Genomic DNA, 44250 nt, shown 5'->3' on the forward strand with positions numbered 1-44250 from the left:
AGAAGATCGGGAGTTACATAAAGTTCTACAACGAGAGCAGATATCAAAAAAGATTAAAGTGCCTGACTCCGATTGAATATCGAAATCAAGCACTATTAACCTAATACCATGATGTTTAATTTAATTACCTGTCTACTTGACAAGGATCAGTTCAATTCCTAAGCAGGTTCTTTTTTGCTATCTTACAACCAGTCTCTTTGTTTCAACTACCACATCTCCGACTTTTACAGTCACTATATTTACGCTGTTTTTTGTAAGGTCTGAAGCGCTGATAGTTACTTCTCCATTATTAGAGCCTTCAACAGGTCTAAGTGTCTTCGGATCCTTATCCGGCGCATCGGCCATATTTCTAATTTCTACTGATACTTTATCTATAACTCTTTTTACTTTTATTCCATTTATATCTGTCTGGTAAACTTTTATTGTGGTACTTTCATCCCCTATAAGCTCCGGCAAAAGTCCCTCTACAACCATTTTTTCCACTGATGATTCTGACGGCGCCACTATTTTCATAGTTGCAGCTTTTTCAATCCCCTTGTATGAAAACTTACACTCCAGATTTCCTTCAAATCCAGTTTTCAGCTTTATTTCGAACTCATCGTCTTTCCCCGACACTAAATCCTTGCTCTCTAGCAGTCCATCGCCGGATAATACTTCTATTTCTACATTCTCGTCCGGTACCATATATATCCCGTGCTGGTCTCTTATTCTGACTTTCACAGTATGAGTTCTATCTTCATCCAGCAAACCTACCGCTGAGGACATTTCAGAAGTCCATCCTTCCAACTCTAGTTCTTTTGGCTCAGATTTATCTACTGTTTCAAATTCTCCTGGAAGCATTATATCTGGATAGATTTTTCCGCCTTCACTGAATATAAGCTTGAAGCTTCCTGTTCCGTTTACTACGTGGTTTATCTTGAATATATGATTTTCAGATAGAACTTCACCCTCTAAGCTATTATTTTTATCTCCTACACTTGCGATGTCGTTAGCTGATGAACTCAAGGCTATATTTTGACCGCTTTTCAGCTTGATTTCTCCTATCTCTTCGAACTGATCCTTGGCCATTATATAGATGTAGTTTCTGTCGGAACCCTTAGGCAGCCTCTTTTCGACATTATCCCAATCCGGTCCATCTGCACCCGCAAACGTCCAGTCTACCACACTCACAACTCTTCTGTTTTCCCCTCTGATTCTTATCTTCTCTATTACTATCTTTTCTCCTTTGTCGTTTATATACTCTATATCTACAAACTGGGTTACATTGTGAGTAAGATTCATCTCCTTGTCAGCTGTGAATTCCTCATCTTCTCCGGTCACTTCATCCGTCCTTCTAACTGTAATTTCGCCTCTTACAGAGTCGGTTATATCCCTTCCAGCTTTATTATATGCCTTTAAGGATATAAGTGCATCTTCTCCAGCTGGTAGTTCATGCTTATCTATCTCAACTCTAGCTATTGCGCTACCCTCTTTGTCATCGCTAGGGCTGTAGTCGTATGAATCCTCTGCACCGTTTTCAAGGTCTTTTACAGTGAAAGTGTAGTCGCTTTCGTAGCTTAGTGCCTCTACAGTATTGACCAGTAGTACTCTCTTATCCCCATTTTCATATGATACTCCGGCTAAAGTTATGCCTCCTATTTCCACATTTCCAGCTCCAGAAGGTGTCAGTATCTCAAGCCTTCTGTTTAAGGTCACTCTGTATTTGTAGGCGTCTATCATCTCCACTTTTCTGATTTCTATATCAGTGGACTCTTCTCTGACTTCCACTTTCACTTCAAGGCTCTTCAGAAGCCCTTGCGTGTCCACTACGTTCTGCGGAAGTACTATTGTGCCTGTGGCTGTGTACTTTCCTGGCTTGTCTTTGCTGTAGTTTGGATCCAGCGTCCATCTTATCTGGGCCTCCATCCTCTCTCCGCCTATGACAGTTATACCTATCTTTTCAGGAAGCTGCGAAAGTGCATCCTCTCTAGTTGTGCCATACTCTACAGAGTACTCCTGTTGAGAAAGCGGGCTTATTCTGTTGAGTATCTTCTCTTCGGCCATTTCCTCTCTGCTCTTGTCTACAGTTATCGTAGCACTTACATCTTTAAGTGCTTTCTTGGGGTCTTCTATCCCCTTTGGAATCTCTATTTTTCCATAGATATAGTAGTTTCCAGAAATCTTCTGGTTGTAGTTTGTTCGCTCATAATCCCAGTTTATCTTCAAAAGAATTGTTTTGCCGTTTGTGAGTTTAACTGCCGCTTCTCTAGGTAGCTTTTCAACTGCGGATCCAAGCTCCACATCTTTCTCGACTCTTATGCTCAGGCTCTCCAGAAAGCTGTGCGATTCCACTGTTTCAAGGCTGTCGCCAGTTCCAGGCGTTTCAGGAATACTTTCAGAACCGCTTCCTCCACTTCCATTTTCCGGTTCTTTCCTGCCTTCAATGTTGTAGACAAGCTGGGAAACAGCCCCCCTGTATATCGAGGACTCCAATCCACCGGATATATCCTTCGTAAAACCGTATCTATCGGCTGTATATGAGTACCCGAGTGGATATCCCCCGAACTCCTCAGCTTCAACTTCTTTGCCCACGATTCTGACCATAGCTGCTAGAGCCTCTATGTAGCTGATTTTTTCATCCGGACCAAATTTTCCATCTCCAGTTCCAACCATCCAGCCCTTTTTAACCACTGCCGCTATCTCCTTTGAAGCCCAGCTGTCTTTTGCATCTGCAAAGTCGGCTTTCTTGTCCAGCTTAAGCTTTCTCCATCTAGCCACCGTAACGGCAAACTCAGCCCTGGTTATCGTATTTGCCGGACGGAATGTACCGTCCGAGTATCCCGTAACTATGTCTTTGCTGTAGGTATACTCTATCGCCTTCTTGTATCTAGAATCCCCTATATCCTTAAGCGCTACGGCCCCGTATACCGGCAGAGACCCCATAAATATCGCCGTCGCAAGCGCAAGGCTCGCTATTCTCTTCTTCATAATTACCCCTCCTGTTATCCCATCATGTTTATTCTCTTTACAACCTCTTCCCTGTCGAACCTTTCGTATTCCGGAACGGGAATGAGCACTGTCCTCTCCCAGTCCCCTTTTGTAAAGTAGCTTCTGTAGCTGACCGCTATGCTCTCGCTCTCCTTGTCGAACTCGGCCACTCCGAAGTCCCTCGCCCTGCCTCTGGTTCTAAAAACATGTACAAATGTACTCGTTTATAGATAATTCGCACTTATGCCACATCTATGGCTAAGCCTTGGTTGGGCCAGTTGGTTATCCCACAACCATATTTAAAAACAGTATGATTTAGTCTTTATTCAACCCTCTTTTCAGATAAAATACAAGCTCTGCAGTGCAGGCTACCGGTATTTGTGATTGAATAGCTGACTATTGTCTATCTATTCGTGCTTGGAGTATCTCTTTTACTTTCCTGTAGTCGGTGTGTAGCTTTATTTCGCTGTCGTCTCTTCGCTTCAGTATATTTAAACTTGCATTTATATCGGCATCTATTGTTCCACAGTTGGTACAGTTGAATACTTCTCCACTTCTCGCTCCAAATTCTCCACATTTACTGCATATCTGACTAGTATAGGCCGGGTTTATATAAGTGTACTTTATGCTGTTGTATTCGCATTTAAATTCAAGCCTGGCTTTTATATATCCCTTTATCCATCTGGAGAGCTTACGCTTTACCGACTTTGGAAATCTGTCGTTCCAGCTTGCAAAGCTCAGGTCTTCCATGACTATTTCTCCTGGCTCTTCATTTTTTATCAAGCCGTTTATGGAGTGGTTTATATATGACTTCACCCTCTGGTCATGTTTAGCTTTTTTACGATTGTATTTTATTTTCCCTAAGTTGTTCAGCTCTATGTTCTGTGCTGCTGCATAGTTCCCTTCGCTCAGATACCTGTTTTTAAGTGCATAGAATCTGTTTCTTGCACTGTTCACCTCTTTCAGCCTCTCTGTCTCTTCGCTCAGATAGTTGTTCAAGTTTTCTCCATAGGTTGTCTTACCTGAAACAGCAAACAGTGTCCTGTAGCCCTTGTCTATCCCTATTATGTTCTGATAGCCATGCTTCTTTTTCGCTATCTTCAAAGGGCAGTGCAGTTCTATTCTGTTGTCCTTGAACTTCACAGTCATAGTTCTGTCGTAGATGTTTCGGTCTTTAAGTTTTACAGTTACTCGCTTTCCCTTTTTAGTGGAGCTTATCCTTATTTGACCGTCACCGTACGAGTAGAGTCCAGTGTCTATAGAGAAAGTGTCTGTGTTGGAATACGGCACTTTTCCTTTGTACTTTCTGGTCAGCCTTCTTATAAGGCTGTTCAGGTATCCTGTGTCTAATCTATACAGTTTTATTGCTTCTGGAATTTGAATGCTTTTGTTTTGAAGTATCCGCTGATACAGTTCATCGGCCTTCAGTATATACCTTATATAATGCAGTTCCTGTTTTGACAGCTTTTTGTTCTTGTTTACAGCGCTCTTTACTCTCAGCTTTATATTGCTCCAGCTGCTCTTTATATTCGATACGGCTTCCGAAAGGGCCAGCTTCCAGTACCTTGCTGGAAGCTTCCATTGCTCTGCGAACTTGGTCTTCACCCATTCGTCTCTGATATCCCTATCTCTTTTGATCAGGACTATACTGTTTATTCCGCTGTATCTGGAGTAGACGTAGTTTTTTACACACCTGTATCTCTCTCCTATAAGTTTAAGTTCCTTAAGCGCATTATTGTCCAAGCTGTATGAGTGCTGTTTCACAGTCTTGACTACAGTTTCCAACTCTCTCACCTCTTCTGTTAACACCATTCTATAACAAAACGGTGTACAGAACAAGTGTTCTGTCTCTTTTCATCATATTGTTTTTAAATACGGTTGTCCTGAATTATCCAGTACTTTGTACATGTCTTTAGATTGTTCATACAGAGCCGCTACGCCCCGTACAGTTCTCTTATGAACTTCTTATGCTTTCACATAAGCACAGACTATATCACCACCCATAAGGGTGCTCCCCATTTCCCCTGTCAATAGCTTACAGGGTACGAGATTCCTCTCTAGTCGTTGAACGTTCCCCTCTTCGGGGCTTCGCTGCTGATTACCCATTGTCTCAGTGTTTAGGATTTAACCCTGCACCATCCAGTTGATTTTTTCTGCTTTCGGCACTTTCACGCTTGAGCTTTTTTCATCTCTACGTTGTAGTTCAACTGGCTTTAGGGACTTCCAGCAATTAAAGGAGTTTTGGGTAGACAACATCTACCACTCTGCACTCTTTACGAATGCAGGGAGCTGTTTTCATAAAACATTTATACCTTTTTACACTCTTGTGTATGTTTTTCTATGTTTTATGCAACTATTTGTTGCTCCAGCAGACGACGTCTCCGTTTATAACGGCCCCGTCCCTTGTCACAATTACATAGGCCTTGTCCTCTATGTACTTTAGGTGCCTGTAGTTGATATATATACCCATTCCACCCAAGAGCACCACCGCTCCGTAGATTCCAAGCACAACCAGCTTTTCCTCAAGCAGTATAAGCATAGGTATAAATATTATCGTCCCGAGTATCAATATCATTATCATCATTCCCATGCTGGCAGTTCTCATGTCCTGCTTTTCCTCGGCCAGCTTCCGCCTCCAGGTGCTCGAGTCGTACACCCACTTTGCCAGCACTGTGTTTTCAGCCATGGCCTCTTCCATTATCCTGGACTTCTCCCTGAATAGAAGTACCCCTGAAATCCATGCAGAGAGCGCTACGAATATCCCAAGCAGCACAAGCGCACCGCCTCCGTCGTACATCTCTATCCCCACAAACTCCGGAATCAAACTTATGAACACCCCTAGAAGCGCTATTCCGTATGTAATCCATAGATTTCTCTTTTGCGTATTTTTCATCGTCTTCACCTCACTCTTATCGTTTTCTCTTTTTTCGATTATACCACAGAAATTCGCCTCTAATTAGAAAAAGCCCACCGACAATTGTGCCAGTGGGCTTTTCAGCAGTTTCCCTTAATCCAGCTCCACGCTCTGGTAGAGCTCCTCTATCTCGTTCTTGGACATCAGCCTCTCTGTAACTATGGCTATTATCGCTATTACAGGAAGGTTCAAAAGAAACCTCGTTATGGTGAACTTCGTCCCGAGCGCCGATGCCTCAAACAGCAGCAGTGGTATCTTAGTGGTGGACCATGCCCCTATAAACACAAGCACGTTTGAGATTTTGGACCGCTTTGCAAGCAGCACCTTCGCAACAGGAAAAGCCGCATAGAGCGGGCCTGCCGCCGCCGACCCTATAAAGAATCCCAGCAGAACCCCTTTTATTCCGGAGCCTTCTCCCATGTACTTGACCATGGTCTCCTTCTCCACCCATACGTCTAGGAGGCCTAAGAGTATGAATATAGGCGGAACTACCATCAAGAGCTCTTTCAAGTTTCTCCCCACTATGTTGAATGACTCTTTTCCAAGCTCAGGCGATGCAAATACTAGAATTACATTGACTACAAATAATCCTAAAAATATCTTATACTTCTTTATATACTCATTCATTACAACAGCACCCCCATAAGTATCGCTACCACAAACGAAAGCACAAAGGCCATTGAGTTCCTTATAGTGGTTATCTTCTTGCCGAAAGTCCTGGCCTCCATAGGTATTGTGACTATTCCGACCATCATAAGCGTAGATACAAAAGTGGCTATTTGCACAGTTCCAGCTCCATTCTGAAGAAGCGCCGCGGCCAGCGGAAAGGCCACAAAGGCCGGTATAAGCGTGATGGAGCCTATAAGTCCCGCTATTATCATCCCGAGCGCTCCCGACTCCCCTCCTATTATCTTGGAAATCAGCTCTGGGTCAAGCCAAGATAGTATAAGCCCTATTATCATTATGATCGACAGAAGCTGTGGCATCATGGCCTCGAAAGACTTCCAAGCCTTTTTAAGCGCCTGCTTCGTCTTTTTCTTACTCTTTACAGCGGATATGATTACAAGTGTTATTGCAAGCGCATAAAGTATTTTAGTAAACATAATCTTCGTCTCCTTTCTTGATCTTATGAGACTATTATATGCTAAAATATACTCAATATATGTAACCGCTGTTACAAAGCTGTTGTTTTTAAATTTTGGAGGTGTTTTTTTGGATATGCATTATGTAGTAGATGTACTTTCAGGCAATGCGCTTTTTAAGGGAATCGATCCTGCTAGAATTGAATATCTGATTTCACTTTGCAGATACAATATGCTCAGTCTCTCAGCCGACACTATAATATCCTCTGAAAACGAGCCCTGCAAGAGCATGGGCTTTGTGCTGGATGGGAAAGTGTCTAACTGCAAGACAAGCCCTTCTGGCAGCAATGTAGTTGTAAAGACTATGGTCAAGGGCGAGTATTTCGCAGAGGCGCTTGTGTTCTCGTCTTCTGGGGAATGCCCGTCCACCATAGTGGCTGAGAAAAACAGCACCGTGCTTATGATCTCGGCCAAGGATGTGCTGATCATATGCGAGGAGGAGCCTGTGTTTTTAAGGAACTTGCTGGTAAGCCTTTCAGACAAGGTCTTTATGCTAAACAAGAAGATAAGGCTGCTCTCTTATCCGTCTGTAAGGCAGAGGCTGGCCAGCTTCCTTTTAGACGAAATGCACAAGCACCACTCTTCCAAGCTCACCCTCGACAAGACAAGAGAGGAGCTTTCCGAGTATATAGGAGTGGCCCGCCCTTCAGTGTCCAGAGAGCTCTCTAAGATGGCTGAAGACGGGCTTATCTCGGTTTCAAGGAGGTCCATAGAGATACTGGACGCAGAAGCGCTTAGCAGCATTCTATAGCTTTATCTTTAGCGCCCTTGCAACCTTCGGGACGAATGTCTCTCTTGTGATCTCCAAGCTGTAGAAGCTCTCCAGATACTCCTCTATCCAGGCGTAGTACTTAAACGGGTCTCTGAATCTTATGGCCTCGTCAATTGCCACTTTAAGCTTCAGTTTCTGAAGCATAAGCCTCCAAATTCCCGACTTTTTTAAGTCCAGTTTTTCAGTTGAGACTATACCCTGTGCTTCAAGTATCTGCTCCACGCTCTCAAGCCTGTAGTCTATGTAGCTCCACCTGAAGTGCGGGTTTTTCATGTCGTTTGAAAGCTTTATGCCTGACAGCGTTATGTCGGCCTTGTTGCTTCTAGAGATTCCGGCTATATCCAGTATCTCCTCCGGCAGACCGTCTGCATCTTCCATATCTCCAAGGCGCACGTCCTCTCCGTCTGGACCGAATTTAATCATCACTCCCCTGAGAGCGCATATAGTCTCCATGGCCTTTCTATAGCTTGCAACCCTCGCCTCAGACGCTGAAATGGGATTCAGGAAGAGCTTTCCGCCCGTCTTCTCGCATATATCAAGCCCTCTGTTTTCAAATAGATTCAAAAAAATGCTCTCCCACTCTCTATTCATGGTCATATTCAGATGTCCGGCTTCGCTCGTCTCAACTCGCTCAAGCATAAGCAGCTCAGCTGAAATTTCGCTTGCAAGCTGTTCCGCCGTCTCTCCCGAGTCTCTGTACTTCATGGCTATATTGCTTGAGAGGTCCAACTCTGATCCGTCTTTCCACTCAAGCTCTATGCGCCTGTTCTCTCTTAGGACTCTCTCTATTTCGTCTGTAAAAAGTTTCTCTACTTCATCTATAGTCTTAAACATGTTTTCTCCTAAATTATCTCTATTTTAAGCTTGTTCTCTGTGGAAGAGTCGCTGTCCACCATGGTAAGCGTGTACGAGATATCCACAGTGCTCCCCACTATCTCTTCTCTTATCTCCACTTCGAGCGAATCTGTAGCTATCTCCATCTTGAATATGCCGTAAGGCGTTCTGTAGTCTAGCACATGGTTCTGCTCTTTGCAGAACACCATGTCGGAGCTGCTCTGCCCTGTGCGCTTCATCTGTACTCTGTCTTTTTCCAGCCTAAGCCTTGTCTTGGAGTTCTCCATGCCTGAGATCTCCGACTCGTCATAGGTTATATAGTCGGCGCCGTCTTTCCTGTAGAGCTTGCCCTCTGTGACAAGCTCTATTGTGTTCTTCTCGCCTTCTTCATCTCTCTGCGTTCCGATTATCCTTAGCTTTATCTCGCTTTTCACTGACTCCACCTCTAAAGTTTTTCTATTTCGACTTTCTGTATCGAGATTATGTTCTTGTTGAGTATGTTTCCGCCTATTCGTCTGAACTTCTCCGGGTCGTCGCTTACGAAGAAGTGATGCTTCGGCTTTTCGTTTCTGCTCGCCAAGAGCTTTCTCTCTGTGAGTATCTCCTTGACTTCCCTGGCAGTCTCGTAGGCCGGGTTTATAAGCTTGACGTCAGGGCCTAGCACCTTGCTCAGCGTATATCTGAGTATAGGGTAGTGTGTGCATCCGAGCACAAGCGTGTCTATGTCGTGCTCCACCATGTCTATGAGGTATTTTTCCGAGGTAAGCCTGGCTATCTCGGTGTCCTCCCAGCCGTCCTCCACTATCTGCACAAATAGCGGGCAGTCCTGCCCTATGACTTCGCTTGAAGGGTTCAGCCTTCTTATCACTTTCTGGTACGCTTCGCTGTTTATGGTCCCCGTAGTCCCTATGACGCCTATCTTGTCGTTCTGCGTCTCTTTTACTGCGGCCTTGGCCCCCGGCTCTATTACACCTATTATAGGCACGTCAAACTCCTCTAATGCAGGCGCAAGCGCCACCGCACTAGCTGTATTGCAGGCTATCACTATAGCCTTTATGTCCTTGCTCAGCAGGAATTTTATGCACTGGAAAGAATACTTGAGCACTGCCTCTTTCGACTTCGTTCCGTAAGGTATCCTCCCTGTGTCTCCAAAGTAGATTATATCCTCATCTGGAAGCTGCTCTACAAGCTCCTTCAGCACAGTGAGCCCGCCTATTCCAGAGTCGAATATTCCTATAGGTCTGTTGTCCATCTCTACCACCCTTTGTCGTAAATTAAGAAAACAGAGATTTCTCTCTGCTTTCTCTACTTCTCCTGATCTATAAAAAAGTTTCTTATATTGTATATGTGGAACTCTGCAGATTCTTGGGCTTTGGCTGTGTCTTGGTCTCTCAGGTATCCCAGTATCTCTTCGTGCTCCTCTATGAGCTTTTTCGCGTTCTCTTCGTACTCTGTGAAGTATATCACCCTGAAACGATGAACTTGGTCTCTAAGCCCCTCCACTATATTTGTAAGCTTGTCGTTTTTCGAAGCTTTCAGCAGTATGTCGTGGAAGGCTGCGTCGCTCTTTATCATGCCTTCAGTGTCTTTATCCTGTACGCACTTTATAAGCTCTCTCGTCGTGTCCTCTAGAAGCTCTATGTCTAGCGGCTCTCTTCTTTCAGCCCCTAGCGACGCTGCCAGCCCTTCAAGCGAAGCTCTGACTTCAAGCACGTCTATGACGTCTTTGAGGGATACGTCTGCTACATAGGCCCCTTTTCTAGGCACCATCACCAGCAGCCCTTCAAGCTCCAGCTTTCTTATGGCCTCTCTGACTGGAGTCCTACTTACTCCAAGCTGCTCCGCCAGCTGAACCTCCATAACTCTCTCTCCAGGAGTGAGCTTTCCCTCTAATATGGCCTCTCTAAGCGTCTCGAAAACTATGTCTCTAAGCGGCTTGTGAGAATCCATCTGTATCATTCCTAAGTCTTTCATTTTCGAATATCTCCTCCAACTAAATCGTTTTTGTCTTTATCGTAAGCTTGACTTTTTTATCCAATTTAGCCTTAGCCTCGTCCAGTTCTTTCTCTGTTTTAAAGATTCCAAATACAGTCGGACCACTTCCACTCATAAGAGCACCTAGCGCTCCCGAAATCACCATCTCCCGCTTTATATCCTCTATTACGGGGTACATCGGTATCGTGACAGTCTCCAGCACGTTCACCATATTCTGAGCCACATGCTCCAAATCGTCCTCCGAGATGGCCTGCATAAGCCTTTCTGTATCTGGTCTTTTATTAAGACCTTCCAAGTTTAAGTTTTGATATATTCGGGCTGTAGAAACCTGTATTTCCGGATTTGCGAGCAGTATATGCTTCCCGCCAAAACCATTAAGCCTCTTCAGCTTCTCTCCTATTCCCTCTGCAAGGGCAGTTCCTCCGTATATACAGTAGGGTATGTCTGCACCTATAGGCTTTCCAATCTCCATAAGCTCAGCCTCCGAAAGTCCCAGGCCCCAGAGCTCATTCAGCCCTTTTAGAGTCGCCGCGGCATCTGTGCTTCCGCCTGCGAGCCCTGCCGATACAGGTATGTGCTTCTCTATCCTGATCTTCACCCCGGAATTCAATCCGTGTTTCTTCTTAAGCGAATCTGCCACTTTGTAGACTATATTGCGCTCGTCTGTCGGAATCTCCAGAGAGTCTGACTCTATCACTATCTTGTCTTCTTCTATCTCCTCGATCTGCAGCGTGTCCTTCAGATCTATCTGCTGCATTATCATTCTGAGGTCGTGGTATCCGTCCTCTCTTCTCCTCAAGACGTCAAGAGAAAGGTTTATTTTGCCGTATGCATCTAGTTTTATGCTCTTCATTCTTCTCTCCCATAATACTGTATATTGTAGAAAGTACCTTTTGAAGTACAATCACCCCTCTATAGTATAATACATTTTCTATTTTTTTAAAGTATTTTTTATAGCTATATATTAGACTAGCTTCCCGAAGCGTACAACAAAAGCCCCAGGTAAAGTATAATTTACCTGGGGCTTTTGCTTCCTATCTGCTAAACTCTAGTCCACGAGCGATATGTCTTCGACTTCTCTGTCCATCAGAGTTATCTGAACAGTCTCTGTCAGTATATCAGAGTAGCTATAAGAAACCATTCTAGACGTGTTGTAGCCACCGTTTATCTTGACCACAAACACACTAGGGTAAACTCCCTCTATTACACCGTCTCTTTCGACTATCTTTTTTCTTCCCTTGTTAGCTCTTAGCTTGATTTTGCGTCCTACATAGTTCTCTACACTTGCTCTTATCTTATCTAATGATTTAGACAAAGCCTTCACCTCTTTCCACATATGACACTCATTTATTCTAACATTTCATTCTGTTTTTGTCAAGTTTTTAACTTTTAATTTTACTATATGTCTTATTGCCTGTCAATCTCTCTTTTCTATGTTTTTTTACAAAAATTTTATATGTATTATTTGGAACTTGGGGTATAATTACTCTAGATTGAATTTTATCGGACATATGCTTATATGTCCTGTTGAAAGGGAGTGTTGTTTTGAAAGGTACTGTTGTTTCAGCTTGGGTAAAGACGAGCAGAAAAGTTTTCGGAGACAGCGTGGCTGAAGCCGGACTTCAGACTATGGGTTTCCCAAGCGATAAATTATTTACACCTACTGAGGAAGTCGACGATTCCAAGGTAAGGTCTTTTATTTCTTTCCTGGCTAGCAAGTCCGGAAAATCTGAAAGCGAGATATGGAAGCTGATAGGTATGGACAATATAATCACCTTCGCCAAAGACTACCCCGCTTTCTTCAAGCAGGACAATCTATACTCTTTCCTGAGATCCATGTATGACGTGCACGTGGTAATAGCGAGCAGAATAAAGGGAGCCAAGCCTCCTCTAGTTTCCATAAAGCCGATAAGCGACTATGTGGCGCAGATGAGCTACGAGTCCCAGCGTGGGATGTTCGACTACTTCCACGGAATGCTTCAGGGAGCCGCCAAACACTTTGGAGAGAACATAAAGGTGGACACAGTTGAAAAGACTTCTACCAAGACAGTCATAAACATAAAGTTCGAAGACAAGATACTCTACAGAAAATCGTACAAGCTGAACAAGCTGGCGTCTCTTGGGTTTATAAGAGATATAGGGATTAAGTCAGGAGTATTGAACCTTCTGCTGGCTGGACTGCCTTCAGCCATAGTCTTTGGTCTGTTTGGAGCCGTTCCCGGGATAATAACTGTCCTTTTACTTAGCTTTATAGTTCCTTCTGTAGCTGTAAAAAGCCTTATGGCCCCTCTTTCCCTTATAAGAAAGCAGATTCTAGACCTAAAGGAGAGAGTCTACTCGGGAGACGTCGTGATATCTTCAAACGACGAGCTAGAGGAGATGAACGAGATACTAGGAGAGTACAAGTCGTCTATAAAGACTGACTTTGTGGGATTCAAAGGCCTTACAGACGAGCTGAACTCGTTTACCGACACTTTCAGGGAGATCTCCGACAATATGGAGCATATATCTAGGGACATCTCGAACGTGGTTGAAGAAGTTGCGCATGTGGCCGTAAGCCAGGCTCAAGAGACAGAAGAATCTGCATTCCTCCTACATAGGAACATAGACACTTTGAACTCCATAGTTGAGAAGGAAAACCAGAGCAAAGACGAGCTGGAGTCTTCTGTAGATATGCTCCAGAGCGGATATTCCGACCTTCGTGGCGCTTCTGAAAGCCTCGAGCAGATGCTGCTTGACTTCAAGAAAGTAAACGAAGACAGTGTCATCCTTAAAGAGCAGGCCAGAGGTGTCACTCAGATTGTGGACACCGTAGAGGTCATAGCCGAGCAGACAAACCTGCTGGCGCTGAACGCCGCCATAGAAGCTTCCCGTGCCGGCGAGTACGGCCGCGGATTCTCTGTAGTTGCTGAGGAGATAAGAGCCCTTGCAGAAGAGTCTAAAGAGGCTGTGAAGAACATAAACATCGGACTTAAGACTTTCGTAAGAGAGATCGACTCTGTTGTGTCCCAGGTAGAGCAACAGTACAACGTGCTGACTGTGCAAAACGAGAAACTCTCTGGAGTTGCGGACGGAAACCAACGAAGTGTGGAGGGCATACAAAAGGTGTCCGAGGCCATTATAGAGATGATAGAAGACCTCACTACAGAGACAGAGTCTATAAACAAGCTAAGCCAGAGCATAGAGTCGCTTGCCTCCATAGCCGAGGAAAACTCTGCTTCTTCAGAGGAAGTCAGCTCTAGCGTAAGCACTTTCACTGGCGAGCTTGAGAACATGATGTCTAATATAAACGAGTTCAAGAGAGTCGCCGAAACCTTCAGAGGTGACCTGGACCAGTACCATATGTAGTGTTAGAAAAATCAGAAAGCTCCGAGGAAATATTTCCTCGGAGCTTTTATTTTTGTATTTAAAAAGGGTTGTTTTTACCAAGCCCCACTGTAACTCCAACCACCAGCACTATGGATATCCCCGCTATTATGAGGTATGCATATGGGTTGTCTTGAAGCGGAAGCTCTATGTTCATGCCGTAGAAGCTTGTGATTATATTCGGGATTGATATTCCAAGCGTTATTATGGCAAGGAATTTCATAACGGTGTTCTGGTTGTTGGATATTACAGAAGCGTAAGTGTCCATCGTTCCACTCAGAATCCTACTGTATATATTGGTCATCTCTATGGCCTGCTTGCCCTCTATTATTACGTCTTCCAAGAGGTCCTGGTCCTCAGGGTACTTCCTTATGCTCTCTGTCTTCAAGAGCTTCTCCAGAGCCATTTCATTGGCCTTCAGGGAAGTCGAGAAGTAGATAAGGCTGTTCTCCAGGTCGAAAAGCTGTATAAGTTCCTTGTTTCTAGTGGATTTGTGGAGTTGCCTTTGGATTCTTGAACTCCTTCTATCTATCTGTTTAAGGTAGGCTAAGTATTTAGCGGCCATTCTGTACAGTATTTGAAGCAGAAATCTGTTCTTCTTGAATGTGAAAAAAGACTTTATCCTGTTCTCTTCAAATAGCTTGAGTATGTTTGTCTCTTCGCTGCAAGTTGTTACTATATAATCGTCGGATATTATTATTCCGAGCGGTATCGTCGTGAAATAGCTGTTTTGCCCTTCCTGCTCGCTCTCCTCCAGTATAGGTATGTCCACTATTATGAGCATAAAGTCGTCCTCTATCTCCATCCTGGGGCTCTCTTCAACGTCTAGAGGGGCCACTATCGCCTCTCGCTCTATACCGAGTTTCTCGCTTACTTCATCTATCTCTTCTTTTGTCGGGTTGACCAAGTTTATCCATGAGCCTTTCTCAAAGCTTTCGAGAGTCTCAAGCTCTCTCTCCATAGTAGATCTGAAAATTTTCATCATATAGTTTCCTCCTATCTTTTACATCCGATATAGAATCTATATGATAAATCTACATCAGATGCTTCTCGTCTGACTCGTGTCGTTTTCCATCTCTCTCTCTACCTTTCTCTTTAGAAATTTCACTTTCTTAAACAAAAGCGAACTGTCTCAACTTATATGATATATTAAACGCAATCATATTTCAAGTTTCTATATATGCAAAAAGACGCCCCGAGGGGCGCCTTCTACTTTAAATATACGTCTAATATGTCAATGACCTCGTCTATCTTCTCTTCGCCTTTTCCTTCCTCTATGGCGTCCTTCACACAATGCCTTATATGTTGCTCGAGTATCCTGTTGTTGGCCTTCTTGAGCAGAGCCATGGCCGAGAGTATCTGCTTGGAGATATCTACGCAGTATCTATCTTCCTCTATCATCCTGACTATCCCGTCTACCTGACCCCTTGCCGTCTTGAGCAGGTTCACGGCCTTCTTCTTGTCCTCGTTCATATATACCATCCTCTAAAGTTCGTATTTTTTAAGCCTAAGCGAGTTCGCAAGAACCGATACAGAGCTGAAAGCCATGGCGGCCCCCGCTATCATCGGATTCAGGAATCCAAGTGCTGCCACCGGTATTCCAAGGGTGTTGTATATAAAGGCCCAGAAGAGGTTCTGCCTCACTGTCTTCATAGTCTTCTTGCTGAGCGATATGGCCTTCGGGATATCCCTTAAGTCTCCCTTTATAAGCGTGATGTCTCCAGCTTCTATAGCTATGTCTGTGCCTGTCCCTATCGCAAATCCCACATTAGCGCTTGCAAGCGCAGGAGCGTCGTTTATACCGTCTCCTACCATGCCCACATGTTTCCCTTCGGCTTTCAACTTCTCCACTTCTTCGGCCTTGTGCTCTGGGAGCACTTCTGCAAGCACGTTTTCTACTCCTACTTGCGCAGCTATCGCCTGAGCTGTTCTCTCATTGTCTCCTGTAATCATATATACCGCTATTCCCATATCCTTCAGCTTTGCAATGGCCTCAGCCGAGTGTTCTTTGACCGTGTCTGCCACTGCGACCACTCCTGAAAGCACTCCATCCACGGCGACTATCATGGCGGTTTTCCCGCTGCGTTCATACTCCTCCATCATGCTGTAGACCTCGCCTGCGGCGATTTTCCTGTCCGACATAAGGGCCCTGTTTCCAACCAGCACTTCCTGCCCAGAGATAGTTGCCGCTATTCCTTTTCCTGTTATGCTGTCAAAGCTCTCAACATCGAGCAGCTCTATTCCTCTTTGAACCGCTCCTTTCACTATGGCCTCTCCAAGCGGATGCTCTGATGCGTTTTCCGCAGAAGCTACTAGCTGGAGCAGCTTGCTTTCCTCTATTCCAACCGCCTGAACATCCGTAAGCTCAGGCATTCCCTTTGTGATGGTGCCTGTCTTGTCTAGCACTATTGCGTCTAGCTTGTGGGCTTCTTCAAGGTGCTCTCCGCCTTTTATCAGTATGCCGTTCTCGGCTCCTCTGCCTGTGCCGACCATTATGGCAGTAGGGGTTGCAAGCCCCAGTGCGCAAGGGCAGGCTATTACAAGCACAGCCACCGCCGGTATAAGCGAGCTGTTCATATCTCTTGTGATGGCGAACCAGACTACGAAAGTCACAAGCGCTATTCCCATTACTGTAGGCACAAAAATTCCAGATATTCTGTCTGCCAGCCTCTGCACCGGAGCCTTGGACTCCTGCGCCTCTTCCACAAGTCTTATTATCTGCGAGATGGCAGTGTCTTTTCCTATCTTCTCTGCCACAAACACTATTCTTCCGTTCTTGTTTATAGTTCCGCCTATAACCCCGTCACCTTCCACTTTTCCAACAGGCATGCTCTCTCCTGTCAGCATGGATTCGTCCACAGAGGAGTTCCCTTCAACCACCTTGCCGTCTACAGATATCTTCTCTCCAGGCCTTACGACTATCCTGTCCCCTATCACGACTTCGTCTATGTCTAGCTCGAGCTCGGCTCCGTCTCGAATCACCCTTGCAGTCTTGGCCTTAAGCCCCATAAGCTTCTTTATGGCCTCCGAAGTCCTGCCTTTGGCTATAGTCTCCAGCAGCTTTCCGAGCAGTATAAGCGTTATTATCATGGCCGAAGCCTCAAAGTAGTACACAGGTATGTCCACTATCACGTGGTATAAACTGTAAAAATACGCCGCCGAAGTCCCCATGGCTATAAGGGCGTCCATATTTGCGCCTCCACCCTTTATGGAGTGGTAGGCCCCTCTGTAGAACCTCTGTCCTATTGCAAACTGCACCGGCGTTGCAAGCGCAAGCTGGAAGTACCCGTTGCTGAGTATGGTGTGGATGCCCGCCATATGGAAGAACATGGCCAGAAACAGTGGAAGTGTAAGCGCTGCCGATATAGCCAGCTGCCATTTAAGCGTCTTGACTTCCTTCTCCCTCTTCTCTTTCTCGAAATCCCTGCCCTCTTCTTCTTCAAAGGCCTTGAACCCAAGCTCCTCTATCTGCGCTATAAGCGTCTGGGCCGTCTCTCTTTCGTCATGCTCCACTATGGCCTTAGAGGTAGTTAGATTCACTACAGCCCGCTGTATGCTGTCTTTTTCCGAAAGCACCCGCTCTATCCTAGAAGAGCAAGCCGAGCAGTTCATCCCCTCTATGTTTAGTTTTGTCTTCAAATCCACCATCTCCTTTCATATCCCACCCCCAGGGGGGTGTGCTTATATCTATATAGTACAGTATATACCCTATAATTTCAACTGTTTTACTCTTTTATTTGTTATTGTATACAGTTTGGCTCCAGCTTATACACCCTTTTAAAAGGGTATATTATTGCCATGATAATCTGTTTTCAGAATTTTTTAAGGAGGTTGAACAAATTGAAGAAGCTAATTTTAAGGAGAGCTGTTGCATCAGCGTTTGTATTGATCTCTTTGGCGCAGCCGCTGGCAATCGCCGAAGTGGATATAGCTATGTCCAGCGATCATTCGGAGGCTCCTGTATCCAAAGACTACACAGACTTGACTACAAAGGAACTGGCCAAGGGTATGGTGAACAACTATATAAACCAGTTCGAAAACTCGCATTTCAACGAAGCCATCTCGCTCGGCAACAGGACCACCTTTTCCAACGCGCTTGACGGAATAGATGTAGAGCACGACCCCGACTTGAACTCAGGTCGAGATGAGGGCGACAAGGTTGAGGCGCTTTACTACCCTGCCTTCTTGTACCTTGACCCTGTGATGAAGTTTGAAAAGGACATATCTGTGCCCTCCAACTACGAAAACTACGGCATAATGCAGACGCTCTGGCACGAGACTATCCACAGGCTAGAGGACATAAACGGCGACTTCAAATCTCCGAACAGAGACGACAAGGCCTACCAGGAGAGAAACGTGGAGTATATGCAAAACGTCGTCATGGCCATAAAGTACTTTGAGTCGCTTGAGAAAAAAGCCGCTGCTGGTGCGACAGACGCAGAACTAGAAGCTGTATGGGACACCATGCTTAAGCGATACGAAGAAGCCATGAACATAATGAGCGCCGCCAAGTTCAAGCCTGACCTGGCCAAGCTTAAAGAGTGGACAGGCTGGGATGTGAATCCTGAAAAGGTTCTGGACCACTATGCAAGTGGTGCGGCTACAGACAGGCTTCGCGACTTCGCCAAGTACTACAAGACAAAGCACGGCGGTGGCGCTAAATCATCTGGTATCTTCCCTGTAAGCGGGGACTTCAACGGGATGATCATAGACTACTCTATATCCGGTGTGGATGCGACCACAATGGAAGACGTGGGAGGCTTTATGACCTCTAGAGCGCTAGACGGGTATATCTCGGGTAATCAGGTGACTGTATCAGGTACTGCCAGCATGGGCGGGGGATACGGAGCCAATCTGACCGTTACAGTGCAGACAAGCACAGATACAAAAGAGTACAAATCGTATATAAAGAGCGGTTATCCTGGGTTTAACAAAGACAATTTCAACATAACTTTGCCTATAACTTCAAAAGACAAGTATGTGAATATCAGCATAAGAATGGACGGGGAGTACAGCATGGGTGGTGGCTGGAGGGGCCTTATGGTGTCTGGAAGCTTTGAGTCTAAGAACGTGATAGACAATACTAGGCCTGATGTAATCCCTCCAGACCAAAGACGCTACCCTATAGGTATTCCTGGACTGGACTTTGCCAACAACCCACCTCCTGCGCTATACGCAAACAGGGAGATAAAGCTTCCAATAGGAAGTCTCAAGCCCACTATAAACGGAATCGAGGTAGAGACAGATCAGCCTGCCTTTATAAGCGGCGGCAGGACCTTTATTCCGCTCAGGTTTGTGGCTGAGTCTATTGGGGCCCAGGTGGACTATATCCCAAATTTTGAGGGCTGGAAGGCTATAGTCATAAGCGGAGCACAAGACTACAGAGAGGACTATATAGTGCTCTTCCTCGGAAGCAAGACGGCCTACCACAACGGAGTCGAGAAGACTCTTGACGTAGCTCCTTTTGCTGCAAACGGAAGGACTTTCGTTCCTCTAAGGTTTATAGCGGAAACTCTAGGAGCTGAAGTAGGTTGGGACCAGCCTACATTTACAGCTACAGTCATAAAATAAAACAGGAGAGCCTAGGCTCTCCTATTTTGCTGCTATATCGTGTCTCTGCGAAGACTCTTCTCTGCTGAATTCATAGCCGTGCGCTGGCGAGAGCGATGACACAAAAGAGTCCACCCATGCAGCTCTCAAGCTGTACATTATGTCCTCGTCAAGCCCGACTTCTCTCCAGTATGGAAGGTGAAGGCACTGAACCTGGACATATCTCAACAGGTTCTCATCGCTTGAAACAACCTGTCTTACGTTGTCGCAAGGCATTCCGTCCAGGATGTAGTCGTTGAGGGTCTTGTATATCTGCTCTGGCGATATTTCCGCTCCGCTCAACTGCTCTTTTGCAATAGCTCCGTACTTGGCTCCCACTTCCCTGTGCACCTGCTCTAGCAGCGAAAGTGCATCCTCTTTGTAGTTTTCCAGCAGTCTAGCTATTATATCTGCCTGTCTAAGCTCAGCCTCTCCTATCTTCTTCTGAAGCCATCCATGTATGTTTTGAAGGTCTATCATATTCTCAAGGTCTTCGTTCGGGGTCTTCTCTCCGTACTTCTCCGCCGAGCTCTTCTGGATGTCCAGCACTCCATCCCCGTACTTCTCCTTGAAAGAAGATACTATCTGCTCCTCTAAATCCTCGTGGTATTTTACTTTATTGAAAAGCCAGTAATGTATAGGCGCCAAAAATCTACTCAATTCGAACATCTCCTTTGTGATATAATATACTTTGAATTATACACTGCAGTTTCTACATCGTATATCGAGAAAATCAAATCTAGATGTGATTTATGTCACAGGTGAGGAGGTCGGTCATTTGAACAGCATATGCAGCCAGTCTACAGACAGCGAAGCCTGCAAGAGATGCAAGGGCAGGTATTGCGCCACAAAAGTGTCTCTATTCAAGTCGCTTGAAGAAAGCCAGCTCAAGGCCGTTACAGACAGGATCGTACAGAAGAACTACGAAAAGAATCAGATGGTTTTCTTTGAAGGGGATAAATCAGACAAGCTCTACCTTATAAACAGAGGGAAGGTAAAGATTTTCAAATACAACAGAGATGGGAAAGAGCAGATACTCTACATACTCTCTGAAGGGGATTTTATAGGAGACATCAGCCTTTTCAAGCAGGTAGAGCTTAGGTTCAACGCCCAGGCCATAGATGATGTGAATATATGCGAGCTTACAAAAGACGACTTTGAAGAGATAATAAAGGAAAACCCGGAGATAGCTCTCAAGATACTTCAGTCCAGCTACGACAGGATAGAGAAGCTGGAGTCCCTTGTGCAGAGCTTAAGCAACAAGGACGTGGAGGCCAGAATAGCCGGGCTTCTGCTGAGCTTTATAAAGGACTTTGGCGTCCCAGGCGAAAGCGAAATTCTTCTGAACCTGCCCCTCAGCAGAGAGGATCTGGCCAACTACATCGGGGTGACCAGAGAGACCATAAGTCGAAAACTAGGTTCGCTTCAAGACGAAGGTATATTGAGACTTGAAGGCAACAAGCGAATAGTCATACTCGACCTTGAAGCTCTCGAGGAGAAGTATATATAAAATAAAAGAGGAGTTTACTTTTTAGTGTAAAAAGTAAACTCCTCTTTTATGGTCTTACCAGTATTCTCTCTTCTGTTATCACAAAGTCGAGTGGCACGTCATGACCCTCTATAGGTATGCTGTGTATTATCTGGAAGTCGTAGCAGAGCCCTATAGTAGGCTTTTCAAAGTTAAGCTTTCTTAAAAACCTGTCGTAATATCCTGCCCCAAATCCAAGCCTGTAGCACCTCTTGTCGAAAGCTATGCCAGGAACCACGATCAAGTCGATGTCCTCTATTGGAACCGGCTTTACACAGTCTTTCTTGGTCTGAAGATAGCCGTTTTTGCCCTTAACTATCTCTGTCTCAATGTCGTTAAGCTCTGAAGGTATTATCTCCATAGTCTCTTTTTCACAGTACGGAATTACAACTTTTTTGCCTGCCTTGTAGCTTTCCTCTATCATCTTTAAACTGTCCACTTCGTTCTTGAAGTTCAAATAGACCATCACAGTCTCAGCCCTTTTGAATACAGGTAGCTTGAGTATTGTGTCTATTATCTTTTCACTTAAGCGTTCTACTTCACTTTGATCCATAGCTTCCCTCATCTGAGTATACTCTCTTCTAAGCTCGGATTTAGTTCTTGAAAGCATTCTATCCCTCCGATTCCTAACATCTCACGTATAGTTCTAATACACCTCTTGCATATATATCCCGCATGAACACACTTCAAACATATTTTTTTATTTTTTTAGCAGACGTTTGCTCCGTCCTCTTTCACTCCAAGCCCCATCCTGAGACCTTCAGCTTCGTAGTTTACAGTTACCGACTTTATGACGTTCGATACGTCTCCTTCCACTAGAAAGACTATACCGTCCGACTCTACCTCTACGTCGCCGTCTCGTGGCTCATCTACATTTATTCCAAGCCTTGCAGAGCTGCACCCTATTCCAGCCAAGTATATTCTCGGCTTTCTGTCTCCGCCCCTGCTCATTATTTTTTCCAGTTCTTCTTTAGCCGACTGGCTTAAGTTTATTATCATCTCTTTCTACCTCCCGTTTTTGTTTTGAGTTTGTATTGAGTGTTAGGAATCTTTCGGGATTGACCTTATTTCCCTGATGCCATGTCGAGCTGGGTCTGCATCTCGTCATAGCTCATGGGTCCTACTTTCACGGCATTTATTATGCCTTCGCTGTCTATTATAACTGTGTAAGGCACGTACTGTACCATATAGTCCCTCGACACAAATCCCATGTCCATAAGCACAGGCATCTTTAGCGAATGCTCGTCTCGTATTCCTTCTACGGCTTCTCTAGGCTCTCCGCCGTTTATAAGCAGTACGGCCGCGCTGTCCTTGTTTTCTTGATAAAGTTTGTTTAGGTCAGGCATTTCCTCTATGCAGTATGGACAGTTCACTCCAAAGAAATTCAACAACACAGGCTTTCCTCTAAGCTCTTCAAGCCTGAAAACCTCTCCGTCTAGCGACTCCAGCTTGAAGTCTGGCGCTTCCTCTCCTATGTCGAAGATTTTGGTCTCTGCCTTCTCCGAGCTGTCACCCCTTACTTGCTCTATTTCATCTACAGAGTTCACTTCCTGCTTGCTTTCCTCGTCTCCGGCCTGACAGCCGGAAAGCATAAGCGCCGAAATAGAAGCTATTGCGACAACTGAATATATCTTTTTTTTCATAATCTTCCCCCTTAAAACGCCAAGTTCGAAATGATGTACATCTTATCAAAGAATATCATAGCCCCCAGTGAAAACACAAGTATTCCGCTTAGTTTCATCAGGATGAGGGTGTGCTTGCCGATTGAATTCCAGAGCTTGGACAGTCTCCCTATAAACAGGGCTGTCATAAGAAACGGTATAGACAGGCCTACGGAGTAGGACAGCAGCAGGTAAGCTCCCTTGAATGCGTCAGCCTGCCTTCCTGCGTAGAAAAGTATGGCTCCCAGTATCGGACCTATGCAAGGAGTCCAGCCTATTCCGAACGCCCCTCCTACAGCCACCGACTGTATCCATGACCTTATCTCAAGTGGCCTCTTTATGTTTTTTCCCTTGAGCCTGAACCTGAACACCCCAAGCATATTAAGCCCCATGGCCATTATAAATAGTCCGCTTGCCTTGTTCAGCATCTCTCTGTGCGACTTCATAAACATTCCCAGCGTTCCAAATGAAAGCCCGAAGATCATAAAGACTGCTGTAAACCCGAGCACAAAGCCCAGTGTCTGCTTCAGGGCGAACAGTTTCTCGTCCTCTAGCTCTTCTTCTATTATGGCTCCTGTTATATATGTTATATGGCCCGTAGCTACCGGAAGCACGCACGGGGACAGGAAAGACAGAAAGCCTGCCGCAAATGCAGCCAAGATTGATATCTCCTCAGTCAAACTAAGACCTCCTTTATTGTATTATATAGATATTTTAATATATATCGGCGCAAAAATAAATAATTTGATTTTAATCACACAGTTATAGGTAAAACTGTGGTATCATATCTTTATAAAATAATTACGAATTACCTAAAGGAGGACATGAAATTGATAACTAAAGATATGCTTATAGGAGATCTTATAAAACAAAAGCCAGAGGCAGCGGGAATCCTGATGAGATTCGGTATGGGATGTGTTGGATGCCCTTCAGCTCAAATGGAGTCGCTTGAAGAAGCTGCCGGTGTTCACGGCCTAAACCTAGACGACCTTATGAAAGCTCTAAACGAGCAGTAGGATTTTTAAAAGCGCCAGATATCTGGCGCTTTTTTATTTTCCCACTATATAAGAGAATCTATTCTGGCCTTGTCGAAACCTACTATCTCTTCTCCATCTATAACTATAACTGGAACTCCCATATGTCCCATCTTTATAAGCTCTTTTCTAGCTTCAGCGTCAGTTTGAACATTTTTCTCTACAAACTCCACGTTTTTTTCCTTTAGATATTCCTTAGCCGTAACACAGTGTGGACATGTGTTGCTTGTATATACTGTTACATTTGCCATTTATATCACTCTCCTGATTTTTATTTTTATTCTAAAGGGTATTATACCCGATAATGGGACTTTAAATCTATTAACATAGTATTTTCGTCATAGTATAATAGCCCCGTATTCAAATTTGAATTCAAAAGAAAGCCGGTGAAATCTTTGATAAAAAACTACATGGAAGTGCTCGTCCTAGATGTAATCAACGAACTGAAAAAAGACTACGGTCTAGATGAGAACAGCATGGAGTTCGAGCTTATACAGACTCTAGCTCTGAACAACCTTCCTCCTAAGTACTTTCCTCCCAACGCCTCAGAGGGAGAGAAGAAGTCATTTCTACTAGACAAGCAAAGGCATATTATGGTTATGGCCGCAATTGCAAGAGCTGTAGAGCTTGTAAAGTACCCACTATAGATGGTTTACGTGCTCTAACCCCTGTTCAAACAGCTTCAGTACGTGCTCGTCGTCTAGCGAATATATTACCTGCTTGCCTTCCTTTCTGTACTTCACAAGCCTGAGGTTTCTGAGCGTCCTCAACTGGTGGGATATGGCAGACTGGGTCATGCTTAGACCCTCGGATATATCCAGCACGCAAAGTTCGCCATGAGAAAGCAGTTCTATTATTTTAAGCCTTGTGGGATCTCCCAAGGCCTTGAATATCTGTGACAATTCGTTGGCTTTTTCATCTTCCATAACTTCGTACATGTTTTCGCCCCCGTCTACTGCGATTTCAACGACAATTTCTCACCTATCCTGTCTGAAAGCCGTGCAAATTCCTCTATTGAAAATGTTTCTCCTCTTCGCACAGGGTCTATACCCTCGCCTTCCAATACTTCTCTAAGCTCCTCTTTCGATATCCCTATATCAAGCGAGCCTACTGCATTTAGAACCGTCTTTCTTCTCTGTCCGAAAGCCGCCTTTACTATCTTGAACATAAGCTTTTCATCAGCTACATTTATCCTAGGCTCTTTGTATATGTCCAAGGCTATTACAGCTGAATCCACATTGGGTCTAGGCATAAACACGGTGTTCGGGACCTTCACTATTGTATGGGCGTCTGAATAGTACCTCACCGCCACTGTTATTGCCCCGTAGTCTTTCGAGCCTGGACCGCTTGAAAGCCTGTCCGCTACCTCTTTTTGTACCATAACCACTATCTTGTCTATTTTCAGCCTTTCCTCTAGCAGCTTCATTATTATAGGTGTAGTTATATAGTAAGGCAGATTCGCAACCACCTTTACATTCATGCCCGAAAACTCATCTTCTATAAGCTTTTCAAGGTCTACATTCAGCACATCTCCCTGTATAAGCTTGAAGTTGTCAAACTCCTCCATGTTCTCCTCTATGACCGGTACAAGGCTTTTGTCCAGCTCTATAGCTACCACTTTCTTTGCGCGCTTGCAGAGTTCATAAGTCAGAACCCCTATGCCCGGCCCTATCTCTATGACTCCGTCCAACTCTGAGATCTCAGAGTTTTCGCATATGCTGGAGATTATATTGCCGTCTATCAGAAAGTTCTGCCCAAGCTTTTTCGAGAACTTGAAGCCATGCCTTGCCATTATGTCTTTTATGGTGTTGGGTGAGTAAAGTTTCTTATCTGCCATCTTCTATTTTTTCAATCCCTTCTCTGAATTCTTCCATAGTGACTCCATAGTTGTTTAAACGCTTTATAAACTGCTTCCCATTGCAGTACCCTATTCCGAGTACCCTTCCAAGCTTTTCTCTTCTTAGAGACGAATCTGGAAAGCCTGAGAGCCCATTCGCAACTAGGTCTTCTTTCCCAAACTCGTTTCTTGCCTCCGTTGTTTCAGCTCTTGCCTTCTTAAGCGCTTCAACTATGTCCTCTGGCGATGCGTTCTCTATGCCTATGTCTCCGTCCTTTGTGGCCTGGTCTACTGGGAGAAAGGCATGTTTGCTGTCTTTGAAAAGCTTTGAAAGCCTGTCTCTTATGAGCTCCCCTGCCCTGTCTGGATCTGTGAATATTATTATGCCCCTTGTCTCAGAGGCCTTTCTTATTCTTTCAATGGTGCTCTTACTTATATGGTATCCGCTGGTGGCTATAATTTCAGCCTCGACTGCACGCTTCACCGCAGATATGTCGTCTCTTCCCTCTACTACTATTATCTCTTTTATCATATGACCACCTCTAAATCTGCTATATCTACTATTATACAACAAAAAGGCGCCGGTTGCTCGCACCAGCGCCTTTAAACTTTTTTAGTTTACTATATAAACTCTCATGCTCCTTCTGCCGAACTCCATAGTTCCGCTCTGCATGTATATGTCTATCTTGTTTCCCTTTATAGCTCCGCCTGTGTCTTCGGCTATTCCGTATCCCCAAGGCGTACCATCCATATACTCTATATAGACTCTAGATCCCAGCGGTATAACTCTTGGATCTACAGCTACAACACCTGGTCTAAGTCTAGTTCCCATGGCAGTTATTCCAGCGTATCCTCCGTTCTGCTCTGGAGAGTCGTCATACGCCGATGCGTTGAACACCATTCCGCTTCCGCTTACATTTCCTCCTGAAGCCACAGCTCCAGATCTAGAGCTTGAAGATCTGCTGGCAACTACTGCTTCCTTTGTGCCCTTCTCCACTATCTCCTTCACAGGCTCTTTTGAGACTGCTTCGCTTAGAGTTTCAGTTGAAGCTAGCGCTCCGTTTTCATATACCTCTTTTACTTCCTTCTCTTTCACTCCCTTTTCCCCCGCTTGGACTGTCTTTGTCTGTCCCTTCGGCAGTTCAGGATTTTCCTTTGTCTCTGTCTCGTAGGCTATCTCTTCTTGGACTTTCTTGTAGGCCTCTGTAACCCTTACCAGCTCTATCTCCATATGTGGAGTGACTTCTGTCTCAAGCCCAGGCTCGACTCTGTCCACTTTGTCGTAGTATATGCCTTTCGACTTCAGCACTTCTGCAACTGTGCTCTCCGCCGTCTTCAGCTCTTTGGAGCTTCCGTCTGCAGTTATGACCACAGGCACCGCCTTTTTGATTGATATTGAAAACTCGTCTTTAAGCTTTTCATCTATATCTGCATTTAGCTTGTCTTCCTTTTCCAGCGATACGCCTTTTTCCTCTAGAAGCTCTCCAACTGTCTCTGTGTTAGTCTTTATCTCCTCTACCTTTCCATCTATCTCTAGAGATCCAGATTTTACACCGAAGTCGTAAACTCCCATTCCAACTGTTGCAGTTACTAAAATCATTGCCAGCAATGCGACTATGACTTTCTTCCCTTCAACTAGCTTTTTCATATATTTATACCTCCCAGTCATTTGACTCCTCTTATTTTATGAAAATCCGGTCCTCCTGTCAAACTTCAGTTATTTACATGTAACTATTTTGTAACTTTACAAAGCTCCAGTGTTCTAATCGTTGTATTTAGCTTGATTCGTCATTTCCCTTTTTTGCCCATGCCACTTCAGGAAAGCCTTTTCTTTAATTGTTACATTTTCTTAATATTTTTCTCTGTGCCCTGTTTTTCAACGTTTGTCGATACAGATTTTAGATTTTAAACATAGATTGGCGTTTTTTTGTTTGTTTTTTTGCACCGCCCCTCTAGGTATCCCTATATAGCTTGATTTCAGCGCTTGTGTTTTTAGGATTTAATTTGTCCTCAGGATTGTAAGAGCATTTTTTTTCGAACTTAAGGGTTTTTTCATCGCCTTAAAGTTCGTGTTTCCTCTTCTTTTCCTGAAAATGAATTGAACAAAAAAAGAGGAAGAGCATTTTATCTCTTCCTCTAAGCTTTCCTGTATATTTGAACCTTGTCTTTTCACTTGAAAAACAACTGCTTTGCATTCCTATTTGTCTGCTCTGCCACTTGCTCGTAGCTGATGCCTTTTAGCTCTGCTATAGTCTCCGCTATATACCTTACATATGAAGGGTCGTTTCGCTTTCCCCTGTATGGCACCGGCGCCATATAAGGTGAATCCGTCTCTACGAGCAGATGCTCAAGCGGAATTTCCGCCGCCACTTCTTTAGGCTTCTTGGCGTTTTTGAAAGTCACCGGTCCTGCAAATGATATATAGAAGCCCAGCTTTATATACTCTCTTGCCATCTCTGCGCTTCCCGAGTAACAGTGTATTACACCTCTGAGCTTCCCGTCGGCCTCGCTTGAGATTATGTCGAACACATCCTGGGCCGCATCTCTCTCGTGGACTATGATTGGAAGGTCGAGCTCCTTTGCTAGCGCTATCTGCTCCCTGAACCTCTGCTTCTGCACTTCCCTTGGCGAGTGGTCGTAGTAATAGTCAAGCCCTATCTCCCCTATCGCTACTATCTTCTCTCTCCTAGCAAGCGTCCTAAGCTCTTCTATATCTGAATCCACCATGTCCACGGTGTCGTGAGGGTGAACTCCCACTGCTCCGTACACTATGCTATGCGCCTTTACAAGCTCCACGATTTCCCTAGAAGATTCCATATTCGCCCCGGGGTTTATGACCATCTCCACTCCAGCTTCTGAGAGCTTCGCTATAAGTTCGTCTCTGTCCTCGTCGAACTGACTGCCGTCCAGATGGGCGTGGCTGTCTATGAGTTTCGCCGCCATTATCTCACCTTCGCTCCGCTCTTTATTTCATCCATAGTGCTTACAAGCGTCAGCTTCTTGCCCTTGTCAGCCGCTAGTATCATGCCGTGCGACTCTATACCTCTAAGCACCACAGGCTTCAAGTTGTACACAAGCACCACAGACTTTCCTAAGAGGTCTTCAGGCGCGTAGTGCTTGGATATGCCCGATACAACCTGTCTCTGTTCCTCTCCGACTTTAAGCTGGAGCACAAGCAGCTTGTCTGCGTCTGGATGTTTTTCAGCCTTTACAACTTCTGCCACCCTAAGCTCAACTTTGCTGAAGTCATCTATAGTTATAAGTCCATCTTCTTCCGCTTCCTGCTCTGGCTCTTCTTCCGTTATTCCCTTTCTCATCTTCACAAACTTGTCGTTTTCCTCGTTCAGCCTCTCAAGCTCTTTCGGTATGTCGAGCCTTGGGAACATAGGAGGCACTTTAGAGGTGGAGACTCCCGACTCCAGTTTTCCCCAAACAGAAAGGTCTGCCCAGTCTATATCGCCTGTTATTCCAAGTTGAGATCTTATGGAGTCTGAAGTGGCCTCCATAAACGGTCTCACTAGTGTGGATATTATCCTGAGTGTCTCCCCCAAATTGTAGAGCACTGTGTCTAGCCTGCTCTTTTGAGACTCATCTTTTCCAAGCACCCAAGGAGCAGTCTCGTCCACGTACTTGTTGGCCCTAGATATAAGCTTCCATATCTCCTCCAACGCATGGCTTAAGTTGAGATTGTCTATATAGCTCTCTACTTTGGCCGAAGTGGATGTGGCTAGCTCTATAAGGCTTGCGTCTATTTCCCCTGTCTCTCCTGGAGACGGTATAACTCCTCCGTTGTACTTCTCTATCATGGACACAGTCCTGCTGACAAGGTTTCCTAGGTCGTTTGCAAGGTCCGAGTTTATTCGCTGAAGGAACTTCTCTTTTACAAAAGAGCCGTCCGATCCGAAAGAGAACTCCCTGAGCAGGAAGTACTTCAGTGCGTCCACGCCGTAAAGCTCTATAAGCGGCTCAGGGTATATCACATTTCCCTTTGACTTGGACATCTTGTCGTTTTCAAACAGTATCCAACCGTGCCCGAACACTTTCTTAGGCAGCTCTACATCGAGGGCCATAAGTATCGCAGGCCATATTATGCTGTGGAATCTCACTATCTCCTTGCCCACCATATGGACATCTGCAGGCCAGTATTTTTGGAAATCTGCATCGTCTTCTGTAGAGTAACCGAGGTAAGTGATGTAGTTGCTAAGCGCATCTATCCATACGTAGATCACGTGCTCCTCGTCGAATGGAACCTTTATTCCCCAGTCGAAAGTGGATCTTGTAACGCATAGGTCCTCTAGCCCTGGCTTTAGGAAGTTGTTTATCATCTCGTTTCTTCTCGACTCAGGCTGAAGGAAGTCGTCTCTTTGAAGAAGCTCCATAAGCCTGTCCTGGTATTTGGACAGCCTGAAGAAGTAGGCCTCTTCTTTCGCAAGCTTCACTTCTCTTCCGCAGTCTGGACATTTCCCGTCTTGAAGCTGGCTATCTGTCCAGAAAGACTCGCAAGGCGTGCAGTAATGGCCTTCGTACACGTCTTTGTATATATCTCCTTTTTCATACAGCTTCATAAATATATTCTGCACTATCTGCTTGTGCTTCTCGTCTGTAGTCCTTATAAAGTGGTCATATGATATGTCGAGCGTCTTCCAAAGCTTCTGTATGTTGGAAACTATTCCATCTAGGAACTCTTTCGGAGTAACTCCTTTCTCCTTGGCCACAGTCTCTATCTTCTGTCCGTGCTCGTCAGTTCCAGTAAGGAACCTCACGTCGTAGCCCATTATCCTCTTGAACCTAGCAACAGTGTCTGTAGCCACAGTACAGTAGGTATGCCCTATGTGAAGATTGTCACTAGGGTAGTATATAGGTGTTGTTATATAAAAAGTGTCTTTTTTCAAGTCATCGCCTCCGTTTATACAAAAAAAGCTCTCTGTCTCGCCTGAGAAGAAAGCTATAAATCGCTTTTATTCTATATTAAATTTCTGTTTCTGTCAAGACAGAGCCTAGCCTAGACAGGTCTAATAGATCATTTTCTAGAGCAAATGTTATTAAATGTAATAGAATTAATTGACAGATTTATTTCCTTATAGTAGAATAATCATGTAACATACCACTGGTTTTTATAATCTCAAAGGAGGAAATTTAGATGAAATCTACTGGAATAGTTAGAAAAGTCGATGAGCTAGGAAGAGTTGTAATCCCCATAGAACTCAGAAGAACGCTAGACATCGCTGAAAAGGACGCTCTAGAGATCTACGTAGACGGAGAGCAGATTATTCTTAAGAAGTACGCTCCAGCTTGTATATTCTGTGGACAAGCCAAAGACGTTGTTTCTTATAGAGGAAAAAACATCTGTCCAGCTTGTCTTGACGAGATGGCAGCTACTAGAAAGTAATGAATTGCCCCTGGCCAATAGGCCCGGGGCTTTTTATATGTCTATGCTCTCTTTGTAGACTTCGTTCTTCGGAATATTCCTGTCCTTGGCCACAGACTTTATGGCCTCTTTCTTTGGAAGCCCGCTCTCCATATAGTGTAGTATATGGTCCCTTATGCTCTCGAACTCCATCTTCTCTACCTCGGCCTCCGGTTCGCTGTTCCCCTCAAGCACCAGCACTATCTCTCCCTTTACTTCTCTGTCACTGTAGTCAGCTATCACTTCCGATACTCTTCCTCTGTTTATCTCTTCATGCTTTTTTGTAAGCTCTCTGGAAAGCGCTACTTTCCTGTCTCCCATAATCTGCAATATGTCCTCTAGCAAGTTCATTATCCTTCTAGGCGACTCGTACAGTATTATGGTCCTCTCTTCGTTTTTCAAGCGCTCAAGCTCGCTCCTTCTGTCTCTCTTCTTAGAGGACAGGAAGCCTTCAAATACGAATTTTCCCGTGGGCAGCCCAGATACCACCAGCGCCATTATAGAGGCAGTCGGCCCAGGCAGCGCTACAACCTCTATTCCAGCCTCTATGGCCTCTTTTATAATCTCCTCGCCAGGGTCTGATATCCCAGGCATTCCGGCGTCAGATACAAGCGCTATGTCCTCTCCGTCCATGAGCTTGGACACCAAATATCCGCCTTTTTCGTACTTGTTGTGCTCATGGTAGGATGTAAGGGGCTTCTTTATCTCAAAGTGGTTCAGCAGCTTCAGCGTATGCCTTGTGTCCTCGGCGGCCACAAGATCTACTTGCTTAAGCGTCTCAAGCGTCCTTATGGTTATGTCCTCTAGATTTCCTATAGGTGTCGGGCATATATAGAGTTTTCCTGTCAAATCCCTCACTCCTTTTGTTCTCTGTCGAGTCCGTATATCTCGTGGACTTCGTCTGTGTAGCTTCCGTCTTCGTTGTATATATAGAGAGGCTCTGCCATAAGCAATTCTGGCCTCGCAGACTTGACTGCCTCTATAAGCACCAGGTTTGGCTTTGCATTCACTTTAGGGTGCACAAACCTCATCTTCTTGGGCTCCAGCTTGTTGGCCCTAAGGCTTACAAATATATCTGCAAGCCTGCTTGGCCTGTGAACCATGTAGAACTTCCCATGGTGCTTCAGCAGCCGGCTGGCTGTTTTGCAGACATCTTCTATTGTACAGCTGACTTCATGCCTTGAAATCTGCTTTCTGTCGTTTTCATTCACAAGCCCTTCTCCTATAGCCATGTATGGCGGGTTTGAAGTCACTACGTCGTATATGTTAACTCCTAGCGTTTCCGGAGCTTCTTTAAGGTCTATATTGTGTATCTTTATCTTCTCTTCAAGGGAGTTCAGTTTCACGCTTCTCTCCGCCATCTCGGCAACTTCCCTCTGTATCTCCACCCCGTGCACTATTTCCACGTTGTTTTTCCCGTTTACTATAAGTGGTATTATGCCCGTCCCTGTTCCAAGGTCTACTACCTTGGCCCCGTGCTTTGGCTTTGCATAGTTTCCAAGCAGCACAGCGTCCATTCCAAAGCAGAATCCGTTTTCGCTCTGGATTATCCTGTACCCCCTTATTCCAAGGTCATCTATTCTCTCGTCGGCTTTCAGCTCCATCATACACCTCCAAATATAAAAAAAGACCCTCAGAAAGGGCCTTTTCGCTATTACTCACTGAACTATTGCTGAACTGGAGCGTCTACTGGACAAACGTTAGCGCAAGCTCCGCAGTCTATACATGCAGACTCATCTATAACGTATAGATCGTCTCCTGCTGATATACATCCTACTGGACACTCTGGTTCACAAGCTCCACAGCTTATGCATGCCTCCATTATTTTGTAAGCCATCTTAGATACACCTCCTAGATTAAATCTAATTAAAGAAACCTCAAGGTTATTGTAACACTATTTTTCAAAGTTTAAAAGCTTTTTTTAAATTTCTGTAAATATCTAATTTTCCTCTTTCATAAGCTTCTTGAGCTCTCTTATCTCGTCCTCGCCTATGCCTTCTAAGTCTATGATCTGGGTCATATCCATCTTTTTAGACTTGGGCTTTCTGTTTCTAGGCCTCTCGTATTCTATCTCGCTCAGCAAAAACGGCAGTATCTCCTCTGTCTCCTCGTCTGTCTTTAGCTTCACCTTTACAAGCTCTAGAAGCGTAGACGTTGAAACCACTATACCTGTTCCTATAGAGGTCCTTACTCTTGTGCCCACGTTTGGCATCCTTCTGAGTATCTCCTCGTATGTGTCATGCTCGTACTTGAGACAGCACATAAGCCTTCCGCATATTCCAGATATCTTTGTCGGATTGAGCGAGAGGTTCTGGTCTTTTGCCATCTTTATCGACACAGGGTGAAACTCGCCTAGAAAAGTGGCGCAACAGAGCGGCTTTCCGCATGGTCCAAGCCCCCCTATGACTTTTGCCTCGTCTCTCACGCCTATCTGCCTTAGCTCTATCCTCATCCTGAATATAGAGGCCAGGTCCTTTACAAGCTCCCTGAAGTCCACCCTTCCCTCGGCCGTGAAGTAGAATATGACCTTTTTGTTGTCAAATGTATACTCCACATCTATCAGCTTCATGTCCAGGCTGTGCTCTTTTATCTTCTCCATGCATATCCTAAAAGCCTCTGACTCTTTGGCTTTGCTCTCCTTGAAAGCTCTGGTGTCTTCCTCTGTAGCTATTCTCATCACTTTCTTCAGAGGCGGTATCACGTCTTTTTCGTCTACTTCCTTCATCCCTATGACGGCAGATCCATACTCTATGCCTCTAGCTGTCTCGACTATGACGTCGTCATCTTTATCTATCTGAAGTTCGCCCGGGTCAAAATAGTAAATCTTCCCGGCCTTTTTGAATCTCACTCCTACTACTTTTGTCATTTCTATCTCCCTTCTCGGCTCTGGCCCTAAGCGCCATCTCCACTGGACAGTCCATGTATTTTCAAGAGCAAAAGCTCTACAACGAGCTGATAGTTCACGTTCCGCCCTATGTCGAGCTTGGCGTTTTCTACTCTCCTAACTATATCATAGATCTGGCACGATGAGAGTATACCTGTTTGAGTTTTTAATCTCCTTATTTTATCTCTGTTTATGATATGCTCTTCGCCGCCTGTCTTTTTAATCACAAGCAGGTCTCTGAAATAGGATGTAATCAGGTCCATTATCTCGTATATATGCTCTTTTTCGCCTTCAAAGTACTTCACGTTTGAAAACACTTTTGTGATGTCTTTTTCCATAGTGTCCGAGATTATGTCTATAGTCTTTTCTCTTCTCTCTTTGAAGCTCTCGTCACTCAAAAGCCCCACTGCCTTCCCTATGTTTCCGTCTGAAAAAGCTATAACAGTCTCAAGCTTCTCCACATTTCCAAATTCGTCCTCTAGATATGATTTCATCTCTTCAGGAGAAACCCGTTCTAGCTTTATACTCTGGCACCTGGATACAGTTGTCTTCAAGAGCTTACTTGCGTTGTCCACAAGTATTATAGTCACTACATTTGGCATGGGCTCCTCTATTGTCTTTAGAAACTTGTTCTGGGCGTCTACGGAGAGCTTTTCCCCTTCCGTGATTATGAACACCTTTTTCTCGCTTTCGTTGGGCTTTTTCCTCATCTCGGACTGTACCCTCTCTATGTCGGCTACAGAGTATGTGGTTTTCGAGCCGCCCTTTGCCGATCCTACACTCTCCACAAATAGATCCGGGTGGTTTCCAGACTCCAGCTTTCTGCAAGAAGAGCAGACCTTGCACGGCCTGCTGTCAGAAGTGCAGAGTATCATCTTTGCGAACTCCATGGCTAAAGTCTTCTTTCCTATTCCATTTGACCCTTCAAAGATGTATGAATGTGATATTTCTCCAGACTCGGCTGACTTCTTGAGCCTTTCAATCGTCTTCTTGTTTCCCACTATCTGCGTCATATGCTCTTCCTTTCAGACTGCTAAAGTTTCCTAAACTGCTCTACATCTACCACAAATACAGTTGCCCCTCCGACTTTTACGTTGAAAGACTGAAGTATCATGGACGCCTCCTCCACCATAGGAGGGATTGTAGCCACGATCTCCCTCTTTCTGCAGTTTTCGCCTATTATGTCCATAACCTCTTCAACACGCTCTTCCTCCACACCTATGAGCACTGTCCTATTTCCCTGTCTCAGAAACCCTCCAGTGGATGAAAGCTTTGTAGCCCCTATCTTCTTGTCTCTAAGGGCATCTACCAAATCTCTTACGTCTTCGTCCTGAACTATTGCTATCACTAGTTTCATTTCTCTTCCCCCCGTATTGTCTCTACTGCCTTTCTATATACAATTTCAGCTATTCTATCTATACCCATAAGCTCTCCGCCTTCCACACAGCCCACTTTTTCCCAGGAGTATTTTTCGGCTATATGTAGCGCATTTCTGTAGGACTTTTCAAGGTATTCGCTGTCGCTTTCATGTATGTCCTTTTCCTTGCTCCCGTCTATCTTGTTTTCTCTGTCTTTCATAAGCCTCTGGCTTATTTCAGGGTCTACATCCAGGAAAATCACTCTGTCCGGCTCGGGGATCTTGTATATCTTGTACTCAAGATTGTATAGCCAGTCGAGATAGCTTTCTAGCTCTGTCCCAGACTCCATCTTGGCCCCTTGGTGCACCATATTGGAAGTGGTATATCTGTCTGAGATGACTATGCCTCCACTTTCGTAGAAGTCCCCCCAGTCTGTCTTGTAGGATGCATATCTGTCCATGGCAAAAAAAGTGGACGCCGTATACGGGTCTACGTCCTCGGCGTTCTTTCCAAAGTCCCCTCTGAGGTACATCTTCACAAGTGCAGATGATTCACTTTCGTAGTTTGGAAAAGTGACTTTTCTGACTCTGTAGCCTTCAGTCTTCAGCCTGTTGTAGAGCTTCTCTGTCTGAGTCGCCTTTCCGCTTCCGTCCGAGCCGCTCTCTATTATTATAAGTTTTCCCTTGTCCATTTCTAAACCTCTCTTATGGTGTCTATTTTCCCGTCTGAAACGCCCAGCACAGCATATCCTCTGTCTATAAGCGTCTCTATACAGCTTATCGTATCTTCCTCTACAACCTCTCCCGGCACAAGCAGCGGTATTCCCGGGGGATACGGAGTTATAGCGGATGCCACGGTTTTCCCGACCGAGTCTTTTAGCTTTGTTTTCTCAGCCTCGCTGTAGAAGGCCTCTCTCTGGCTGAGATTTTTCTCTGGAACTTCTGAGTAGAGCTTCGGAACTTTCACGGTCTCATTTTCTCTGCCTACAACGTTTAAGCTTATATCCTCTAAAGCTTGAGCCAGTGATTTCAGGTCATCCTCTGAGTCCATAAAAGTGCTGAGCGCCACCCCGTACCTGAAGTCGCTCATCTCAAGCTCTATGCCTCTTGACCTCAATTCCCGCTCTAGTTTTTTTCCTGGTATCCCTTCCACTGAAAACACTATTTTGCTTTTGTCCAGCTCTGTCCCGCGTGGGATATCGCCTTCTCCCAAGAGCTTCACCCCAGCTATGCTTGAAATGCTCTGTCTCGCAGCCTCCAGCTTTCCAAGGTAGTCTTCGAAAATACGCTCCCTGTTCTCCGAAAGATATGTGACCGTGTGGTCAATAGATGCCATAAGCACATAGGACGGGCTTGTGGACTGGTACATCCTGGCCATCTTCTTGACTCTGTTTGAATCCACCCTGTCGGAGTTTATATGGAGCATAGCTGTCTGGGTCATGCCAAGCAGCGTCTTGTGCGTGCTCTGGACAACCATATCGGCCCCACTCTGGACTGCAGACTTTGGAAATCCATCGCTCATGGAGAGATGCGACCCATGAGCTTCATCCACTATCAGTATCGCTCCTCTATCATGCACTGCTTTCGCTATGCTCTCTAAATCCAAGCATATGCCATAGTAAGATGGTGAAGTTACAAACACGACCCTTATGTCGGGTGACTCGTCAAGTGCTCGCTCTAGCTTCACTATGTCAATCCCCAGTGGCAACCCCAGCTCTTCGCTGTACTCAGGGTAGATATACTCTGTATCTATGTCCCCAAGCACCACGGCGTTATAGGCAGCCCCATGGGAATTCCTCTGGAGCAGTAGTTTTTCTCCAGGGCCTATCGAGCCGGTTATAGCGGCGTATATCCCAGAAGTACTTCCGTTTACAAGATAGATAGTCTCTCTCGAGCCAAAGAGCTTGGCAGCTCTTCTCTGGCTCTCCAGTATTATGCCCTCTGGATTCTGAAGGTTGTCGCTTCCCTCTATCTCCGTTATATCCAGCTTCGCTGCTTCTCCTAGTGCTTCTTCCTCAATCTTCCCCTTATGACCAGGCATATGGAACCTGACTGTTTTGGAAGCCGCGTAGCGCTTTAGAAAATCTAGCAATTCCCGTTCTCCATTGCAGCGAATTCAACAGCCTTGGCCACTCTCTTTACTACTTCTCTGTTGAAAGGGTCTGGGATTATATAGTCCTCTGAAAGCTCGTCGTACTGAACTATCGAAGCTATGGCCTCAGCTGCCGCTATCTTCATCTCGTCTGTTATAGCCTTTGCCCTGATATCAAGAGCACCTCTGAATATGCCAGGAAAAGCCAGCACATTGTTTATCTGGTTAGGGAAGTCCGACCTTCCCGTAGCCACTATCCTTGCTCCAGCTGCCTTGGCCTGGTCAGGGTATATCTCCGGCACGGGGTTTGAGAGTGCAAACACCACGGCGTCTTTCCCCATGGTCTTGACCATCGCCTGCGTAAGGCTGTTCGGTGCGGAAACCCCTACGAACACGTCTTTTCCGACTATGACGTCTGAAAGCGTTCCACTCTCTTTGCCTCTGTTTGTAATTGAAGCCATCTCTATCTTGGTGCTGTTCATATTGTCTCTGCCTTCATATATGGCCCCTTTTGTATCGCAGAGGATTACGTCGCCAACTCCCACTTTTAGGAGCAGTTTTGTGATGGCTATTCCGGCTGCTCCCGATCCGTTCACAACTATCTTAAGCTCAGACATGTCCTTGTCTAGAAGCCTCACGCTGTTTAAAATTCCAGCCAGAACTACGACTGCCGTCCCATGTTGATCGTCATGGAATACCGGTATGTCAAGCTCTGCCTTGAGCCTCTCCTCTATCTCAAAGCAACGTGGCGCAGATATATCCTCTAGGTTTATTCCCCCAAGTGACGGGCTTATAAGCTTGACAGTCTTTATTATGTCCTCCACGTCGTTCGAATCTATGCATATAGGTATGCTGTCTATATTTCCGAACTCCTTGAACAGGATAGATTTCCCCTCCATAACAGGCAGCGAAGCTTCCGGGCCTATGTCTCCAAGCCCCAGTACAGCTGACCCGTCTGTTATGACAGCCACCGTGTTCCCCTTTGCGGTGTAGAGGTACACATCTTCCTTGTTCTTCTCTATCTCCTTGCAAGGCTCGGCAACTCCAGGAGTATACGCAAGCGAAAGCTCCTCTCCATTTGTAACAGGAACTTTCGAGACTATCTCCAGCTTCCCCTTATTATCTCTATGCAGTTTTAACGCCATTTCTCTTTTATCCATTTCTATCGCTCCTCCCTGTCGTATATGCTTCTTCCATTTGCATCTATCACCACTACAGCCGGAAAGTCCTCCACGTAGAGCTTCCTTATGGCCTCAGTGCCTAGGTCATCATAGGCTATTACTTCCACAGACTTTATCTTGCTCGCTATAAGGGCTCCTAGCCCTCCACTCGCTCCAAAGTAGACAGCTCTATTCTCCACCATGCTCTGCACCACTTCACTGTCTCTGAGCCCTTTTCCTATCATGCCTTTCAGCCCGAGTTCTAGCAGCTTCGGGGTGTAACTGTCCATCCTGTAAGATGTCGTAGGTCCTGCTGACCCTATTATCTGGCCTTCCTTAGGTGGGCATGGCCCCGTGTAGTATATGATCTGGTTCTCTATGTCGAAGGGAAGCCCCTCTCCGCTCTCCAGATCCTCTATCATCCTCTTGTGGGCGGAGTCTCTTCCCGTATATATATATCCACTTATCTCTACTCTGTCTCCAGCCTTAAGCTTTTCGACAGTCTCTGAATCGAGCGGTGCTTTTATCTTCAATTCAAATCCCCCCTTATATCCTGCACTCTTTGTGTCTGGACACGTGGCAGTTTATATTGACCGCCACTGGAAGTCCAGCTATATGTGTAGGGTACGTCTCTATATTAACTCCTAGCGAAGTGGTGTCGCCCCCAAAGCCTTGAGGACCTATCCCAAGCTTGTTTATCTCCGACAGCAGCTCCCTCTCTAGATTCGCTATATGTTCTTCCGGATGACTGGAGTTCAAATTCCTGAACAGCGCCTTCTTGGCAATCTGGCAGGCCTTGTCCATAGTCCCGCCTATTCCAACACCTACAACTATCGGAGGGCAGGGGTTTGGTCCAGCCTCTCTCACAGTGTCTATAACAAACTTCCTGACCCCTTCTATCCCGTCCGAAGGTTTAAGCATCTTGAGCTTGCCCATGTTCTCACTTCCGAACCCCTTGGGTGCAAACTTTATGACTATTTCGTCACCTGCCACTATGTCGTAGTATATCACGCTTGGAGTGTTGTCTCCTGTGTTTACCCTGAGAAGTGGATCTCCTACTATAGAGGCTCTCAAGCAGCCCTCTTTGTAGCCCTGTCTTACGCCTTCGTTTATCGCCTCTGTGATGTCTCCTTCTAGATGGACATCTCTGCCTATCTCTACAAAGAAAACAGCCATCCCCGTGTCCTGGCATATGGGCATTGAATTCTTGTCAGCTATATCCAAGTTCTCTATCATATCCCCCAGTATCTCTCTTGCCATCTCCGAGCCCTCGCTCGACAGAGAGCTGTGTATGGATTCCACAACGTCGTCTTCAAGCCTGTAGTTTGCCTCTATGCACATCTCTTTAACAGCCCCGACTATTTGAGCCATTTCTATGTCCCTCATTTGCATCACCTCTTAGCTCTAATTATACAGCAATTATACAAAAAAAATAAAGTATAAGCGATTTATCGCCTATACTTTAAGACATCATTTTTCTAACTTTCTTTTCCACTTCGTTCACCGAAACCGGCTTCATAACTATTTCGTCTATCTCGAATACATCTGAAGGCCTTAGCTGCTTTCTCTCTGACTCAGAAATCATCAAGAGCACTTTGTGCTTCAGTATGTCCATATCGTCCAGTTTTTCTTTATTTTCTCTGTAAGTCTTGAAGTCCAGTATCACAAGGTCCATGTCTTTTTTCAGACTCACCTCTATGTCTTCAAGCTCGTCTGCCAGTTTCACGCTGTAGTCCAGGGACTTAAGCCTGCTCTTCACTATATTAGAGGCTACATTTTCAGCATCTACTATGAGTATTTTCTTTTTACATATATTGCTTTTAACTATATCTGAATAGGCGACTGTCTGGTTTCTTCCGCTTTCCTTAGCCTTGTAAAGCGCCTTGTCCGCCCTGTCTAGAAGCTTAGACACTTGGTCGTGTGGCTTAAGTTCTGTAAGGCCTATGCTGAGTCCTATCTTTATGATGTCCTCTATCCCGTCTATCTTGTGATCTTTTCCGTTTACTTGCTCTCTAAAGCTCTCAAGTATCTCTTTTGCCTCTTCCTCAGAGCTATTCTCTATCAAGAGAAGAAACTCGTCGCCTCCGAACCTGAATATCTTTGCAAATTCAAGGTATGTCTTGGCATCTACCACAAAACGCTTTAGAATTTCGTCTCCCACTAGATGTCCGTATGTGTCGTTTATGCTCTTGAACTTGTCCAGGTCCATAAAGCTAAGCGCTACGGGCTTGCCTGCCTTCGCATTTGCAAGATATCCTGTTATCTTAGATGCAAAGCACTTTCTGGTGTATGCGCCTGTCAGTTCATCTATATTTATATTGAACTTGTAAGTGCTTTTCCGCTTCATGATTCCGTCTATTCTGGCCAAGACCTCTTCAACTTTAAATGGCTTAACTATGTAGTCCTCTGCACCTCGCTTAAGTGCATCTATCTTTGTCTCTGTATGGTCTCTCCCTGTCAGAAATACGATTGGAAGCTCTGGGCTGTGAACCCTTATATTTTCGAAAACCTGAAAACCATCGAGCTCCGGCATTATTAAGTCCACAATGGCTAAATCTATGTCTTTTGAGTTGACTATGTCTCCCACCTCATGGGGATTAGATGTCACTATTACCTCGTATCCTCTCATCTCCAGCGCTCTGTTCATTATGCTGAGTATCAGTATGTCGTCGTCTACTATAAGCACTCTTCCATTCGAAGTCATATTGGTGTACTCTCGTTCGAGCTCTATGAAATCCTCTCCGCTACTTTGAAAGTCATTTTTATGTTCTATCTTAAACTCAAGCTGCTTTATGCCTTCTCTGGCCTTGGCTATGCCTTCTAATGCCACTGAGAAAAATTCATGAGTGTCCCTGTTCACCTCGTCAAACTTTTGAAGCCTGTTTTCGTATTCTATCCCAGTGTGAGATAACGTTTCCAAATCTCCTGAAAACTTTTTTAATTCTTCAAAAAAGCTCTCCATATGCTTCCTAACTTCTAGTTTCGTATCGATTTTATAGGATATTAGACACTCCAAGGCAGACTCTATCTTAAGCTTAAGTTGAGTCACGGTGTCATCGTTGCTATCGAATTTTTCTTCATAATATTCAGCCATACTTGTATTTTTCCCCATTGATATCCCTCGCTAGATATGCTATTTATAACCCCAGTTCAATTATACCAAAGCTCAGGCCTTTATTTAAGCTATTTTTCCAAAAAATAAAAAAACTAGCGACGTCCTACTCTCCCAGGTCGCTTCCAACCAAGTACCATCGGCGCTGAAGGGCTTAACTTCTGTGTTCGGTATGGGAACAGGTGTGACCCCCTCGCTATCGTCACTAGATATCTAACTTCATAAGTATAACATCTTATATCATCTCTGTCAATACAAAAGCGAAGCTTTCGCTCCGCTTTTATAATATATTAGTCTGGCTCTACTTCAAGGCTTGAATTCATAACGTTGGCCACTTCACCCTCGATTTCAAGAGAGACCAGGCTCTTCTCTACCTCTTCCATATGAGCCTTGTGATTCTCATCCCCTAGCCTTATGACCTTGACTTTCTTTATTGTCTCCATAACTGGTATTAGGAATCCTGTAACTATACCTATAGAGAAACCATTGTTGTATAGGTTAAACCCTCCATGAAGCGATCCCACGTTAAGCACCACTGAAGAGTGTACAAACCCTACAAGTATCCCGAATATAGGTCCGAACTCTCCGCTTACAGGTGCTAAGCCTGTACCAAACAAGAAAGCCAGTATTATGGCTGGATCGTTTATGCTCCAAGTCTTTGTGAGTCCTCCAAGCATAATACCTATCAGTATCGGTATTATATTTCTCAAGTTTTTTCCCATAGCTGCAAATCCCATTACAGTAAGCAGTCCGGCAAGCACAGGACCGTTTAAATCGCCACCTATCAGCAGTATAAACGTTGTCATAAAGGCAAGTGTGACTCCCATGTTTATAAGCGTAGCAGCAAAGCCAGCTCGCTCTACATACCCATGGCCGAAGAGCCTTCCACATGTGCATAGTATCTTCTTAAACCCTTCTATGGCTCTCTTCCCGCCAAGCAGCAGTCCCAGCAGTACAAATACAGCTGATATAGCATATATCAGTACACCTATCTCAAAAGTGTAAGTGTCTGTCCATATAAGTCTTGGCTCTTGAGCAAATCCGTAAGATTTTGCAACTAGAACAATCATAGTACCTATCATTCCCGCTGCAAACCCTATGTTGTAAAGATCAAATCCTTGGTGGAACTTAACAAGTTCCGCCGCCACAGGTGCGAATATAAACCCTATACCTACACCAGCGACAGCTGCAATGACTATATTCACTGGAGTAGAATATGGCATTTCCAGTGCTATTGAGGTTATCATCGGTGCAAGTGCCGTTCCGAATAGTGCTGTATACACGTGTTTAGAAAAACTTTCCTTTTTCCATCTTGCATACAGGTATACACCTATCATTATAGGCCAAACGTTTACAAGATTCTTTCCAAAGAAAGAGAATCCTGAAAAAGTCAGTATGGCTGCAAGGCTCATACCCTTAAACTCTATGTCCTTCATCTTGAGAAGAAGAACTGTGGCCATAAGAGTCAAGAGACCCGCGTTTACAAATGTGGCTCCTATTCCTCCAACACCGATATAGTCCGTTATAAGATAATCCGGCTCTATTATTATATTGAACAGTCCAGGCAGTATATTTGCAGGGCTGTCCATCAAAACCCCAAACAATATTATCGCCAGTGAAAACCCAATCATAATATTCGATAAAATTTTACATCTTTTTCTCTCTTCCACGGTCCCTAAGGACCCGGTCGGGACATACCCTATTTTCTCTAAATAGAGAATAGCCTTTTTTGCTAGTTTTCTCATTCTTTTCTCCCCTCGGTTTTTAAATTGATCTTTTACAGTTCGTTAGCTATATAATACATTATTTTTAGAGTTTTTTTAACATATTTTTTTGTATTTTTCTATAAAATTATTGTATTTTTTTTAGTAATTCCAGCTTTACTGCTCTTTACTGCTGTATAGGTATATTATATTATACCCTGTATGACTTTTAAAACACAAAGTTTCACATAGCTTTCTGTAAAACAAAAAGGCATTGGTTATTTATTAAACCAATGCCTTAGACAATCTTTCAATTCGTATATGCATTCTCCAAAAAATAAAAAACCAGCGACGTCCTACTCTCCCAGGTCGCTTCCAACCAAGTACCATCGGCGCTGAAGGGCTTAACTTCTGTGTTCGGTATGGGAACAGGTGTGACCCCTTCGCTATCGTCACTGGATATGTCGCTCGAATTTCCACTCTCACAGCCATTCACGTTATGTGAAATGTCCTGCTCTCTCAGCTTCCTAAATCTAAAATCTGCGAACTTGCTTGCGCTCAGACACACAGATTTCTAAACGATTTACTCGCTTCTGTCACAGCATTTCAGCTATAACATTCACGACGCTATTCGAATTGAAATATTCTCGCTTCTGTTTTGAGAAACTTTCGTCTCTCTATTAAGCGTCTGTACACTCAAAACTACACAGTGAATACATTCTTTTGGTCAAGTCCTCGATCTATTAGTATCACTTAGCTGAAGACATTACTGCCCTTACACCTGTGACCTATCTACCAGGTAGTCTTCCTGGGATCTTACTCTGTTAACCAGATGGGAAATCTAATCTTGAGGGATGCTTCGCGCTTAGATGCCTTCAGCGCTTATCACTTCCAGA

General features: G+C 44.8%; 48 protein-coding genes and 3 rRNA genes. 8 read left to right on the top strand and 43 right to left on the bottom strand.

Going from position 1 to position 44250, the window contains the following annotated elements; genetic code table 11:
* The first annotated feature begins 17 nt into the window (after positions 1 to 17).
* A complete protein-coding gene (locus tag EUAN_RS13095; protein WP_425388419.1) occupies positions 18 to 104 on the top strand; it encodes an IS3 family transposase in 87 nt (28 codons plus the stop codon).
* A 73-nt stretch (positions 105 to 177) separates the two neighbouring features.
* On the opposite strand, the gene EUAN_RS10640 is transcribed toward EUAN_RS13095, so the two are convergent.
* The 6 genes from EUAN_RS10640 to EUAN_RS10660 all read right to left on the bottom strand — a co-directional run bounded on the left by EUAN_RS10640 (position 178) and on the right by EUAN_RS10660 (position 6984).
* Positions 178 to 2967 (bottom strand): S-layer homology domain-containing protein, encoded by a 2790-nt coding sequence (locus tag EUAN_RS10640; RefSeq protein WP_071064351.1) that lies wholly within the window; start codon positions 2965 to 2967, stop codon positions 178 to 180.
* 14 nt (positions 2968 to 2981) lie between these two features.
* Positions 2982 to 3137: a hypothetical protein gene (locus EUAN_RS12705; RefSeq protein ID WP_169817380.1), complete on the bottom strand. Its 156-nt coding sequence runs from the start codon at positions 3135 to 3137 to the stop codon at positions 2982 to 2984.
* Between the two features lie 226 nt (positions 3138 to 3363).
* A complete protein-coding gene (locus EUAN_RS10645) occupies positions 3364 to 4752 on the bottom strand; it encodes a zinc ribbon domain-containing protein (RefSeq protein WP_071064353.1) in 1389 nt (462 codons plus the stop codon).
* Between the two features lie 568 nt (positions 4753 to 5320).
* Complete coding sequence (locus EUAN_RS10650; RefSeq protein WP_071064355.1) at positions 5321 to 5860, bottom strand: hypothetical protein; 540 nt, start codon at positions 5858 to 5860, stop codon at positions 5321 to 5323.
* Positions 5861 to 5974: 114 nt separating this feature from the next.
* The gene (locus EUAN_RS10655; RefSeq protein WP_071064358.1) at positions 5975 to 6508 is read right to left on the bottom strand and encodes a permease; all 534 of its coding nucleotides are present in this window, start codon (positions 6506 to 6508) and stop codon (positions 5975 to 5977) included.
* On the bottom strand, positions 6508 to 6984 hold the full coding sequence (locus EUAN_RS10660; protein ID WP_071064360.1) for a permease: 477 nt from the start codon (positions 6982 to 6984) through the stop codon (positions 6508 to 6510). The genes EUAN_RS10655 and EUAN_RS10660 overlap by 1 nt, the downstream gene beginning before the upstream one ends.
* A 115-nt stretch (positions 6985 to 7099) precedes the next feature.
* Between EUAN_RS10660 and EUAN_RS10665 the strand changes: the two genes are divergently transcribed.
* Positions 7100 to 7774 (top strand): Crp/Fnr family transcriptional regulator, encoded by a 675-nt coding sequence (locus tag EUAN_RS10665; RefSeq protein WP_071064433.1) that lies wholly within the window; start codon positions 7100 to 7102, stop codon positions 7772 to 7774.
* Here EUAN_RS10665 and EUAN_RS10670 read toward each other — a convergent pair.
* From EUAN_RS10670 to EUAN_RS10695, 6 genes are all read right to left on the bottom strand, one after another.
* Positions 7769 to 8629, bottom strand: a complete 861-nt coding sequence (locus tag EUAN_RS10670; protein ID WP_071064362.1) for a hypothetical protein — start codon at positions 8627 to 8629, stop codon at positions 7769 to 7771. The two genes, EUAN_RS10665 and EUAN_RS10670, sit on opposite strands and share 6 nt — an antisense overlap.
* A gap of 8 nt (positions 8630 to 8637) precedes the next feature.
* Positions 8638 to 9063, bottom strand: coding sequence for a YwiB family protein (locus EUAN_RS10675; protein WP_071064363.1), 426 nt, complete (start codon positions 9061 to 9063; stop codon positions 8638 to 8640).
* 11 nt (positions 9064 to 9074) lie between these two features.
* Positions 9075 to 9881 (bottom strand): glutamate racemase, encoded by an 807-nt coding sequence (murI, locus tag EUAN_RS10680; protein ID WP_071064365.1) that lies wholly within the window; start codon positions 9879 to 9881, stop codon positions 9075 to 9077.
* A gap of 53 nt (positions 9882 to 9934) precedes the next feature.
* Positions 9935 to 10603 carry a GntR family transcriptional regulator gene (locus EUAN_RS10685; protein WP_071064366.1) on the bottom strand — a complete coding sequence of 223 codons (669 nt, stop codon included), beginning with the start codon at positions 10601 to 10603 and terminating at the stop codon, positions 9935 to 9937.
* A gap of 19 nt (positions 10604 to 10622) precedes the next feature.
* Positions 10623 to 11477: a 4-(cytidine 5'-diphospho)-2-C-methyl-D-erythritol kinase gene (gene ispE / locus EUAN_RS10690; RefSeq protein WP_097678081.1), complete on the bottom strand. Its 855-nt coding sequence runs from the start codon at positions 11475 to 11477 to the stop codon at positions 10623 to 10625.
* A gap of 195 nt (positions 11478 to 11672) precedes the next feature.
* On the bottom strand, positions 11673 to 11939 hold the full coding sequence (locus EUAN_RS10695) for a Veg family protein (RefSeq protein WP_245674492.1): 267 nt from the start codon (positions 11937 to 11939) through the stop codon (positions 11673 to 11675).
* A gap of 230 nt (positions 11940 to 12169) precedes the next feature.
* Here EUAN_RS10695 and EUAN_RS10700 point away from each other — a divergent pair, with 230 nt between their 5' ends.
* Positions 12170 to 13972, top strand: a complete 1803-nt coding sequence (locus EUAN_RS10700) for a methyl-accepting chemotaxis protein (protein WP_071064370.1) — start codon at positions 12170 to 12172, stop codon at positions 13970 to 13972.
* 58 nt (positions 13973 to 14030) lie between these two features.
* On the opposite strand, the gene EUAN_RS10705 is transcribed toward EUAN_RS10700, so the two are convergent.
* The 3 genes from EUAN_RS10705 to EUAN_RS10715 form a co-directional block, all read right to left on the bottom strand.
* Positions 14031 to 14975 (bottom strand): magnesium transporter CorA family protein, encoded by a 945-nt coding sequence (locus EUAN_RS10705; RefSeq protein WP_071064372.1) that lies wholly within the window; start codon positions 14973 to 14975, stop codon positions 14031 to 14033.
* A 224-nt stretch (positions 14976 to 15199) separates the two neighbouring features.
* Positions 15200 to 15463: a metal-sensing transcriptional repressor gene (locus tag EUAN_RS10710; protein WP_071064375.1), complete on the bottom strand. Its 264-nt coding sequence runs from the start codon at positions 15461 to 15463 to the stop codon at positions 15200 to 15202.
* Positions 15464 to 15475: 12 nt separating this feature from the next.
* A complete protein-coding gene (locus tag EUAN_RS10715; protein WP_245674493.1) occupies positions 15476 to 17629 on the bottom strand; it encodes a heavy metal translocating P-type ATPase in 2154 nt (717 codons plus the stop codon).
* A 201-nt stretch (positions 17630 to 17830) separates the two neighbouring features.
* On the opposite strand from EUAN_RS10715, the gene EUAN_RS10720 reads away from it, so the two are divergent.
* The gene (locus EUAN_RS10720) at positions 17831 to 19561 is read left to right on the top strand and encodes a copper amine oxidase N-terminal domain-containing protein (protein WP_071064379.1); all 1731 of its coding nucleotides are present in this window, start codon (positions 17831 to 17833) and stop codon (positions 19559 to 19561) included.
* 21 nt (positions 19562 to 19582) lie between these two features.
* On the opposite strand, the gene EUAN_RS10725 is transcribed toward EUAN_RS10720, so the two are convergent.
* Positions 19583 to 20239, bottom strand: coding sequence for a hypothetical protein (locus tag EUAN_RS10725; RefSeq protein WP_071064381.1), 657 nt, complete (start codon positions 20237 to 20239; stop codon positions 19583 to 19585).
* Positions 20240 to 20357: 118 nt separating this feature from the next.
* On the opposite strand from EUAN_RS10725, the gene EUAN_RS10730 reads away from it, so the two are divergent.
* Positions 20358 to 21089, top strand: coding sequence for a Crp/Fnr family transcriptional regulator (locus tag EUAN_RS10730; RefSeq protein WP_245674494.1), 732 nt, complete (start codon positions 20358 to 20360; stop codon positions 21087 to 21089).
* Between the two features lie 46 nt (positions 21090 to 21135).
* Here the strand turns inward: EUAN_RS10730 and EUAN_RS10735 are convergent, their stop codons facing one another.
* From EUAN_RS10735 to EUAN_RS10750, 4 genes are all read right to left on the bottom strand, one after another.
* On the bottom strand, positions 21136 to 21717 hold the full coding sequence (locus EUAN_RS10735) for a 5-formyltetrahydrofolate cyclo-ligase (RefSeq protein ID WP_071064382.1): 582 nt from the start codon (positions 21715 to 21717) through the stop codon (positions 21136 to 21138).
* Between the two features lie 98 nt (positions 21718 to 21815).
* Complete coding sequence (locus EUAN_RS10740) at positions 21816 to 22106, bottom strand: iron-sulfur cluster biosynthesis family protein (protein WP_071064384.1); 291 nt, start codon at positions 22104 to 22106, stop codon at positions 21816 to 21818.
* Between the two features lie 65 nt (positions 22107 to 22171).
* Positions 22172 to 22750 (bottom strand): TlpA family protein disulfide reductase, encoded by a 579-nt coding sequence (locus EUAN_RS10745; RefSeq protein WP_071064386.1) that lies wholly within the window; start codon positions 22748 to 22750, stop codon positions 22172 to 22174.
* Between the two features lie 11 nt (positions 22751 to 22761).
* The gene (locus tag EUAN_RS10750; RefSeq protein ID WP_071064388.1) at positions 22762 to 23448 is read right to left on the bottom strand and encodes a cytochrome c biogenesis CcdA family protein; all 687 of its coding nucleotides are present in this window, start codon (positions 23446 to 23448) and stop codon (positions 22762 to 22764) included.
* Positions 23449 to 23592: 144 nt separating this feature from the next.
* On the opposite strand from EUAN_RS10750, the gene EUAN_RS10755 reads away from it, so the two are divergent.
* Positions 23593 to 23784, top strand: coding sequence for a DUF1858 domain-containing protein (locus EUAN_RS10755; RefSeq protein ID WP_211266356.1), 192 nt, complete (start codon positions 23593 to 23595; stop codon positions 23782 to 23784).
* A 44-nt stretch (positions 23785 to 23828) separates the two neighbouring features.
* Here EUAN_RS10755 and EUAN_RS10760 read toward each other — a convergent pair whose 3' ends face one another.
* Complete coding sequence (locus EUAN_RS10760; protein ID WP_071064392.1) at positions 23829 to 24053, bottom strand: glutaredoxin family protein; 225 nt, start codon at positions 24051 to 24053, stop codon at positions 23829 to 23831.
* Between the two features lie 144 nt (positions 24054 to 24197).
* On the opposite strand from EUAN_RS10760, the gene EUAN_RS10765 reads away from it, so the two are divergent.
* Positions 24198 to 24449 (top strand): late competence development ComFB family protein, encoded by a 252-nt coding sequence (locus EUAN_RS10765; protein ID WP_084655906.1) that lies wholly within the window; start codon positions 24198 to 24200, stop codon positions 24447 to 24449.
* Here EUAN_RS10765 and EUAN_RS10770 read toward each other — a convergent pair.
* The 6 genes from EUAN_RS10770 to metG all read right to left on the bottom strand — a co-directional run bounded on the left by EUAN_RS10770 (position 24444) and on the right by metG (position 30531).
* Positions 24444 to 24740, bottom strand: a complete 297-nt coding sequence (locus tag EUAN_RS10770; RefSeq protein ID WP_071064394.1) for an ArsR/SmtB family transcription factor — start codon at positions 24738 to 24740, stop codon at positions 24444 to 24446. The two genes, EUAN_RS10765 and EUAN_RS10770, sit on opposite strands and share 6 nt — an antisense overlap.
* 14 nt (positions 24741 to 24754) lie before the next feature.
* Complete coding sequence (gene rsmA / locus EUAN_RS10775) at positions 24755 to 25639, bottom strand: 16S rRNA (adenine(1518)-N(6)/adenine(1519)-N(6))-dimethyltransferase RsmA (RefSeq protein WP_071064396.1); 885 nt, start codon at positions 25637 to 25639, stop codon at positions 24755 to 24757.
* Positions 25629 to 26171: a ribonuclease M5 gene (rnmV, locus tag EUAN_RS10780; protein WP_071064399.1), complete on the bottom strand. Its 543-nt coding sequence runs from the start codon at positions 26169 to 26171 to the stop codon at positions 25629 to 25631. The genes rsmA and rnmV overlap by 11 nt, the downstream gene beginning before the upstream one ends.
* 81 nt (positions 26172 to 26252) lie before the next feature.
* The gene (locus EUAN_RS10785) at positions 26253 to 27287 is read right to left on the bottom strand and encodes a resuscitation-promoting factor (protein WP_071064401.1); all 1035 of its coding nucleotides are present in this window, start codon (positions 27285 to 27287) and stop codon (positions 26253 to 26255) included.
* Between the two features lie 521 nt (positions 27288 to 27808).
* Entirely contained in the window at positions 27809 to 28582 is a 774-nt protein-coding gene (locus EUAN_RS10790) for a TatD family hydrolase (RefSeq protein WP_071064403.1), read from the bottom strand.
* Entirely contained in the window at positions 28582 to 30531 is a 1950-nt protein-coding gene (gene metG / locus EUAN_RS10795) for a methionine--tRNA ligase (protein WP_071064405.1), read from the bottom strand. Before metG ends, EUAN_RS10790 begins: the two co-directional genes overlap by 1 nt.
* 248 nt (positions 30532 to 30779) lie before the next feature.
* Here metG and EUAN_RS13025 point away from each other — a divergent pair, with 248 nt between their 5' ends.
* Complete coding sequence (locus EUAN_RS13025) at positions 30780 to 31028, top strand: AbrB/MazE/SpoVT family DNA-binding domain-containing protein (RefSeq protein WP_071064407.1); 249 nt, start codon at positions 30780 to 30782, stop codon at positions 31026 to 31028.
* Positions 31029 to 31061: 33 nt separating this feature from the next.
* Here the strand turns inward: EUAN_RS13025 and rsmI are convergent, their stop codons facing one another.
* The 16 genes from rsmI to EUAN_RS10880 form a co-directional block, all read right to left on the bottom strand.
* On the bottom strand, positions 31062 to 31895 hold the full coding sequence (gene rsmI, locus EUAN_RS10805; RefSeq protein ID WP_071064409.1) for a 16S rRNA (cytidine(1402)-2'-O)-methyltransferase: 834 nt from the start codon (positions 31893 to 31895) through the stop codon (positions 31062 to 31064).
* A gap of 5 nt (positions 31896 to 31900) precedes the next feature.
* Positions 31901 to 32650 (bottom strand): tRNA1(Val) (adenine(37)-N6)-methyltransferase, encoded by a 750-nt coding sequence (locus EUAN_RS10810; RefSeq protein ID WP_071064411.1) that lies wholly within the window; start codon positions 32648 to 32650, stop codon positions 31901 to 31903.
* Positions 32651 to 32712: 62 nt separating this feature from the next.
* Complete coding sequence (locus EUAN_RS10815) at positions 32713 to 32883, bottom strand: DUF362 domain-containing protein (protein ID WP_071064413.1); 171 nt, start codon at positions 32881 to 32883, stop codon at positions 32713 to 32715.
* A 102-nt stretch (positions 32884 to 32985) separates the two neighbouring features.
* Positions 32986 to 33912 (bottom strand): PSP1 domain-containing protein, encoded by a 927-nt coding sequence (locus tag EUAN_RS10820; protein ID WP_071064415.1) that lies wholly within the window; start codon positions 33910 to 33912, stop codon positions 32986 to 32988.
* Positions 33913 to 33938: 26 nt separating this feature from the next.
* Positions 33939 to 34943, bottom strand: coding sequence for a DNA polymerase III subunit (locus EUAN_RS10825; RefSeq protein ID WP_071064417.1), 1005 nt, complete (start codon positions 34941 to 34943; stop codon positions 33939 to 33941).
* Between the two features lie 20 nt (positions 34944 to 34963).
* Positions 34964 to 35287 carry a cyclic-di-AMP receptor gene (locus EUAN_RS10830; RefSeq protein ID WP_071064419.1) on the bottom strand — a complete coding sequence of 108 codons (324 nt, stop codon included), beginning with the start codon at positions 35285 to 35287 and terminating at the stop codon, positions 34964 to 34966.
* Entirely contained in the window at positions 35284 to 35979 is a 696-nt protein-coding gene (locus tag EUAN_RS10835; RefSeq protein WP_071064421.1) for a deoxynucleoside kinase, read from the bottom strand. The genes EUAN_RS10830 and EUAN_RS10835 overlap by 4 nt, the downstream gene beginning before the upstream one ends.
* Positions 35980 to 35981: 2 nt before the next feature.
* On the bottom strand, positions 35982 to 37379 hold the full coding sequence (locus EUAN_RS10840) for an aminotransferase class I/II-fold pyridoxal phosphate-dependent enzyme (protein WP_071064423.1): 1398 nt from the start codon (positions 37377 to 37379) through the stop codon (positions 35982 to 35984).
* Positions 37373 to 38539: an NAD(P)-dependent malic enzyme gene (locus EUAN_RS10845; protein ID WP_071064425.1), complete on the bottom strand. Its 1167-nt coding sequence runs from the start codon at positions 38537 to 38539 to the stop codon at positions 37373 to 37375. The genes EUAN_RS10840 and EUAN_RS10845 overlap by 7 nt, the downstream gene beginning before the upstream one ends.
* 2 nt (positions 38540 to 38541) lie before the next feature.
* A complete protein-coding gene (locus EUAN_RS10850) occupies positions 38542 to 39072 on the bottom strand; it encodes a Fe-S-containing hydro-lyase (RefSeq protein ID WP_071064426.1) in 531 nt (176 codons plus the stop codon).
* A gap of 13 nt (positions 39073 to 39085) precedes the next feature.
* Positions 39086 to 39925 carry a fumarate hydratase gene (locus EUAN_RS10855; RefSeq protein ID WP_071064428.1) on the bottom strand — a complete coding sequence of 280 codons (840 nt, stop codon included), beginning with the start codon at positions 39923 to 39925 and terminating at the stop codon, positions 39086 to 39088.
* Positions 39926 to 40001: 76 nt separating this feature from the next.
* Positions 40002 to 41651: a diguanylate cyclase domain-containing protein gene (locus EUAN_RS10860; RefSeq protein WP_071064430.1), complete on the bottom strand. Its 1650-nt coding sequence runs from the start codon at positions 41649 to 41651 to the stop codon at positions 40002 to 40004.
* A 93-nt stretch (positions 41652 to 41744) separates the two neighbouring features.
* Positions 41745 to 41861: ribosomal RNA gene (gene rrf, locus EUAN_RS10865) — 5S ribosomal RNA — on the bottom strand.
* Between the two features lie 80 nt (positions 41862 to 41941).
* Positions 41942 to 43282, bottom strand: a complete 1341-nt coding sequence (locus EUAN_RS10870) for a DUF1576 domain-containing protein (RefSeq protein ID WP_211266357.1) — start codon at positions 43280 to 43282, stop codon at positions 41942 to 41944.
* 415 nt (positions 43283 to 43697) lie between these two features.
* A 5S ribosomal RNA gene (gene rrf / locus EUAN_RS10875) occupies positions 43698 to 43814 on the bottom strand.
* 263 nt (positions 43815 to 44077) lie between these two features.
* Positions 44078 to 44250 (bottom strand): 23S ribosomal RNA (locus EUAN_RS10880); the annotation flags it as partial.

Origin of the sequence: Andreesenia angusta (assembly GCF_001855385.1) — a bacterium.
In the GTDB taxonomy this organism is placed as follows: domain Bacteria; phylum Bacillota; class Clostridia; order Tissierellales; family Gottschalkiaceae; genus Andreesenia; species Andreesenia angusta.

What these genes read in the sequence shown, in the direction of transcription:
- EUAN_RS10640 (WP_071064351.1), bottom strand. Translation starts at nt 2,967, where the DNA reads ATGAAGAAGAGAATAGCGAGCCTTGCGCTTGCGACGGCGATATTTATG.
- EUAN_RS10650 (WP_071064355.1), bottom strand. Translation starts at nt 5,860, where the DNA reads ATGAAAAATACGCAAAAGAGAAATCTATGGATTACATACGGAATAGCG.
- EUAN_RS10655 (WP_071064358.1), bottom strand. Translation starts at nt 6,508, where the DNA reads ATGAATGAGTATATAAAGAAGTATAAGATATTTTTAGGATTATTTGTA.
- EUAN_RS10660 (WP_071064360.1), bottom strand. Translation starts at nt 6,984, where the DNA reads ATGTTTACTAAAATACTTTATGCGCTTGCAATAACACTTGTAATCATA.
- EUAN_RS10665 (WP_071064433.1), top strand. Translation starts at nt 7,100, where the DNA reads ATGCATTATGTAGTAGATGTACTTTCAGGCAATGCGCTTTTTAAGGGA.
- EUAN_RS10670 (WP_071064362.1), bottom strand. Translation starts at nt 8,629, where the DNA reads ATGTTTAAGACTATAGATGAAGTAGAGAAACTTTTTACAGACGAAATA.
- murI (WP_071064365.1), bottom strand. Translation starts at nt 9,881, where the DNA reads ATGGACAACAGACCTATAGGAATATTCGACTCTGGAATAGGCGGGCTC.
- EUAN_RS10685 (WP_071064366.1), bottom strand. Translation starts at nt 10,603, where the DNA reads ATGAAAGACTTAGGAATGATACAGATGGATTCTCACAAGCCGCTTAGA.
- ispE (WP_097678081.1), bottom strand. Translation starts at nt 11,477, where the DNA reads ATGAAGAGCATAAAACTAGATGCATACGGCAAAATAAACCTTTCTCTT.
- EUAN_RS10705 (WP_071064372.1), bottom strand. Translation starts at nt 14,975, where the DNA reads ATGATGAAAATTTTCAGATCTACTATGGAGAGAGAGCTTGAGACTCTC.
- EUAN_RS10710 (WP_071064375.1), bottom strand. Translation starts at nt 15,463, where the DNA reads ATGAACGAGGACAAGAAGAAGGCCGTGAACCTGCTCAAGACGGCAAGG.
- EUAN_RS10735 (WP_071064382.1), bottom strand. Translation starts at nt 21,717, where the DNA reads ATGCTTTCAAGAACTAAATCCGAGCTTAGAAGAGAGTATACTCAGATG.
- EUAN_RS10740 (WP_071064384.1), bottom strand. Translation starts at nt 22,106, where the DNA reads ATGATAATAAACTTAAGCCAGTCGGCTAAAGAAGAACTGGAAAAAATA.
- EUAN_RS10745 (WP_071064386.1), bottom strand. Translation starts at nt 22,750, where the DNA reads ATGAAAAAAAAGATATATTCAGTTGTCGCAATAGCTTCTATTTCGGCG.
- EUAN_RS10755 (WP_211266356.1), top strand. Translation starts at nt 23,593, where the DNA reads ATGAAATTGATAACTAAAGATATGCTTATAGGAGATCTTATAAAACAA.
- EUAN_RS10760 (WP_071064392.1), bottom strand. Translation starts at nt 24,053, where the DNA reads ATGGCAAATGTAACAGTATATACAAGCAACACATGTCCACACTGTGTT.
- EUAN_RS10770 (WP_071064394.1), bottom strand. Translation starts at nt 24,740, where the DNA reads ATGTACGAAGTTATGGAAGATGAAAAAGCCAACGAATTGTCACAGATA.
- rsmA (WP_071064396.1), bottom strand. Translation starts at nt 25,639, where the DNA reads ATGGCAGATAAGAAACTTTACTCACCCAACACCATAAAAGACATAATG.
- rnmV (WP_071064399.1), bottom strand. Translation starts at nt 26,171, where the DNA reads ATGATAAAAGAGATAATAGTAGTAGAGGGAAGAGACGACATATCTGCG.
- EUAN_RS10785 (WP_071064401.1), bottom strand. Translation starts at nt 27,287, where the DNA reads ATGAAAAAGCTAGTTGAAGGGAAGAAAGTCATAGTCGCATTGCTGGCA.
- EUAN_RS10790 (WP_071064403.1), bottom strand. Translation starts at nt 28,582, where the DNA reads ATGGCGGCGAAACTCATAGACAGCCACGCCCATCTGGACGGCAGTCAG.
- EUAN_RS13025 (WP_071064407.1), top strand. Translation starts at nt 30,780, where the DNA reads ATGAAATCTACTGGAATAGTTAGAAAAGTCGATGAGCTAGGAAGAGTT.
- EUAN_RS10810 (WP_071064411.1), bottom strand. Translation starts at nt 32,650, where the DNA reads ATGGAGCTGAAAGCCGACGAGAGAATAGATGACCTTGGAATAAGGGGG.
- EUAN_RS10815 (WP_071064413.1), bottom strand. Translation starts at nt 32,883, where the DNA reads ATGGCTTACAAAATAATGGAGGCATGCATAAGCTGTGGAGCTTGTGAA.
- EUAN_RS10820 (WP_071064415.1), bottom strand. Translation starts at nt 33,912, where the DNA reads ATGACAAAAGTAGTAGGAGTGAGATTCAAAAAGGCCGGGAAGATTTAC.
- EUAN_RS10825 (WP_071064417.1), bottom strand. Translation starts at nt 34,943, where the DNA reads ATGACGCAGATAGTGGGAAACAAGAAGACGATTGAAAGGCTCAAGAAG.
- EUAN_RS10830 (WP_071064419.1), bottom strand. Translation starts at nt 35,287, where the DNA reads ATGAAACTAGTGATAGCAATAGTTCAGGACGAAGACGTAAGAGATTTG.
- EUAN_RS10835 (WP_071064421.1), bottom strand. Translation starts at nt 35,979, where the DNA reads ATGGACAAGGGAAAACTTATAATAATAGAGAGCGGCTCGGACGGAAGC.
- EUAN_RS10845 (WP_071064425.1), bottom strand. Translation starts at nt 38,539, where the DNA reads ATGGATAAAAGAGAAATGGCGTTAAAACTGCATAGAGATAATAAGGGG.
- EUAN_RS10855 (WP_071064428.1), bottom strand. Translation starts at nt 39,925, where the DNA reads ATGAGGGACATAGAAATGGCTCAAATAGTCGGGGCTGTTAAAGAGATG.
- EUAN_RS10860 (WP_071064430.1), bottom strand. Translation starts at nt 41,651, where the DNA reads ATGGGGAAAAATACAAGTATGGCTGAATATTATGAAGAAAAATTCGAT.
- EUAN_RS10870 (WP_211266357.1), bottom strand. Translation starts at nt 43,282, where the DNA reads ATGATTGGGTTTTCACTGGCGATAATATTGTTTGGGGTTTTGATGGAC.